This window comes from Lysinibacillus sp. F12 (assembly GCF_057773605.1).
Genome location: NZ_JBYMLP010000003.1, coordinates 690,316 through 747,986 on the forward strand (window position 1 = coordinate 690,316; position 57,671 = coordinate 747,986).

The following is a 57,671-nucleotide window of genomic DNA, read 5'->3' on the forward strand; positions in this document are numbered from 1 at the left end:
CATATCTACCTTCAAACTTTATTAGTTCGTCATACACGTAATAGCCTTCAAGATAACCCTCTATATGGGCATCATGAAAAACTAATTGGACCATTGACTCGACTGTAAACCCGTTACTCATATCTAATAAAAGCATAAAATTATTTCCTTGTTGCTCAGCATTCAAAATTTCTCCATCGTGCAATGATTGTGAAAAAACAGTTTTTGCAGACGAATGAAAGCTTTCCACAATTGCTTCACGCTCTTCATAAATAGCATTACTCATAGTTATGAACTGCTCCATTGTCACATTGCACCACTCTTGAAACTCTTTCATTAAAGTATCATTTCCAAATAGAGTTCGTTCAATCATTCCGGATTGAAACTTTTGTGGTAAGACATCTATATACGCAGTTAAATACTCGTATAAATGATCTTCAAATTCGCCATCGAACTCCTCTTCAAATGGATATGTTTGTGCTGCGTTGAATACTTCCTGACGTTCACATGTTAAGAAAAACATCATCCCACTCCTTTTAGCTGTAATGCCTGTTATTTAAAGTATATGAACGATAAAAAAATGTAGTTTTAAAGTGTCTAATATACAGGTTTCTATGCTGAGTACACACTCAGCATACTCTTGAAAAGTACTTATAGTAGACCTGTTTATGTATTGCATAAATAGCTGTTTAAAGAATATTTCATTGATTTCAAAATTTGGTTTTGGAAATTTATCTAAAATGAATATGTAGTGAATTTAGTACTATTTCTTAAAACATTATTTATTTTTGCCACAAGCCATCACGGCAGCTATTGAAATAATCACGCCCATACCCATTAAAAAATAATATCTCCTCATTTCAAAAAAACAGACCACCAAACCAAAATAATACCAAATTTTCCGCCATTTAAAAGCTCGTAGTTGTATGTAATTTTATTTCTATACCCAGCTCTATATTTAAGAAAGTTTCTACACAAGTACTTCTTTAAGCATAAGACACATTTTAATTATTTTCTCCATATAGTTTGATAAGGGTTATATAACACTGTAGCGAATAGCTATTTACTTTTATAATCATCTATAAAGCTAACCCTTTCTAATCTAGGACAGGTTGCTTCAGGAGATATTTTGCACTTTTCAAGCGATTTTTTACACATACAACTTGATGTAGTTAATGCGGCATTACAATGTTAGGGAAATCCTAATTCTATAAACGTCATTCCTCGATTTATCTTTTCATGTTGCATCGAAGACGACCGTGTAGAGACAGGGGAAATGCCAATCCAACCCTCTACCCTATTGTCTTCTTCTGCAACAAAACGCAATGTTGCATGTTGTCTTTCATCCCTTACCTGTTCACTTGGCACAATTATTTTAAAGGTTGCCAACCCTGTTTCGATTCCTTCTTTATCAATCTGTAATTCCTCTTTCAATCCTTCTTTTCCATTTTACGAATAATGAGTGTGTCCATCCTAATTCCCTCCTTATTATTTTAAAAGGACTGCTAGCTTTCGCTAACAGTCGGAATCATTAACAACATGAATTTGATGGACCGGCAAGATTTATTCCACATACACCGGTTTCAGGTAACTCCAATTCCACACGTTTTGAAGCTTCTTCATCATCTGATAAAAAAGCTGTTATGGAACGAACTTGTTCGTAGCCTGCTGCCATTAAAAAAGTTGGTGCACGTCCATAGCTTTTAGCTCCGACTATATAGAAGTCCTTTTCTGGTTGGCGTAGAATTTCTTCTCCATGTGCTCTTACTGTGCCACAACTATGCACATTTGGATCAATTAATGGTGCTAAGGAATGCGCACTTTCAGTTGCTGAATCAATGGAAAGCCGTAATTCACTGTTAATTGAAAGGTCTGGTCTACTTCCTGCATTGACAATAAGCTCTTCAAATCCTGTTAATACTTTTTGTTCTCCGTTCATTGCACCAACAATATGGATGTTCTCAACTTTCTTCACCTGTGAGATATAGAAAGGTGTTATTACTTCAATCTTACCTGTATCCACTAATTCATGAATGCGAATACCAAGTGTGCCACGGGCTGCTAATGCATCTTTTTCTTCGCCACCATAGGCTTCTTCTACAGACTTTTTACGCATAATCCACACTAGCTTGGTTGCAGGATTCTCTGTTTGTAATTCCGAAAGCGCCAATAATGTATTAATAGCTGAATGACCACCTCCAATAACTGCAATCTTCTTATTGGCATATCTCTTAGTATTCGTAGCAATGTCTGGGATACCATATTCAATGTGATTGGCTAATGCCTTTTCACTTTGTAGCCATACACCTGTAGAATTTGCTGGGTTGGGATTTCCCCATGTACCCGTTGCATCAATAACTGCTCTCGCCTCAATCATACGGATGTCATTCTCTTGTTCAATATAAATAGTAAAGGGCTGTTCAACTCGATTTTTTGTCTTCATCTTATCATTCAACTGTCGTGAAATCCCTACTACTTTTGCGTTCAACTGAATGTTCGGCTTCATTTGTACTAGCTCAGAAAAAGGCTTTAAATAAAGATCAATTAATTCATGTCCTGTCGGTAACGTATCTAAATTAGGTGCTACCCATCCGGAGTCATCTAATAAAGCTTTAGCTGCTTTATTAATATTATATCGCCATGGTGAAAATAGTGTAACATGCCCCCAGGTACGAATATTGTGTGCTATTTCACGCCCAGCCTCAAGTAAAATAAATGCTTGCTTTTGTTCCACTAAATGAGCAGCTGCAGCTAATCCAATAGGACCTGCGCCAATTATGACAATCGGTAAATTCTTGTTGGATTTATTAACACTCTTCTGTACTTCAATATCCTTTGTAGTAGTACAACAAGAGCCATTTTGGTTGATTATATTTAGTGTTTTCATTATTACCTTCTCCTCTTTTTCTTTATATAAGCATTCTCTTATATATAATATATTTTTTACGTCTAGCAGTTAGCTAGACGTTTAAACTTTGCATGTGTAATTAACACATTTCACATATCGTTTATCAATTTCTTTTACAGCACTTTTAAATTGCAACCATGTCGAAGCGCCGTAACAATCCAAGGCTTCTTCAAAAAAATCAAAAGCGAACTCTTTGGCCTGACTCAATGTGTGCTCTCTACTATTCATAATAACTATTAAATAAGCGATAAAATAGTCTAGAGTTCATACGCTAGCATGAATCACTGTCATTTTTAATCCTCCATTCAATTACAGCTCATCAGCTACAAATTGCTCAATGCGTTTGCCGATTGCATCACGTACATTTTGGAATACAGTCCATTTCTCTTCATCTGTTCCTGTCGCTTTCGCTGGATCTTCAAATCCCCAATGCTCACGACGTACGTGCGGTGGAGTCATTGGGCATTTATCAGCGGCATCACCGCATAACGTAACAACTAATGTGGCATTGTTTAATGTCTCAAAATCAATTAAATCTGATGTGTGATCCGAAATATCAACCCCTACCTCTGCCATCGCTTTAATGGCCTTCGGATTTACGCCATGTGCTTCGATCCCAGCACTTTCTACAGTCCAATTAGTAGGGAGTAATTTTTTTGCCCATCCTTCAGCCATTTGACTTCGGCATGAGTTCCCCGTACATAAGAAATAAAGTGTATTTGTCATAAAAATTGCTCCTTACAATTCAACGGTTTTAAAGTATTTTTTCTGCCAACGTAAGGCAACCCATACAAGTCCGATGAGAACAGGTACTTCTACAAGTGGACCAATAACAGCAGCAAATGCCACGCCACTGTGAAGGCCAAACACGCCAACTGCCACGGCGATCGCTAGCTCGAAGTTGTTACTTGCAGCTGTAAAAGAAAGAGCTGCTGTGACAGGATAAGAAGCACCTGCTTTACGAGAAGAGAAGAATGACACAGCAAACATCACCACAAAGTAAATAAATAATGGAATAGCAATTCGCACTACATCAAGTGGCAGTTCTACTAATTGCTCACCCTTTAAAGCAAACATCATCATAATCGTAAATAACAGTGCAATTAAAGTAAGTGGTGAAATCTTTGGCAAGAACTTTTCTTCATACCACTGTTTCCCTTTTGTTTTAATCCCTATCCATCGTGTGAGGAACCCTGCAGCAAACGGGATACCTAAGTAAATAAGTACACTCTTAGTAATCTCCCACATAGAAATGGATACATGGAAATTCTCTAAACCAAACCAACCAGGCAATACATTTAAGAAAAAATAAGCAAAAATAGAATATGTCACGATTTGAAAGATGGAGTTAAAAGCAACGAGTCCAGCGACGTATTCCCGGTCTCCACGGGCTAAATCGTTCCATACAATGACCATTGCTATACAGCGAGCTAAGCCAATCATAATGAGTCCAGCCATATATTCAGGATAATCATGCAGGAAGATGATGGCTAAAAAGAACATTAAGAACGGTCCGAGTAACCAGTTTTGAAAAAGGGATAGCAAAAGCACCTTCCAATCCTTAAACACGCGCCACATTTCTTCATATTTTACTTTCGCTAATGGTGGATACATCATAACAATTAACCCTATTGCAATCGGTATGGACGTTGTACCAATAGACATGGCCTCTAATGCTTCGCCGATATTGGGCATGGTGATACTTAATACGACACCGATACCCATTGCAACGAATATCCAAAGGGTAAGGTAACGATCTAGAAAAGAAAGCTGTTTGGTTAAAGATTCATTACGCATGATCAGTCCCTCCTATATGGCAACAATCTGTGCCACAGTTGCACCCGTTTAAAGGTTGAATTTGTTCTAAAATCCCCTTCATCAATGGCGTTTGATCCTCTACTAAACGGTAATGTTTCCAAGTCCCTACTTTTCGTTCCGTAATAATGCCTGCCTCCTTTAATTTTCGTAGATGCTGACTAACGGCTGGTTGTGATATTCCTAACACCTCCACAAAATCACATACACATACCTCCCCATTTTTCATGCATGCAAGTAATTTAATGCGATTCAAATCTGCTGCTGCTTTTAATTGTTTTTCAATTAGTGTATTTTCCATGTATCTGCACTCCTTATATAACTATTTACTTATATATTATTTTAAATAAAATCACCTAACCAATTCAGGTGAATAAATTTTTATATAACTATACACTTATATTATGTACACTGATTGGAAATTGCAATAAAAATTTTTATAGATATTAAAAATTATTGTGTTGTAAACAAAACAAAGCACCGCTTCTTAGTTACTGTGCTTTGTTTTGTTTAACCATTATTCCATTACTGTCTGACCAAAGTACATATTCATCCTGAAACGAAACCTATAGATACCTGTTTTTTTGGTGCGAATACACAAGGCTATTCCATTTTTTCGGAGTTATTTCTAATGGAAAATCTTCTATAAGTAAGAAGGTTAAGCATCCACCGTCAGAACTCTTTTATTAAAATATGAACTAAGTAAATATTAATATTCGAATTTTAGTTAATAATTTTCTTTTTCCTAACCGTTTTTTCAAACCATCCAAATGCAACTTCTGCCTCAATATATTCATTGTCTGGTGCAACTAAAAAAATGACAAATGATTCACCCGATGGGAAAATATATTTTCCATCTTCATCACTAACTAAAGTACTTTGCGGGGGTACTATTCGCTTAAACGCATTGATTCCATTCTTAGGTAGTCCATTAACAAGTTCAGCAAATTTGATGTTCACCTCCGGCTTTGGAAGTGGAGAAATGGCTGTGTTTGAAGGTGTCACATTTTTCGAAACCATTGGATTTCCAGGTGGAATTGCGTTAAACCAGATTTCAGCTACAAAAGGTTGATTTGAGTGATTCGTTATGGTAAACGCATTGACAAATAGATCTACATTTGAATGATGGGGGTTACTTAAACTACCCCAAGCATTTTTTCCTTGTCCGAAACAAATCGCTTCAGTTTGTCCTACAAAATATCTCCCCTGTAATGATTGATATAATGGATTAGGTATATTAACAGCCTTAATCATTCGATCATGATTCATCATAAGAACAACACTCCTTTCTACAATTTATGTAAATTAATATAAAATGTGCAGATAAAGATTTTTCTGAAACAAAAATGTTGAACAGACGAATAATTAGCTTCATTATATTTTTTCATGAAAAAATATAACTCTAGAATTAAATATCTATTTAAAATTATTCATGAATACAAAAATGAATAGTGAACTTTGTATGTAAACACACCCCTCACTTCCAACTTATGAATAAGTTATGGAGAGGAGTTGATAAAAAATTGAGTGAGAATAAAACTAGAAAAAATGCTACTAATAATGAAATAGATCAATTTTATAAAGCTGTAGATGATTTCAATGAGGCAGCGAGTGCTTTTTTCCGTATACCCATTTTTTTTAGCCACCAAAACCTATTTACTCTGGGACCATCGCAACCACCATTATCACAAGAGCAGCGATTCATTATTCGCATGTTTAATGAAATAAAAGAGGTGCTTCTTTTCCCTAGAACACTACCAAATACAGACCAGTATCCTAACACCACTTTAGAAAATGTCCGTAGAATTGTAAACTCTAGTTACGGAACTATAGCTGCCCTTTTAAAACCAACACGTCGTACGGATCAATTAGAGCCCTATTCACCTTTCATGCAAATAGAACCTTCCATGTCTTTTCAACACGGGCTCCCTTTGCTTCTTGTGAAACAAAGTACTATTAAAGCTGGGGGGATTTGGGGTGATGCGGGACCCCTTGCACCCTTCACTCCATTAATTTGGTTTTCTGAAACAACGACAGTAGATGAATTTTTTGAAAGTGTAGCATGGAAAGAAGCACTGCAGAATTGGGCAGGGCAAGTTAGAAGTGGCTATTTTATTCAGACTAATCCGGAATTTAAATATACATGCGATGACTAAAACTGGGTTTCCTATAAATTAATTGGACGTATAAACAAGAAGGATCACTTGTCGCGCAATGTGGTCTTTCTTATCTATAGTATATGTTGTTCATTTGTGAACCATTTGAAAGTGTTTTTACTACATTAAAATATCCATACATAAGGTGATTGTTCATGTCTAATACTCTTTACTACATATTATAAATAGAAAGGGGATAAGTTCTTGTATGGATAATTGTCGGTATAATAGTAGATTGTCAACATTTAGAGCATGCGATAACTCCGGACCATTTATGGCTACAGAAACCAACTGTATAAACCCTTCTTCTCCTACTGATAACACTATAATTGCATTCTCAACTGGAAATTCAACATCACATATTCAAGCTCTAGTTGGACTTGCAAGTAGTATAGGGTTCGGTACTGCAAATACCGTTTCGATTATAAATAATGTCATTAACTTAAATGGAAACACGAGTGAAGCCTTCACAGTTCCTAGTGATGGTAACATTACAGCTATCTCAGCGTCATTTTCTCCATTAGGATCATTACCTTTAGTAGAAGGATCTGTTACAATCCGAGCTCAAATTTTTCATGCACCCGTTGGAAGTAATATGTTCACTGGTACAAGTGCCTTTGTTGATTTAACTCCCCCTATAACATTACCAGTAGTAACCTTCGGACAAATTGCTTTCGCATCAAGTAATATTTCACCCTTATCTATATCAGTTGGAGATTGTTTATTAATGGTATTTTATATCTCATCAATAATGGTAAACTTCCCAGTTAATTTAATTGGTACTGCAAGTGCAGGTATTCATATAGTAACTAAAAAATAATTCAACTTCACCTACTGTTATTTAGGATAATGAAGGTGATTGAGTTCTATTTATTCCTTCAATCATTGTATGTATAAAATATTTATAATCCATAATGAACCACTCAGGAGATTGCAAAGAAATACGGGGTTTCACATCGAACCATTATTCGCTATTGAATGGAACTGAGTGAGAGCTGAGGGATGTCTAAACTGGCCCCAGCAAAACTACACCACAGTTAGTAGTAACTACTAAACTGTGGTGTAGTGTTAATTTGGTGTTCACTTTACTTTTATCATTTTAAAATCTATCCTAATTTTCTATTTCACTTTAACCCCTGTGGAAACCTAAATACATTCAAGGGATCATACTTACTTTTTACTCGATTCAACCTCTGTGCATTGCCTCCGAAATACTCTTTCTCAAAATTTTTAAGATGACTAATGGGAAAGTTCACATAGGAACCTTTTGTCATCTTTTTAATAATTTCAAAGCGTTCACGAACCCATTCCTGATTTCCCTTAGCATACCTATCGTCTATCCATACAGACTGAATGCCCATGATATATTTAGCATCTCTATAGTAAAAGGCCGTTTCATTTTTATCTATGTTATTGATTGCTCCCCCTAGTGCATAAAAGGATATAGCTGCATAAACTGAACCATTGGGAGGGCTTTCCACAAGTCTTCCAATATTTTCGAGCTCATCGGATGTATAGCTCCTTTGAACAAACCTACCCGTTGATTTAAATTTTTCAAACGGTGGATAAGTTGCCTCTACCCTTTTCACTGCTTCTAGAAAGGATAATTCTTCTAAGTTCATTCGAAAACCCTCTATTTTTGCAAAAGGTTGTAAAATTTTCTTTGCCAATCTTGAAGAACCGTAAAAAAATCCTGTTGCAAAAATACCTAACCCTTCTTCCTCAGTGTTATAAAAGCTTGCAACCAAAGTCATTCGTTTATCCAATTCAGGTAACCAGTTTTGCCAAATATCCATAACTTCTAGTTGCTTAGCCTTTGTAGTATTTACATAAAAGAATCTAATTAATGTGACAGGGCCTTTTATTGGTTTTGGTAACTGAAAAGTCATGCTTACAACCACCCCAAAATTACCTCCACCAGCACCACGACAAGCCCAGAAAAGATCAGAGTTGCAATTTTTATTTGCCTTTATGATTCTTCCCTCAAAATCTACCAATTCAAGTTCAATCAAACTGTCACACCCTAGACCATAAAGTCGACTGGAGAATCCCCAACCTCCACCCAGTGTAAAGCCAGAAACTCCAACGGTCGGGCAAGTTCCCCCTGGAAAAACATATCCATTTGAACCTATAAAATCATATACGTCTGAATTTTTTGCTCCTGCTTCGATTGTTAATACATCTTCCTTCTTCTCCAAACTCATTGCATTTAAGCGACTTATATCAATTACCAATACAAAATCACCAGAGGAATATCCCTCATAATGATGTCCACCCGACCTAATGCGAATTCCGATGCAATGTCTACGTGCCCAAAGAACGGCGTTAACAACATCCTGCTTTATTTCACAATATACAATTACCAGCGGGAATTTCTGATTAGCTCGATTCCATTCTTGTCGTGCTTCATCATAATTAGGATTTTTTATCGTTATCACTTCACCTGTTAATCCTTTTAAAAGCTTAAAATCTTGTTCCATTTCAGTCACCTCTACTAATACAATAATAGTTTTTTATTATCGTATTCTTTGGCTTCAAAAGGGTGTAGGTATTAGGGACGTATGATTGAAGTTCTCAGGGGTATCAATCACTTCAAAAGTTGTGCTCGAAAACAAGTAGATTTTTATACTATTAATAATTTGTTTGTAATTAGGATAAATTCTAACCTTACCTACAATAAAACTAGAAATTTACCTATTAACTTAATAACTTTAAAGTATCAGATAAAAAGAATATTAAATATGAATCCTACATATATTGATTTTAATATTGCTTGAAAACAGGAGTCTATTATTAGCCTAATCATGAAATTATAAAATAAGCGAAAATTATCTATAAAGATAGGATGATGACAATAATTGATAAATCGCTTCTTGCTATGGTTATTTTACGTGTATTATCTGGAAGTATTGAAGTTAGTGCTGGATTGTTAATGCTGAAGCTGAATAACTTGGAAAAAGCATTCTATATTAATACAATGCTTGCTTTGTTTGGCCCAACCGTTTTAATTGTCACGACTGCAATTGCATTATTTGGATTAGCTGATAAAATTCCTGTGACGAGAATCATTTGCCTATTTACGGGAATTACCCTTATTATAATAAGCTCACATATTAAGTAATAATAAATGAATCTAAAAAAGCACTTTCCAGGAAAGCGCCCTTATATATTAAAACTAACTCTTCTCTTTAAAAAGTCATAACATCTACCTCAAACCGTCCCATCATTTTCTAATTTTATATGAATCACTTCTTGTAGAAGCCTTTGGAGGATAGAAGCAACATTGAACGCATCATCCAGAATACCCATTAAGATACCAAGTACATTCACTACAAAACTATGTCCTATTCTATCCCTCTATAATTTCGTATAAAAAAAGGGATTCGCACCGATAACCGAAGTACGACCAAATCCCTATTTTTTCGAAAATCGCATTAGAAGTTTAAATAGTGAAGTTTTGTAGACTTTCTGAACTTAGACTATATGAAATCACTTTCTCCTTACGCTTCCTGACTACATCCACATGATTGTCGTAGGGAAAAATTAAGAAATTCACATCTTTTTTACCACTTTTTAAGTTGATGATAAAAGGTGTAACATTCGTCTCAGGCTGTAAAAATAATTTTTCATTGCCCGGAAATATATAATATTTTTTCAAAAAGATAGCTTTGTTAAAAAAGTCTATAAATCTTATTTTTTCTCTCTCTTCTAAATTCTTTCCCTTAAATGAGATCGTAACCTCTTTTGAGTCGAGTTCTTTATGAAGCTCAAATTTATTTACTAGCCACGCCACAGCTATACTTGGTGGGCTCATTAACAATTTAATAATAGATCCAATCACTATTGTAATTATCAATCCCGTTGTCATATCCTATCAACTCTTTCAGCTATTTTTTCTTAATAGCTACTACTATATTAATAATTTCATTTCTCATTAATCAGTAATTACGCTATATTGATGTTTATCATCCACCTTTCAATGATAAGGGATTTATATTATTTATCACCCTCCAATTTTTAATTTTTTTGACCATCCACTTATGTACTAATAACATCTCTGGTATGTCATGTATCGAAGTAAATCTAATACTTCTAATACCCTATTAATCCAGCAAAATATAAAAAGCCCAAAACTTTTTGTCCTTTTTAAGACAATTCGTTTTGGACATTCCTTTTTATCATTGGTAGATTAAGATTCTGCTCTTATCGAATTAAGAAACTTCATTCATGGTGCTTCTTCATCAGCCGAGGGACCGTAGCTGCCGGGCACCGGAATATTGAGAAGGCGTAAATATACTCCGATTTGCGCTCTATGGTGAATCATATGGCTTAATCCAAAGGTACGGAACGCCATGGCTCGTGGCTGACTGCGGATGATATGTTCACCTTGACGTAATGTCCATTCTTCAGCAAGCAGCTTCTCGTTACATTCAGCTAGCAACTTTTCAAGCTTGTCTACGTTTTCATCAAATTCATTCAGAATGGAAGCTTGCTTATCTATTGGCTCCCTTCTCAGCGGTACTGTCAAAAGATCAAACTCTGAGTGCTGAAGTATTGCGATTTGCCAGTTCAGTAAGTTGATTAAATGTGTGGCTAACCCACCAAGTGTCATCGATTTCTCGTGCGGCTTCCACGACAGGTGCTCCTCAGGCAAACGTTCCAAAATGCGGCGTGTAGCGGCTAATTCATGCAATGTGTCGCCGATAATCAGTTGTTTAATCATAGATTCCTCTCCTCCCTTTTGGTTAGCATACTATAAATTCCATTCAAATAGAAAGCTCTCACTAGACTTGGCTTTATGCTTACGGCAATAAAAAGAAGCTGTAATCACAGCTTCTTTCATAAAAAAACTATAGCCACTCCGCACTATTATCAGCAAGTCCTTGCAGCTCATTCATAAAGATACCTGCATGATAACCATCACAAACGGCATGATGAAATTGTAGGGAGATTGGTAGGTGGTACTCCCCATTTATACGCGTATACTGAGCGCCGGTTATAATTGGTAGTAGGTAATCTCCACCATTATGAATGTTCAAATTAAATCCAGTAAAGGAACACCAAGGAATCATAGAGATTGGGATATTGTTTTCTGGCACAGGCATTTTTGGAAACATTCGACCTGTACCTTTATACATATCTACATCTTGCTCGTATTGTTTGTGAAATTCAGAAAATGGAGTTAAATTGGATGTCCAAACGCAAGAAAATGTGCACGACTGTTTTTCAAAAATTGTGTAAGATGGTAACATTTCCGTCCAATAACCTAATTGCCCTTCTTCGTTAAAGTTAGTTCTGAATTCTTGATGAGCATTGACTATTTTAGTCATCATAAAAATAAACGCGGGATATAGCTTAAAATTCTTTTTCTTTAAATTCTCCATCAAAACAGTAATATTAATTTCATTCGTTATACTAAAGGTTGTTTGTTGTTGTAAATAGTGTTCAAAATACTCTTTGCGGTGCCAATTCTCACGGTCAATCAAATTAAATTCCATTTTTTACGCCTCCTAAAATGTTTTATTGGATTTAGGAGGCAATTTTCACTGCTTTTTTCATTTAAATCATCCTTTTTTCTAAATGAAATATGAGAACAGTATAAGGATATGTGATGGGATAGTCAATTATCATCATAATACTAGAGCTTCTTAATAGCAAAATTTGTCGTAAAAAACCGAATTTCGAGAGGGGCTTTTACTTGCGTATATACATAACATTTAATATGCAATATTGAGAAAGTAAATGGAGACGAATCCATTTTTGAAGGAGACTCCCTAGACCACAAAAAAACACAGAAGTCCCATGGACCTCTGCGTTACTTGCTCTCCTTAATAAGTGCCTTCATATCTCCAACGATTGTTTCAACTGGTACGTTCGTCGCGCCATCATAGTCTTTTACAACTGTGCCGTCTGCATTCACTAAATAATAGCTCGACATATGTATGACTTGGTCTGAGTTAGGATCATTTTTGACTAAAGAATTGAATGATTTACGTGCAAATTGCTCGATAAATTTTTGCTGATAACCTGTTAGTAGCTGCCACTTGCTTTCATCTGCAACGTTATACGTATTTAGGTAGTTTGTTAATACATCTGGCTTATCCACTTCTGGATCTACACTAAATGCAACAATTTGATAATCTTCAAGGCCTTCATCCTGCAGTGCCTGCTGTACCTCTGTCATATTAAATGTCATGGGCGGACAGATTGTTGTACAGTTTGTAAAAATAAACATAGCCAACCACGGCTTGCCCTTTAAATCATCCAGGCTTACCTGTTCATTTTTTTGATTGGTTACATTAAAATCTTGAACCTCAATGTTTAAAGATGGCTCAAATTTATAACTTCCGCAAGCAGCTAAAATGCTACTGATTGCTAGTACTAAAACTAGCAGTATGCTTTTCTTTTTCATTTGTATTGCACACATCCCTTCATTTCTTCACCTTATTTTATGCATTCTAGATACCAAATACAAGATAATGAACTTCCGCAAGCAATGCATTTTGTGTAAGTTGTGAACATTAACTAATTTTGGAACTCCATCATACTTATTCTTCCGAATAGCTCTCCTTTTTCAGAAATTTTTTCATAGCTTTTTTTTATTATTTTCGTTATTTCCCAAAGAAAATAACGATTGTTATATAACAAACGATTCTTCACCTTATTATGAATCTGGAATTTTAATAGCAGAATAATAAAATACAGAAAATTCTCTTTTAAGTGCAAATTTTCTCCCGCAATCATTTTTATTAGCAGCAAGCTATTTTAAGAATATTATATCAATAAAAATAATCACTCTCTTTCAAACAATATTTCTCTATTAAATCCTTAATATTTCTATGTTATTACCATAAAAATGAAATGACTAAAAATTATAAAAACTCAAAATTTAGTATTGCATTATAAGAATATCCCCCATAAAATAAGTGAATATAACGACGAACGAAAAAGAAATATGTCGTTTAAAACAGAAATATATAACTTTAGGGGGAATAATAATGGCGAATGTTTCTAGTAAAAAACAAGCACAACCTATTGATTATCATGCAATCGAGGCTATGGAATCGTTCAATAGTTTTGTGAAAAAGAAAAACACCTTTCTTTTTTCGATTACAGCACTGTTTCTTATTCTTTATATCCTACTTCCAATCCTCGCATTCCAGCCTGTACTACAACAAAAATTCTTCGGAAATATTACAGGGGTATGGGTGTACTCAGCTGGATTATTTGTGATGACTATCGTGCTCTGTACAGTATATGTAAAAAAAGCTGCTTCATTCGATAAAGCTGCAGCTGCTGTGTTAGCCGAGTATCAAACGAAAGGTGGTAACTAAATGAATATTGTATCCGTTGGTTTCTTTTTAGCTATTGTTGGTTTAACACTCGTTGTTACCTATATTGCAGCAAAGCGCACTTCCTCAGCAGCTGATTTTTACACAGCTGGCGGCGGATTAAAGGGATGGCAAAACGGGTTTGCCATTGCTGGTGATTATTTATCAGCAGCGGCATTTCTTGGGGTGTCGGGTGCGATTGCTTTAACTGGCTTTGACGGTTTCTTCTTCTCAGTGGGCTATGTTGTAGCCAATTTAGTGCTTTTATACGTTATTGCTGAGCCTATGCGCAATTTAGGCCGCTATACACTAGCTGACATGTTAACGGCTCGTTTTAATGAAAAGCGAATTCGTGGCGTAGCTGCATCAGGTACGATTATTATTGTGATTCTTTATATGATTGCACAGCTTGTAGGTGCAGGCGCATTGATTAAACTACTGTTCGGCATTGAATATTGGGTTGCTGTGTTAATTGTCGGTGTAATGATGACTACTTATGTTTTATTCGGTGGCATGACAGCGACGTCTTGGGTGCAAATTATTAAAGCTAGTCTACTATTATTCGGGACAGGCTTATTAGCAATATTAGTATTAGTGAAGTTTGATTTCTCTCTAATGAAAATGTTTGACACAATTGCAGTCGATCATGGGGAGGAATTCCTTGTACCAGGAATTAAATACACAAGCACGATTGATTCTGTCTCTATGATGATGGCCCTAGTTTTAGGAACATCCGGTTTACCACATATATTAATGCGCTTCTTTACTGTAAAAGATGCTAAAACAGCTCGTTCTTCTATTTCATGGACAACTTGGATTACAGCTATCTTCTTCTCGTTAACTATATTTTTAGGATTCGGCGCGTTAAACTTTGTCGGTCTCGATCAAATTTTAGCTGAAAGTAAGGCTGGTAACACAGCTGCTCCACTACTCGCACATTATTTAGGCGGTGATGTGTTAATGGCATTTATTGGGGCTGTAGCCTTTGCAACAATTTTAGCCGTCGTTTCTGGCTTAGTATTAACAGGAGCATCCGCGATTTCACATGATATATATGGAGAAATTATGAAAGGTGGAAAATTAACAGAAAAGCAACAGGTAGTTGCAGCACGTACAGGCTCTATTTCCATTGCAATTGTCTCTATTGTTTTGGCGCTGTTTGCACAAAGCTTAAACGTTTCGTTTCTAGTGTCATTTGCGTTTTGTATTGGTGCTTCCGCAAATTTACCTGTCATTCTTTATACTATCTATTGGAAGAAATTCAATTCTACTGGTGCTGTAGCAGCCATGCTAACAGGGTTAATTTCTTGTTTAATCTTAGGAGCGATGGGACCAAATGTATGGAGTCCTGTTGAAGGTGCAGCTATTTTTGTTGGTAAGCCACTTGTACCACTAGCTGTTCCGGCCATTATTACCATTCCATTAGGCTTTATTGCAGGTTATTTGGGATCAGTCCTTTCATCTAGTAAAGTACCGACTGAAGAGGCCGAGCGTATTTATAAAGAAATTCGTGTAAAAGCGAATACTGGCGTTTCTGTATCTGATATTTCACATTAATTTTTATGCACCTTATGCATAATGAACCGAAATTCAAAATATACAAAAAAATAGGCAAAAAATTCGATTTTTGGTCGAGTTTTTCGCCTTTTTTGTTATTCCACAACTAGCAATTTACTTATCGAACAATATTATTTGACTTCCAAAATACAGAAAAAAACCAATTTTCACTAAGGCAATAGTATTTAAATATGGATAAAAAATCTAGGCATTTTTATAAATTTATCGTTCTTTTTTTGTTAAGAATCTAGATTTCTCTTTGCTTCATTTATTTGTCTGAATATTCTAAAACCCTATATATTCTTGATTTAGGAGGTTATTTTCTCTTTCAGGACTATTTTCAGAAAAATTTTTTTTACATAATTTTTCTGAAATGTATTGCAATTTTGTGAACTCTTTCATAAAATGAGAATGTGAATTCACTAAACTAGCAAAATCAAGTCTTAAGGCAGAAAAAATATACACAAAATGGGGAATGTTAATGGCGAACAATCAAGCAAAAAAAGGTGTCGTGATTGACTATGATGCAATTGCAAACCAAGAATCGTTTAAGTCTCTTGTACGTAGAAAGAACTCTTTTCTTTGGTCTATGACTGCCATATTTTTATTGGCCTACATGTTGTTACCAATTCTGACATCGTACACAACAATTCTACACCAAAAGGCATTTGGGGAAATTACTTGGGTGTGGATTTATTCCGCAGGGCTATTCATTATGACATGGGGGTTATGTCATTTATATGTAGCTAAAGCAAATAGCTTTGACAGAGAAGCTAAAGCAATTATCGCAGAATACGAGAACGGAGGTGGCCACCGATGAATAACGGAATGAGCTTTACAGCCATATTCTTCTTTGTAGCCATTGTTGGTTTAACATTAGTTATCACATGGTGGGCATCTAAACGAACTTCTTCTGCAAGTGACTTCTATACAGCTGGTGGGGGCTTAACAGGCTGGCAAAATGGACTAGCTATCGCAGGTGACTATTTATCGGCAGCCTCTTTCTTAGGGATTGCAGGTGCAGTAGCACTATTTGGATTTGACGGATTCTTCTTCTCTATTGGTTATTTAGTCGCTTACTTAGTGGTATTATACATCGTTGCTGAGCCATTACGTAACCTTGGAAAGTTCACTTTAGCTGACATGATTACAGCGCGTTTCAATAATGCGAAAGTACGTGGAACAGCTGCTTTAAGCACTATTACCATTGTTTTATTCTACATGATTGCACAACTAGTTGGTGCAGGAGCACTTATTCAATTACTTTTAGGTATCGACTACTGGGTAGCTGTATTGATCGTAGGTTTCATGATGACAACTTACGTATTATTCGGTGGTATGACAGCGACTTCATGGGTTCAAATTATTAAAGCTTGTCTTTTAATGCTAGGTACAGTGATTATCTCATTCTTAGTATTAAAAGAGTTTGGCTTCAGTATTGCAACAATGTTCAAGGAAATGTCTACAGTGACTGATAATGGTGCTGCTTATTTAAATCCTGGTCTAAAATATACAGAGGGACTTGACACAATTTCAATGTTAATTGCATTAGTATTAGGTACTGCGGGTCTTCCACATATCTTAATGCGTTTCTTTACAGTAAAAGATGCAAAAACGGCTCGTTCATCTGTTATTTGGGCAACTTGGATTGTAGGTATATTCTACGTTTTAACCATTTTCTTAGGTTTCGGTGCAGCAGCATTCGTTGGAAAAGAAGATATTATTGCGGCTAACGCTGCAGGTAATATGGCAGCCCCTCTTCTTGCAGAAGCACTAGGAGGCGACATTCTATTCTCATTCGTTTGTGCGGTAGCATTCGCAACAATTTTAGCGGTAGTAGCAGGCCTTGTCCTTTCAGGTGCCTCTGCCCTATCACATGATATTTATGGTCAAATCATTAAAAAGGGTAAAGTTACTGAAAAAGAGCAAGTTCTTGCAGCTCGTATTGGCTCCATTACAATCGCTGTAATATCTATTCTATTAGCTCTTGGTGCACAAACATTAAACGTTGCATTCTTAGTATCTTTAGCATTCTGTATTGCAGGTTCCGCTAACCTTCCAGTTATTATTTACACAATTTATTGGAAACGCTTTAATACAGCTGGTGCTGTTACAGCGATGTTAACAGGCTTAATCTCTGCATTAGTATTAGTAGCTATGTCACCAAACGTATGGAATCCAGTTGAAGGCAAGGCGATTTTTGTTGGTGATCCGTTAATTATGTTAACGAACCCTGCCCTAATCTCTGTACCGCTTGGTTTCCTTGGTGGTTTCATCGGCACATTACTTTCTAAAGAAACTGATGATGCAAAATATCGTGAAGTTGACGTTAAAGCAAACACAGGTATTTCTGTACAGGACGTATCTCACTAAATCGATTTCATAAACCTCGTAAGTTCTTGCTTACGAGGTTTTACTTTTTCATTCATTTTCGTTACTATAATTGTTAAAAGGAGGGAATGAAAATGGCTCAATCTAGGGCGAAAAAGAAGCGGATGCATATAAAAAGAACTGCTGGCAAGGATGTAGAGAAAAATCGCCAATCCAATTCCTTCAGCACACATGAACGCACCACCAAAACAAAAACAGAGAAATTGATGCATGATTTTACTAAACATAAAAAGCAGTATACGGATAACTAATTGATATCCTATACTGCTTTTATTATTGTAGAAAACATAAGTGGCAATTGCCACGTTACCTTAAAGTCGATAAAAGTTTTTTGTATTCTGAGTGATAATTTTAGCCACTTGCTGAATAGACAATCCCTTGATGGCTGCAATCACCTCAATCGTCGAATGCATCATCCACGGAGACGTTGGTTTATTTGTAAAAGGTCCCTCAAACGACCATGGGCCATCTGTTTCTACCATCATTAAGTCAATCGGGTAGATTTGAATTAGCTGTTGAATTTCCTCTTCATACAATGCATCAGGCGTAATAGAGATAAAATAACCTCGCCGAATCATGCGTTTCATGACTGCCTCGTCCCCTTTAAACCAATGGAAATGAGCCTGACAAAGCTGATGCTTTTCTAGCAAATCGCACACGATGCTAGCATCCTCATATACAGCATGCAACACAATCGGTTTGCCCAATTCCTTAGCCAATACGATAAATCGTTCCAATAAAGCCTCATATGGACGAACATCCAAGGCTTGTTCTTGCCTTAAATAATAGGGTAAACCGACCTCACCAACCGCTACCATGTTATCACGATGCGCGCGAATCCAATCAAATAAAGCCTTCTCTTCTATTTCATCCAGTAAAGGCTGTTCAGGATGAAACCCAAAAGCCGCCTTCACCTTGGGATAGACCTTCGCTAAATGCAACGTCTTTTGACAGGAGGACAACTGCATACTTACCGCAATTAATGCCTCTACTTCTGCCAATAATGAAGGTATTTCCACGTCCTTATATTGATCTAAATGAATATGGGCATCAATCAACATTCAAATCCCCCTTTTCTTCCTGTAAATACGTGAATAACTGTTGCTTCAAGGCTGTGAATGTGGCAGAATGACGAATTTCTTCTTTGCGGGGGCGCTCAAATGGCACAATCATTTCTTTTTTCACTGTTGCAGGCCGTTTCGATAAAACAATTATACGATCGGCTAAAAAGAGGGCCTCTTCAATACTATGTGTGACGAATAAGATAGATTTTTTATGCTCTTCCCAAATGGATAGGAGCCATGCCTGCATTTCCAGTCTTGTAAATTCATCAAGCGCAGAAAATGGTTCATCTAGACATAAAATAGGTTTATCACTGACAATGGCACGGATAAAAGACACACGTTGTTGCATCCCTCCCGAGAGCTCGTATGGGTAAGCTTGACTAAAGGAAGCAAGCCCCACCTTTTCAAGCCAACCTTTTGCACGTTCAACATTTGGATTTTGCTGTAATTCCTCGACAATTGTTACATTCTCTAAAATAGTACGCCAAGGAAGTAAACAAGGCTGCTGTGGCATATAGCCAATTGCGCCTCTTTTTTGCTGAATCTCCTCTCCATTTAATAAAATCGTCCCTTGATCAACCAAAGAGACCCCACCAATTAATTGAAAAAGGGTACTCTTACCACTGCCAGATGGTCCTACTATGGCCACAAACTCACCATCCTTGACATCAAAGGAAACATGGTCAAGTACATGTAGACTGTCAAAGGATTTAGCGATGTTTTGAATGCTGAGCATGATAACCTCTCCCCTTTACCATTAATTTTTCAAGCAAGCGGATACTACTAAACAACAATAAGCTTAGCAAGACAATCGCAAAAATGGCGACAAACACTCGATCTGTACGGAAGGAAGATTGTGCTAAGGTCATGTATACGCCTATTCCCTTTTTTGCACCAAGCCATTCCGCAATAACTGCTCCCATTACACTATAGGTAGCAGCAATTTTTATGCCCGAGAAAATTGCCGGATAGGCATGTGGCCATTCTAATTTCCAAAACGTTTGGGCCTTCGTTGCTCCAATCATTTCGAAGTAATGCTTTAACTCGGGTGCTGTTTGACGAAAACCGTCCATTGCCGCAATGACAATAGGGAAAAAGCATACTAGACAAATAATGATGAGCTTTGGTAATAAGCCAAAGCCAAACCAAATAATAAGTAACGGCGCCAATACAAGAATGGGTATATTTTGCGACATAATGAGAATCGGATAAAATAACGACCGAATGAAAGTAAAACGATGCAAAACAATCGCCACGGTTAGACCACAGCCAACCCCAATAGCAAGTCCAAGTAAAGCTAATTCCACAGTAGCCAGGGCATGTGGCAGAAACGTTTGATATGATTGAAAGCCTTCCTTTAAGATTATGCTTGGTGCTGGTAGGAGCCAGGAAGGAACATCAGCGATATGCACAACAAGCTCCCATATGAATAAGAGGAAGGCGATAAACATTATCGTCCTTCCCTTTTGTAATGCCCGTTTCATGACTGATATTTCTCCGTTAATGTAGCCATGGTAATCCCATTTGGTTGATATAAAATTTTTACTTGTGTAATGACATTAATGGCTCCTAGCTCGACCATCTTAACATTCATTTTTTCAATGATTTGAAGAAGCGTTGTAAGCTCACCTTCCATTGTTGTTTCAAGGGGATGAACCTCATAGTTCACACCAGATGCATCAATAACCGCAATGGCCGCATCCACATAAGGAATGACATCCTCGTATTTCTCTGTCTTTGGAATGATTTGGACACTGATTAATGAATTTGCCATGTTAATTGGCCTCCTTTTTCGGTAGGAACTCATTCGTAAACGCCTGTTTAGCATCAAATTCGCCCTCTAACACTTTATTACTCGACATCCATTTAGCATAGTTTTCCCACACAGAAAGCTTTTGCTCCCCCCATTGATTAGCGTCATCCTGATACTTATCAGCCAACCACTCTTGACTTTTATGCACTAACTCCTTATCTAAGTCTGGTGCCGCTTCTAGTAAAATATCAGCCGCTTCATTCGGATGCTCGATGGCATATTCATAGCCCTTCGATGCAGCTGCAACAAAAGCTTTGACGCTGTCTGGATTGTTTTGAATCATTTTTTCATTGGTTGCTAAAACAGGTGTATAGTAATCTAACTGATCACTATAGTCCGTTAAATACAGCATATTAATTTTTTCCCCACGAAGCTCTGCCTCAATACCTGTCCATGCATAATAAATCCAAGCAAAGTCGATGTCCTTTTTCATCATCGTAAAGAAATCTAAATCTCCCGCATTGACAATGTCTAATTTATTAATATCAGCGTTTTCTTTTTGCATTAATGATTGTAATACCGCTTGTTCGAGAGGTGCTCCCCAGCCCCCATATGTTTTTCCTTCAAAGTCCTTTGGAGAGGTAATACCCTTTGACGCTACAGAAGCAAATCCAGATGTATTATGCTGGATGATGGCCGCTATCGAAACAAGTGGCACATCCTGAACACGAGCCTGTGTAATGCCCTCCTGATAACTCACGCCAAATTCTGCCTTACCAGAAGCTACGAGCTGATCGGCTCCTGCCTCTCCTGGCATTATAATATCAACATCTAAGCCTACTTCTTCAAAATAACCGAGCTTTTTCGCAACATACAATCCTGTATGATTCGTATTCGGTGTCCAATCGAGTACCACTGATACCTTTTTCTTTGTATCAGCAGACTGCTTGTCCTCCTTGTCGCTACAGCCTACTAACGTCAATAGAGTAGCTAATAGGATAAATAACCATTTTTTCATGCTAGGTCCTCCCAGTTTGTAATATGAAAGTGTTCATGAATGAATGTTGTCACCAGAAGAAAGCGTATTATACGGTTGGTAAGATATTGCTTAGAAAATAAAAAAACGCCTAGGATTCCTCCCAGACGTATTGCAATCAATCTCCAAAACATTTGCTTTTTTGAATAGATGTTCCCTACGCTGGTACGAGCCAAATCAGGTTCAAAGGGTCAGTGTCTATCGGACACAATCTCAGCTAGCCATAACTAGCCCCCCTACATTCTTTCGCTATGAACTTTTCGATGTTTATTATACCCATAGTTGATCTTAAATGACAAGATGCTAATTTTGGATAGTTGTGCCACTATAAACAAATAGCCCAGCTCTACTTATAGAGACTGGGCATGATGTTAGCTTGTTTTTTGTTCTTTTTTGGCCGTTAAAACATGTGAGATGGCTCCATCTGTTGCAATGTCCACTTTAAATGAACCATTAGAATGGCGATCAGCGCGCGTCAATGCATGGACATCGATAACCTCTTGTATGCCTTTTTCAGTTTCAATCACAACCTGCTCATCGTCTGTTGCTTGAATAACAGCGACAATTCGATGAGGATTTGCTTTTAATTCTGTAAGGACTTTAAGTCCACGCTTGGCACGACTTGCTATTTCTACCTCTGCGACATTCATTTTCTTTACAGCCCCTCGTTGTGTCACAATAACGACATATTGTGTTTCGTCTGGCTGTAGGACATTGACCCCGACTAAAGCTTCTCCATCTTTTAGCGTAATACCTTTAACACCGCCCGTTTTCACTCCAGTAACTGGTAGTTCTTCAATAGGGAAACGAATGGCATAGGCCGTATCAGTTGTTAAGAGCAGTTCCGCATCATCAGTTATAAACGATGCATAAATCATTGCATCGCCCGCTTTAACATTCATTGTTTTAATTGGCTTCGAATAACGCGTCACAGCATAATCTGCTAATGGCGAACGTTTAATTTGGCCATCTTTCGTAGCAGTTAAAATATACATATTTGGCTGTTCAAATGTTTCAAAGCCATAGACTGCAATAATCGACTCATCTTCACTTGTTGGCACAATACTTGAAATATGCTGTCCAAGGTCCTTCCAGCGAATATCAGGTAATTCATGAACAGGCTGATAAATATAATTCCCTCTATTTGTAAATAACAATAGATGATGTTGTGTATTTAAGTTTGCTTCATACAATAAGTAATCGGAATCTTTCATCGCAAAATCTTGACCGTTGGAGGCGGCATGGGATCGTGTAGATGTACGTTTAATATAGCCATCTTTCGTGACAGTCACTACAACCTCTTCACTTGGAACAAGGACATCTAATGTAATTTTAATTTCTTCTATTTCTTGTTCAATTTTCGAGCGACGTGGCTCTGTGAAACGTTTTTTAATATCTAGCAATTCTTGTTTAATGACGCGTACAAGTTTGGCCTCGCTTTGTAAAATTCCTTCTAGCTTGGCAATCAATTTGTTTAAGTCATCCTGTTCTTGACGGAGTTCTGTAATATCGGTATTCGTTAAACGATATAATTGCAGGCTCACAATCGCCTCTGCCTGTACCTCAGTAAAATCGAACTTCGCCTGTAAATTGAGCTTGGCGTCCTTCTTATCGTTAGATGAACGAATCGTAGCAATAACCTCGTCTAGAATAGATAGGGCTTTAATTAAGCCATCCACGATATGGGAGCGATCCTTTGCCTTTTGTAAATCATATATAGAACGATTTGTGACCACTTCTTTTTGGTGAGTAATATAGGAATCCAGCAATAATGGTAATGTCATCATCGTTGGACGACGATTATGAATGGCAATCATATTAAAATTGTAAGCTACTTGTAAATCTGTTGTTTTAAATAGGTACTGTAGAATCCCCTGTCCAGGAACATCCTTTTTCAGCTCGATAACGACACGTAACCCTGTACGATCTGATTCATCACGAATTTCAGCAATCCCTTCAAGGCGTTTATCTACACGTTGCTCATCAATTTTTTTCACAAGATTCGCTTTATTCACATCGTATGGTAATTCGGTAACGACAATTTGCTCTTTTCCGCCCTTGATAGGTTCGACCACAGCTTGTGCACGGACAATAATTTTACCGCGCCCTGTTTCATATGCCTTTTTAATGCCGTCTACACCTTGAATAATTCCGCCTGTAGGGAAATCAGGACCCTTGATAACTGTCATCAATTCATCCACTGTCACAGTAGGCTTGTCTAAGCGCATCAAAACAGCATCCAGCACTTCATCTAATGCATGCGGTGGAATATCTGTTGCATAACCCGCAGATATCCCTGTAGAGCCGTTTACTAATAAATTAGGGAAACGAGCTGGTAAAACAGTTGGTTCCATATCCTGGTCATCGAAGTTTGGCACGAATTCAACCGTTTTCTTCCCAATATCTCGTAACATTTCACCAGCAATTGCAGAAAGTCTTGCCTCCGTATAACGCATGGCTGCTGGTGGATCTCCATCAACCGAACCGTTATTCCCATGCATTTCTATAAGCATATGGCGAGCTTTCCAATCCTGACTCATACGAACCATCGCCTCATAGACTGAGCTATCTCCGTGCGGATGGTAATTACCGATTACATTTCCGACTGTCTTAGCCGATTTACGAAACGGTTTCTCATGTGTATTACCTTCCGTAAACATTGCATATAAAATACGACGCTGTACTGGTTTAAGACCGTCACGTGCATCTGGCAACGCGCGGTCTTGAATAATATATTTACTATAGCGACCAAAACGGTCACCCATTACTTCTTCTAAAGGTAAATCTTGAAACTTTTCTGTACTACTCATGCTTGGCCCTCCTCTTGTTGGATGAATTCATTTTCTAAAATGTTAGCATCATCCTCCATACCGAAGTCTACATTGGCTTCGATCCATTTACGACGTGGCTCTACTTTATCGCCCATTAACGTCGTGACACGTCTCTCTGCACGTGCACCATCCTCGATAGTGACACGAATTAATGTCCGTGTGTCAGGGTTCATTGTTGTATCCCATAGCTGGTCAGCATTCATCTCTCCAAGACCTTTATAGCGCTGTAATATGTAACCCTTTCCAACTTGTTTGATGGCCTTTTGTAAATCGTTTTCTGTCCAAGCATATTCAATCACTTCTTTTTTGCCAGTTCCTTTCGAAACCTTATAAAGTGGTGGTAACGCAATAAAGACTTTTCCAGCCTCGATGAGCGGACGCATATAACGATAGAAAAACGTTAGTAGCAATACTTGAATATGCGCACCATCCGTATCAGCATCGGTCATAATGACTACCTTATTGTAGGCTGAATCCTCCACAGCAAAATCTGTACCTACACCTGCACCGATCGCATGAATAATCGTTGAAATTTCTTCGTTTTTCATAATATCTTGTAGCTTGGCTTTTTCTGTGTTAATAACTTTCCCACGCAGTGGTAATATCGCCTGGAATGTTCGATCACGACCTTGTTTTGCAGAACCACCCGCTGAATCACCCTCGACTAAATATAATTCATTTTTCGCCGCATTACGTGACTGTGCAGGCGTTAATTTCCCAGACAGAATCGTACTACCCTTTTTGTTTTTCTTACCATTTCGTGCATCCTCACGGGCTTTACGAGCCGCCTCACGCACTTGCTGCGCACGAATCGCTTTACGCACAAGAGACGCTGACAATTCAGCATTTTCCTCTAGCACATATAAAATTTGCTCAGACACCACACTATCTACCGCTGAACGAGCCTCACTCGTACCAAGCTTGCCCTTTGTTTGTCCTTCAAATTGTAATAAGTGCTCTGGAATACGAACAGATACGATAGCCGCTAAGCCCTCTCGAATATCCGTTCCTTCTAAGTTTTTGTCCTTGTCCTTTAATAAGCCAATTTTTCTTGCGTATTCATTAAAGACACGCGTCAAGGCTGCTTTTGCACCGGTTTCATGTGTACCGCCATCTCGTGTACGTACATTATTGACAAACGATAAAATCGTTTCAGAATAACCATCATTATATTGGAAGGCAAACTCTACTTCAATATCGTCTTGAATACCCTCAACATATTTCACAGGATGAAGAACATCCTTCTCTTCATTCAAATACGCAACGAAAGCTTCAATGCCGTTCTCATAAAAGAACACATCATTTTTGCCTTCCTCGCGCTCATCGATTAATTCAATTTTTAAGCCCTTTAATAAAAAAGCCGACTCACGTAAACGTTCTGCTAAAGTATCATAATTAAATTTTGTGACAGAGAAGATTGTTTCATCAGGTAGGAAATGAACAAGCGTTCCTGTTTGTTTTGTTTGACCAATTTCTTCAAGTGTTGTCACTGGATGTCCACCATGCTCGAAGCGCTGGCGATATTTTTTCCCATCACGATGGATGGTTACTTCTAAAAAAGTTGATAGCGCATTCACAACAGAAGAACCTACACCGTGCAAACCGCCACTTGTTTTATAACCACCTTGTCCAAACTTACCACCTGCGTGTAGGACGGTAAAAATAATTTCAGGAGTAGGTTTACCCATCTTATGCATACCAGTTGGCATTCCACGGCCGAAATCGCGTACGCTAATACTCTGGTCTTTGTGAATCTTGACAATAATATGAGATCCAAAGCCAGCCAATGCTTCATCCACCGCATTATCTACGATTTCATACACAAGGTGATGAAGTCCACGGCCATCTGTCGAACCGATATACATGCCTGGTCGTTTGCGCACCGCTTCTAATCCTTCTAATACTTGTATAGCGTCATCATTATAGACGCTAGGTGACTGTTTATTCGTCAACAAAATTCCCCTCCAAAAAACAAACACATGTTCTATTTATGTTCTCATCCTAATAATAATAGCATTTCCTGTCAATAGTTAGCGACAGGTCCAATTAAATTTTTAAAAATTGCTCACAGTTTTAATAAACATTTCAATAGTAAACATCTTCAACAGTTGCTTAAAATTGGAATTTAAGCAAGACAGACAACCACTAGTATCCGTAAACACCTGACGCATCGTAGCTTATTTAGTTGCAAAATAGTGTTTCTGCGTCATTCCATGTAAATGAATAAAGTTAGACTTCTATTCTACCAAAGGAATGAACGATTGACAAAATTGCCATTTTGCCTAAATTTTAAGAAAGACTTTTTTCGTGCCTTCATCAATCATGTCTAAAAGCCTATCTCCAACTTACATTTAGTTTCTTTTGTATTGAATTCAAGACTCCTTAGGAATTCTCCTTCATAACATTGTAGATTAGCAAGAAAAAGTGTAAAATACTTGTTACAAACTATTAGTACCAAGTGATGGACTATGAATGAAAGGAGTCCAACTATGATCAATGGACTTATTATTTTATGTGCTTATCTAATCGGCTCTATACCTTCAGGGCTATGGATAGGTAAAATTTTTTATAATACCGATATCCGAGAACACGGAAGCGGTAATCTAGGAGCAACGAATACATTTCGAACATTAGGAAAAAAGGCCGGTATTGTTGTGACTGTGATGGATGTTCTAAAAGGGACTGCCGCTGTCTTACTAGCTGCACTTCCCATATTCTCAGACAGTTCTATTCATCCCTTAATCCTAGGTCTTGTTGCAGTGATTGGTCATATGTTTCCGATTTTCGCCAATTTCCGTGGTGGAAAAGCCGTTGCCACATCTGCAGGTGTTTTATTAGGCTACTCATGGCCATTGTTTGTCTTGCTCCTAATTGCTTTTCTTGTGACATTGAAACTCACAAAAATCGTCAGCCTAACATCTATGATAGCCGCTTTAGTAGCACTTATCTATTCAATCGTTTATTATTTTGTTACAGGTGACTTTGCATTAAGCATCTTGGTAGCCTTTTTATTTACCTTTATTATTTATCGTCACCGTGCCAATATTGCACGTATTAAAAATGGCACTGAGCCAAAGGTAAAATGGCTGTAGGAAGAGAGGAGCATTCGCTATGAAAATTGCACTGACAAATGAAGCCCTACAATGGTTCAAGCAAGAGATGGAAGTAGAACCAGGCGATACTATTCGCTTTTATGCACGCTATGGTGGCTCAAGTCCTTTTCACGAAGGCTTTTCACTAGGTATGACGCGAGAAGAGCCCATTGCTATTGGAGCTGAAGCAGTCATTGATGGCGTAACCTATTACATCGATGAAAAAGATTTATGGTTCTTTAACGATCATAACTTACATGTGGACGTGGATGCTAGTTTAGATGAATTACAATACGAGTATCGTACATAAAACAGTATTTTCCTTTCAGTCTTTGAAAGGAAATACTGTTTTTTTATTTGAAAAATAGTAGCTAGAATTTCATTCCTTTTTCGTTTATCTCCGCATAAAGTTGTCCATTCTATAAATAATGAACATTCATTTGAGGAGGAAAGCGCATGTCCATATCAAACAAGATCGATCCCTCCCCATCCCTTACAACGGACGATTTATTAAATACTTCCCTTGCCAAAAATATAAAGGTCATTCAAAACACTCTTGGTCATAGCAATGACATCATTATACGAGAAATTACAATTGGTGAAGCTGAACCCCATCGGCTCGCTATTATTTCCATTGATGGCTTATCCGATAAAACCATGATTTCGGATTCTGTCATTGATAAATTAATGGCGAATATTGAGGAAGAACAAGAAATAGAAATTACTACCATAAATCAATATGTGCGAAGTTCCTATTTAACTGTTGGTGACGTGATGAATATCGAGTATTTTACCACACTTTATCATGCCATACTGAATGGTGAGACCGTTATTCTATTAGATGGCTTTGCGGAAGGCATTGTAACAAGTACGAAAAGTGCGAAAGACAGAGCTGTGACAGAGCCATCAACCGAATCCGTCATTAGGGGACCTCGAGAGTCCTTTACTGAAACTTTACGCACTAATACTGCGCTCATTCGGCGCAAAATAAAAAGTCCAAACCTTTGGATTAAGTCCCGTGTCATTGGTGAAGTGACACAAACAGATGTCGCCGTGATGTATATACATGGTATCGCCAGTGACAAAATTGTTGCAGAGGTGTTAGCGCGGTTAGACCGCATTAATATCGATGGCATTTTAGAAAGTGGCTATATTGAGGATTTTATTCAAGACTCCAAAAATTCCATGTTTCCAACCGTTTATAACTCCGAACGTCCTGATGTGATTGCTGGCGAATTATTAGATGGTAAAATAGCCATTTTGGTAGATGGAACACCCTTTGTTTTAGTGGTGCCTGCATTATTTACTTCCTTTTTGCAATCTGCGGAGGACTACTACCAACATTGGATCATTAGTTCCCTCATTCGTATCTTACGTTTCTTTGGTATTAGTTTGGCATTGGTAGCACCATCTCTCTATGTTGCGATTACGACGTTTCATCAGGAAATGCTACCGACGCCCATGCTCATTAGTATTGCTTCACAACGAGAAGGCGTGCCCTTCCCTGCTGTAGTAGAAGCACTTATTATGGAGCTTGCCTTTGAGATACTAAGAGAGGCAGGGCTTCGAATGCCGCGAACAATCGGTCCAGCGGTGTCCATCGTGGGTACATTGGTTATCGGACAGGCGGCGGTAGATGCCGGTGTGGTCTCAGCAGTTATGGTTATTATTGTAGCATTGACGGCCATTTGTAGCTTTTTATTTCCTGCTTATGGGTTGTCCAATACGATTCGTGTACTGCGTTTTCCATTAATGATTTTAGCTGCTATGTTCGGTCTATTTGGCGTAATGTTTGGCATTATAGTCATTATTCTTCATTTATGCAGCATTCGTTCATTTGGTGTACCATATTTAAGCCCATTTGCTCCATTCATTATACAGGACCAAAAAGATGCTTTTTTATTACTCCCACGCAGACATTTATTAAAACGTCCACGTTTGGTGAATCAGAAAAATGTTGTCAGAGGGCATAAATATGTCACAAGAACAGGCAGGAAATAAAACTACTGAACAAATGAGGAATGAAATATGGCAAAAGTAAAAACAATTTGCTTACTATGCATCCTCCCTTTACTGTTAAGTGGCTGCTGGAGTAAGCGTGAATTAAATGAATTAGCCATTGTCGTAGCGCTTGGAATAGATAAAGTAGAGGACGAATTTGAAATTACTGTTCAAATCGTTGATCCTAGTGAGGTTTCAATGCGACAAGCTCCCACTCAGCGCACCCCAGTTATTAGCTATCATTCGAGGGGGGAAACAATTTTTGAGGCCATTCGTAAAATGACAACTATTGCTGCACGGAAACCCTATTTTGCTCATTTACAAGTAGTTGTCTTAGGTGAAGACCTCGCCAAAGAAGGAATAAGTGATTCATTGGATTTGATTGCACGAGACCATGAGTTTAGAAAAGATTTCGATGTCATTATGTCTCATGAGGCTACAGCTAAGGAAGTGTTAAATGTTCTTACCCCTATCGAAAAAGTGCCTGCTAATAAAATATTAAATTCGCTCAAGGTTTCTGAAAAAGTTTGGGGCTCTACAATTGCTATTAATATAGACGAATTGGTCACGAGGCTCAACGAAAAGGATAATGGCGCATTGATTTCTGCCATTGAAATTCACGGGGACAAACGATTAGGTGCCGATAAAACAAACGTCCAACGTGTTAAAACTCCTGTGTTATTAAAATATGCAGGATTGGCTGTCTTTAAAGGAGATCGATACATTGGTTTACTTTCAGAGGGAGAAAGTAAAAGTATTAGCTTCCTCAGTGACAAAATACAAAGTACCATTGAAATCGTCAACTGTCCCAAACAAGGTACGCTGTCGACTGAGATTACGCAATCCTCCACAAAAGTAAAGGGGTCATTTCAAAATGGGAAACCGCAAATTGATGTCCAAATAGATGTGGAGCAAAATGTAGGTGAGGTCGAATGTAATATTAATCTCACAAAAAATAAAACGATGGATTATATCAATAAAAAAACAGCACAAGGCATCGATGAACGTATTGAAAAAACGTTAGAAAAAATTCAGCAGCAATACCAAGTGGATGTTTTAGGCTATGGGGATGCCCTTCATCGTGCAGATGCTAAACAATGGAAAAAAATCAAAAATGATTGGCCAACTATCTTTCCTGATCTTCCTGTCCATGTTCGTGTAAAAGTAACGACACAAGGCTTAGGGACAATGCAAAATTCATTATTAAAAAAGCCAAAGGAGGAATAGTAGCATGGTATTAGCGGTAGCTGTCTTCATTATTTCGGTCATTATTGCATTACTATTCATCCCAAAGCTCAAAAAGCAAAAGGAAACCAAGACCATTCTTGTTTTTTCTATTCTTTTACTAATTGGGACAGCACTTAATATGGGTATTGCCCTCAAAATAAATATCCCGAGCCCTTTAGATTTCGTAACTTTTATTTTTACACCCATTAAGGATTTTATCGTTTCACTCACAAAATAGTAGACACATCGACATGTATGGGAGGACAGTTAAATGGAAAAAGAAGTCATTAGTTCAAGACAATTTACAATCATTACGTCCCTCCTTTCTATCGGTACAGCCATTTTGATTATCCCTTCAACTATTGCAAGCTCCAGTAAGCAGGATGCATGGATTGCTGCAAGCATTGGCGTTGTTCTTAGTTTACTAGTGGTGAAATTATTTTTGACGTTAGGCAACCAAACACCCACACTGAATTTTATTGAGGCAAATGAAAAAATTTTCGGTCGCTTTTTTGGAAAAATTACAGTGATTGGTTTTCTGTCCCTTACCCTATTTTCGGGAGGAGAACTATTATACTTTATTGGCATTTTTATGAAAACTGAGGTAATGCCAGAAACACCCACACTGGCATTCGCCTTGTTGTTTAGCATTATTATTATGTATGCTGCCTATTTAGGCTTAGAGACCTTTGCTCGCTCAGCAGAAATACTTTTCCCTATGTTTATCTTAATTTTTATTTTCTTTATTATTTGTATTACTCCACAAATTAAGTTTGAAAATATACAACCAATTATGGAAGTATCCAAAACATCACTGTTCTATAGTATTATTCGCTTTATGAGCGTCTTTTCTTTTTCCCTAGTTATGTTATTAATGATTTACCCTGCCAGTGTCAATGTCCAGCAATCCTCAAAGAAAGGATTTTACATAGGCACGATTCTCGGTGGATTTGTTTTAGTAACATTGATTACCCTTTGCATACTTGTATTAGGGGCAGCCAATACGGCTTCCCGAACTTTTCCTAGCTATGCTTTAGCACAGAGAATCTCGATCGGCAACTTTTTACAGCGTATTGAAATTATTATGGCTTTTATGTGGATTACATCTATTTTTATTCGAACCTTTATGTACTTCTATACAACGGTTGTGGGAATTGCACAAATTATGAAACTGAAGGATCACCGCCCACTTATCTTACCAATGGGTATCATTATGATTGGTCTTTCACAAATTATTCATCCTGATATTGTCCATTCCGACAATTATAATAATGAAATTTGGCCTATCTATTCATTTATTTTCACCATTTTATTACCTATCCTGCTACTTATTGTAGCCGTCATACGTAATCGAAAATCACAAGGGAATGCGGCTGCGAATGCTAATCAGGGGCAAGTAACTGATGTGGGTAATACGGATGCTAATCAAGGAAATCAACCTAATCCTGCTAATACGGATTCCCAACAGGATAATCAGATGAAACCTAATAATAGGGATGTCAATCAAGATAATCCAACTAACGATGCTACTACTGATTCCAACCAGGATAATCAGATAAAACCTAATAATAGGGATGCCAATCAAAATAATCAGACTCACCATGCTACTACTGATTCCAACCAGGATAATCAGATGAAACCTAATAATAGGGATGCCAATCAAGATAATCCAACTAACGATGTTACTACTGATTCCAACCAGGATAATCACAGTAAACCTGACAAAATGGATGCCAATCAAGATAATCCAACTAACGATGTTGCTACAGATTCCAACCAAGATAATCACACTAAGCCTGATAAAATGGATGCCAATCAAGATAATTCAACTAACGATGCTGCTACAGATTCCAACCAGAATAATCAGATGAAACCTAATAATAGGGATGCCAATCAAGATAATTCAACTAACGATGCTGCTACAGATTCCAACCAGGATAATCAGATGAAACCTAATAATAGGGATGCCAATCAAAATAATCCAAATAACGATGCTGCTAGTGATTCCAACCAAGATAATCAGACTCACCATGCTACTACTGATTCCAACCAGGATAATCACAGTAAACCTGACAAAATGGATGCGAATCAAGATAATCCAACTAACGATGCTGCTACAGATTCCAATCAGAACCATCAGGCTAAACCAGATATTACGGTTTCTGACAAGAAGAATTTAGAATAACAAAGTCTAATTCCTTCAGCTACTTAGCGAAGAAATTAGACTTTTTTATTGTTATTTAAATATGATATTCAATTTCGTCCACAAAGTCCCATTCATATGGTGTCTCTTGGTATACATAGTAGTTCAACCAGTTGGAGAACAATAAATGTGTATGGGCACGCCATGTATTCATCGGTTCCTTTTCTGGATCATCATTTGGGAAGTAGTTTACTGGAACGTTGATATCAATGCCCTTGGCAACATCGCGACTGTATTCATCAGCCAGTGTTGTCGCATCATATTCTAAATGACCTGTAATCATAATGTTTTTATTATCTTTAGATTGCACGATAAACACACCTGCATCCTCTGAATAGGATAATAAGCGTAAGTCTGGATGATTGCGAACCTCGTCAATCGAGACAGATGTATAGCGAGAATGAGGGGCTGTAAATAAATCACTAAAGCCTCGTACTAAATCCACTGTTAAATCAGTAATCACATGAGAATAAACGCCGGAGCATTTAGCAGAGAGCTCTATTTTTCCAATTCCATAATGATGATATAACGCAGCCTGTGCCCCCCAACATATATGTAGCACGGATGTCACATTCTTTTTAGACCAATCCATAATTTCAGCAATTTCCTGCCAATAGTTAACCTCTTCAAATGGCATTTTTTCTACAGGTGCCCCAGTAATAATCATACCATCATAACGTCGGTGACGAATTTGGTTAAACGTTGTGTAAAATAATTGTAAGTGAGATTTACTGACATTTTTAGATTCATGAGTAGCCGTGTTTAAAAAAGTAATATTGACCTGTAATGGTGTATTTCCTAGTAAACGTAATAATTGTAGCTCCGTTTTTTCTTTTTCGGGCATTAAATTTAAAATTAATATGTTTAATGGACGTATTTGCTGTGTTCTCGCACGATCCTCTTCCATCACGAAGATTTTCTCCTCACGTAAATGCTCCCCAGCAGGTAAATTTTTCGGAATATTAATTGGCATCTAGCATTCCCCTCTCTTTTTTGCTCCTTTTTCTAAAAAAATTAAAAATCCTCCACATTCCATATGAGATAGAATGAGAAGGATTTTTTTCACGTTCACTCTTATCTCTCAAAGGAAAAACCTTTGCTGGAATTAGCACCTTTCTAACATTTGTTAGAGGTTGCTGAAGCGTCATCGGGCCAAATCCCTCTGCTTCTCTTGATAAGATTATTTAATTATTTTGAATTGTAACATGGACTAGTTAGAATATCAATAATTCATAGAATATTTTGTTATTCCCATGCATGTTCTACATTCATTTGATGAACACTAAGCTTGCTGTATATGGTTATTCTACATGAAATTTTATGGTAAACATGCCGCTATTATGTTACCATATATCTTTAGTAATAGAGAGGAACGTGAATACTTTGATTAATATTGAATTTCCAAAACCAGATGTAGTTATTCGCCAACGCGAACAAGATGTAAAACCAGGTGATGTCCCAATTACACCATACTTTGGTTTCATCGACTTCCACAAAATCACACGTGATAAAGGCGGCATTTTCTTATTTTATAATGAAAAGAATGAGTTATTATTTGTCGGCAAAGCACGTAAAATTCGCCAACGCATAAAAAAACATTTTGAAGACAATGTATCTCCGATGAAAAACTATCGTGACGAGGTCTTCAAAATTGAAGTCTATGAAGTAGAAGATCCTATGGAACGTGAAATTTATGAAACGTATGCGATTAATACGTTCCGCTCCAAATACAATGTAGATAAAGTATTTTATTAATATCAATAAAAACCGAAATCTCTTTTTAGGGATTTCGGTTTTTTATTACAGCATGGTAATACGATCTATCGGCATGCTTTTGCCGTTAATATACAGTTCGATAATAGTCAGCTCCGCGCTTTTGTTGATGGCATAGACATAGGGTAGAGCTTCTTTCTTTTGCTCGCTTCCTTCCTTGAAATGAATGACTAACCTATTTTCATTAGCTGCTACACTTGCTAGCACATTTCCTTTTGAAAACATGACAAGATAGTACGTCACGTCATCTTCATACAATAACTGAATTCTGTCTGTAGCTATAATATGTTGTTGGATATGGTCAGGAACGATTGTTAGCTCTTGAATCTTAGGAAAAACCGGCAGCGGTGCAGAATCACATCCACCCATCATTAATAAATAAAGTAATACTGGCAACATCCATTTTTTCAAGATGCTCCCCTTCCCTTATAACTACTCTAAGAAAAATGCTTTACGTTCTTTAGCAATCCAGTCCTCCAATTCATTATCATCGCGTTTTACTAGTCTATTGATAAGAACATCATGCCAAATATAATCCTCTAGTAAATAAATATGCACAGGGTCATTCGTTATAAATGCGGTTTCTTGGTTGGATGGCGAGTGACCATAAATCATTTCTTGACCATCAACCGATAAAATAAACCAATGAGGTGTAGAAGTCTTTCTCGTATAGTGTGTGGCTCTGTGCATGTCTATAGATGCTAGATGTTCCTCGACATATAAAGTGATGCCATGCACCTCCACATGCTGAGATACCTCTTCAATATCCTCACGTAAGGTATCGTACATATCTTCCCACATCGATAGGATGACTTTTGTCTCTGCTTTTTTTAATAAGGTTTGACAATAATTAACGATCGTCTGCTTCCCTTTTAGCATTAATACTTTAGATTCCGCTTCCTGTTCTTTCATTTCTAGTTTTTCTAACTGATCACTAATCGATGTAAAATTCGATTGCCAGCGCTGTTGAATTTGCTGCAAAAACATCTCGACAGGAATAGAAGAATACGTCGTTTGATCCGCCGTTTCCTCTTTCAGTACGAATCCCTTTTCAACAAGACCATTTAATATGTCATAGATTCTAGCTCTTGGAATCCCAGAGTTTTTGCTAACTTGATAGGCACTGACATGACTATTTTGTACGAGTGCTGTATAGGCCTTTGCCTCATATTCTGTCAATCCCAGTTCTTTTAATTGGGCGATTAATTCATCCATATCATCCCTCCATATTTTTATTATAGGCTACTGTTGTGAACATTTGCCAATGAAAAAGTTAGGCTTTACAGCTTCAAATAAATTAGTTACTATTTCAGTAGTAACTAATTAAAATGAGGTGTAAGACATGGTTTTTGATGTGGATGTACATATTCTAATACTTTTAATTTCGTTTGGATTTCTGGCGGCATTTATCGATTCAGTCGTTGGAGGTGGCGGTTTAATTTCCTTACCAGCTCTATTGTTTGTTGGCCTAAATCCAGCCGCCGCTGTGGCAACCAATAAGTTAGCAGGCGCAATGGGCTCACTTACTTCGTCCATTTCCTTTTACCGTTCTGGTCAGCTTGAAATTCGATCTGTGCTGAAATATTTCCCTCTCGCCTTCATTGGATCTTTATGTGGTGCATGGACTGTTCATTTAATTAACCCAGCTCTACTAAAACCATTAATGCTTATCATGCTGGCAGCTGTTGGGATTTATACAATCTTTAAAAAAGATTGGGGCGCTGTCTCAACGGTAAAAAATCTGTCGAAAACCCACTTATTTTTATTTATGATGCTATTATTTGCTATTGGATTTTATGATGGGTTTCTTGGTCCAGGAACGGGCTCATTTTTAATCTTTAGCTTCTTGCTTGTTGGCTTTGATTTTTTAAAGGCGGCAGGAAATGCGAAATTTTTAAATCTAGCAAGTAATGTGGCAGGTGTTTGTATGTTTGCTTACCTAGGTCAAATCCATTATGTATATGGTTTAGTCATGGGGGTTGCTCAAATTGGAGGGGCTATGCTTGGCTCTCGAATGGCCATTCAAAAAGGAAGCGGCTTTGTCCGGACGCTTTTTATTATTGTGACAATGACACTCCTTGCAAAAAATGCCTACGATTATATGATTCATTAATAAAAAACAACGCCACAGTCCAAAATTTGCGGCGTTGTTTTACATTATATGAGGAAGTGCTCGTCCTTAAATTTATGACTAGTAGCAAGACTTACGATTACAAAAATAATAAGGGAAGCTACAATTGGAATCGTAACGGTATGCATACCGAAGGCCGTCGGATAGAACCGGTCGATGAAAATATATAAAGCCATACCTGAAATCATGGACGCAATGGCGCCATATTTGTTTGCTTTCCTCCAGTATAATCCGAGAACTACCGTCCAAATAAAGACTGCCTCAAGCCCACCAAATGCAAATAAATTTAACCACACTAATAAATCAGGTGGATGGAGTGCAAAGACGATCACTGCTAAGCCAATCACAGTCGTTACAATAAAGCTTGCGCGTTTAATTTCGGCATCACTTGCCTGTGGCTTCATGTAATTTAGATAGATGTCTTTGACAACCGTAGAGCTTACTAGCATAAGTAATGCATTGACAGTGGACATGGTAGCGGCCATTGGCGCTGCTAAGACAATCCCTGCTAAAAATGGCGGCAGCACCTTCAATGTTAAGAGTGGCATGACTTTATCACCAATGTCGATGCCAGGTAGGACAGGTCGTGCTAACACACCAATTAGATGCATCCCAAACATAATGGTCCCAATAGCAATCGTACCAATAATAATCGCTAAGTGCATACTTTTAGAATCTTTATAACTCATCGCACGCACGGCAATTTGGGGAAGTCCCACCACACCTACACCAATTAATAGCCAAAACGTTGAAACATACAGAGGCGTTAAATCCCCTTCTGCTCCAAATGGAGATACGAAATGGGGATTTTCTGCGACCAGCGAGGACATAATTTTATCGATGCCTCCACCTGCAATAATAGTTCCGATTAATAAAATAACAGTTCCAATGACCATTATCGTACCTTGAACAGTATCTGTTAAAGCAACTGCTCGGAAGCCACCAATGATAACATACACTAATACTGATATCGCAAATATAAACAATGCTGCCGTGTAATGTAAGCCTGTTAAAGACTCGATTAAACGGGCTCCCCCTACCCACTGTGCCATCATCGCTGAAAATAAAAAGACAATGATACTAATAGCAGACAGAATGACAATGACATGGCTTTTATAGCGCTCACGTAAAAAGTCAATGAGCGTAATAGCTTGGTAACGACGAGCAATAATAGCAAATTTCTTCCCTAAAATCATCAGGACAAAATAGCCCGCAGGTAGCTGTGCCATGGCAAGTAGCACCCAGCCAAGTCCTTTCGTATAAGCTACTCCTGGCCCTCCGATAAAGCTGCTCGCACTACCATAGGTAGCTATCATGGTCATCGCTAGAATAAATCCACCCATTTCTCGACCACCAAGGAAATACTCCTGTAGAAACGAGTTAGAGGAGCGAACATGTTTATTGGCCCAGAGTCCAATTCCAAAAATAATAATTAGAAATAATAGCAATGGAAATACAACTTGCCAGTGCATTAGCGCTCCTCCTCCCCATCATCAAATGGAACCTCTTTAAAGAAGAGCTTCATAACGATCCAGACGAGCAGGATCATAAAGCCTGTCCCTGCGATACAGCTATAGAAAAACCAAGCAGGAAAACCCAAAACATACGAATAATTTGCGGGATCCCCTGCACCTAGTCCATATGCAAAGCCAAACCAAATCGCAAAGTTCACAAGGACTAGTCCAATTCCAATAAGTGCCTCTCGATGCGCAATTTTAAAGCGTTGATCTTTCACAAGACAATCCCCCTAACCTACTCTATTTTACTGATATGTTGGTCTGATGGGAAGAGATGTGGACAAATAAGCGTCCTTGACTTTACTACGCTTTAATTGACGATTTTAATTTTCCTATGATTGGAAAGGCATCCTCATAGCCAACAACGGAGCAATTAGGAGTGGCTTATCTATGTTACATAAGCAATTGATAAACAGCTTGTACCAGCGATTGAGCTCCTCCATTTTGGAAAGCGAGATAATTGGTCCCATGTATCAAATGTCTGACCAAAATTAGGTACAATTTGCTGTATACTGAGAAAAAGATGCCTTAAAAAGGGTAAAACTGTATCATCTTCATCGGAAATACTATACCAAGAAAAACGTCGAGATTCGGGTATAGAAATTGAGTGAGGATGGTTGTCTTGCCATATCCTGCTCCACTATGAATAAGTGTGCATGTATGCTGATGACATTTTATTAATGTTCTCATAAGAGTTGCTCGATTAATACAATAATTGGATGGATTTGGAGCTATACATTTAGATTCAATGATAATATCTGTCATGTAAACGATAACCTCCGTTAGTGTAAGGTTACAAAAATTCAGGTTATTAAATGATTGACAGTTTACCATATTTTAATAGTTTTGATGGAGATAAATAAAAAACCCGATTATCAAATCAATGATAATCGGGTTTTAGTTCTGTAATTATAATAATTCTTTACGTAATTCAGCCGCTGATTTTGGTGAAAGCAGACTGAATGGGATATCAAATACTGTTTTCGCCCCTTTATCACCAGCTTGGTTCAGACGGTGTGCTGCGCGTGCATAAGCAACTAAAACACTTGATGTGAAGTTTGGATTACTTTCGAGTTTTAATGAGAATTCAAGAATTTGTTTATCGTTTGCACCACTATCACCACTTCGAATAACAAAACCACCATGTGGCATACCTGTGTGGTTTGCTTTAAACTCTTCTTCAGAGATGAAGTTGACAGTTGTATTATATTCATCGAAGTAGTTAGGCATTGTCACAATTTCTTGTTCAACTTTTGCTGCATCTGCGCCATCTTCCAGCACAACCCAGCATTCACGAGCATGTTTCTCCCGTGTTGTTAGCTCTGGATTTTCACCGTTACGTACACGATCTACTGCTTCTTTAATTGGTAAAGTGTATTGTACAGCATTTTTAACGCCCTCAATACGACGAACTGCATCAGAGTGACCTTGACTTAGACCATCTCCCCAGAACGTATACGTTGTACCAACTGGTAATACAGATTCTCCTAATAGACGATTTAATGAGAATAAACCTGGATCCCAACCAACTGAGATGACAGATACTTTACCAGATTTTTGAGCTGCTCCATCAACCGCATCGAAAAATTCAGGAATTTTCGCATGTGTATCAAAGCTATCAATTGTATTAAACCATTGAGCAAAATGTGGACCTTGCTCTGGTAAATCTGTTGCTGAGCCCCCACATAGAATCATAACATCAATGTCATTTTGGAATTTTTCAGCGTCCTCTACTACATATACGCTAGCATTGCTTGCTACGTTTACTGTTGAAGGGTCTCGACGTGTGAATACTGCTACTAGTTCCATATCTGGATTTTGTGATATAGCATATTCCACACCACGACCTAAATTTCCATAACCTACAATACCTACTCGAATTGCACTCATTAAAATTCCTCCTCACGATTACGTGACTTTGTGAAAACCTTCACGTTAAATCTAACTACAATAATACTTCGTGTTAGAAAAATTCACAATAGTTTGAGTATGAGTTTTTTTGAAAGAATATATATCAGTTTTCTATGATTTTCATCCAATGATGGTATGAATACGGTTACAAATTACTAAATATTCCATGGACCTTTAAGTTTTCGTAAAAGACTTGTAAATGACGGCTATTTTTCGAACCAGTCTTGTACAATAAATGTAACGACAAAAGGGGGCATGTTGAATGAAAAGTACTGGTTACTCATTAAGCACAACAACGGCACAAGGAGAACTACTTACATTTTCTGTAAACCAAAGCAGTGAAACGATACAAACTGTAAGGAAGCCGCTTGAAAGTTTATTACCAAACAAGCATGTAAGTATCGGTGTTCTACCTTTTGACGTTATGGAAAGCACCTTAGACAAATCCATCCAAAAAAACAGGGTTAATGAAGTAGACTTTTATTATAGCGGCAAGGAAATTGCTCGCTGGCTCATTAAAAAAAGTGAATATAACAAATCTATCCATGACTTCTTTATTTGAAGTCTGAACGACGGTTTATATACTCCACCTATTTTTAATTCCCCAACTACTGAATCTCCTGAGCCAATTGTGCGAGACGTTTTTCATCAATAATATGGTAGCCTGTCTTGCGTTTTTCTAAAATTTTCTCCTCACAAAACTGTGCCAATACATATAATAAATGGCGATAGGAAACCCCTAAATACTCACAGATCTCTGTATGCTTTTCCTTATAAACACCTTGATCAGCCGATAATTGAATAAAGGCTGCTAAACGACTTTCAAAAGGATATGCCTGATTTTGTGTATATTTGGAGGTTATTTTTGTGGCCTTTTCCCCTAAAAACACACAAAGTCGTCGTAAAAATAAAGCGTCAGCAAGTAACTTTTCCTTACATGATTGGGTAATGGAGTAACAAATTGTCTTAGATACCGTTTGAATGCCCTTTGTATATCTTGCCTCATTCAGCAATTCAATCTCCCCCATAAAACGTGGTGCCTCTAAATATTCGATGAGTGAAACCTTGCCATTTTTATGCGTCATATAGAGCTTCGCCTTACCCTCAATCATGTAATACAATGTCTCTGGAAAAGAGCCTTCCTGGAAAATCCATTCTCCTTTGTCAAATTCACAAACTTCTAAATAGGGATTAATGTCAAAGGAGAAGAAATCATGAATAGGGTATTTTTCGAGATAATGGGTGCGTGTTTCAGCTGTTAGAATATGCATTTTTTACTCTCTCCTCTGAAAAATATGAGATATCTCACATTATTGTAGCGATGAACGTGCTATTATTCAACATAGTTAAATGGAGGTACGGTAAATTTATGAATAATCAACGATGGCTTTCTCAAAATTTCTTTACATTTTTTATTACTTGGGGCATATTCTTACCCTACTGGACAGGCTGGCTTGTGGATGCTAAACATTTGACAGTATCACAAGCAAGCGTTGTAATGGGCTGTGGGTTACTCGCTAGAGCCACGTCTAATCTATTCTTCTTCCCCACGCTCGCTAAATATGTTAACAATAAACGTCTCATTACCATTTTAGCAGTCGGTGCACTTCTGACAGCACTGCTGTACATACCAAGTTCGGGCTTTAGTGCATTATTAGTGGTCACAATTTTGTTTAGTATTTTTTACCCAGCACTGTTACCAGCTGTTGAAAGTAGTGCTGCAACGCTTGTCCAATCTGGCAACATTCATTATGGTAAAAGCCGCTCCTATGGTTCCTTTGGCTTTGTGATTGCCGTATTAATTATAAGTATGCTAACAGGGGTATTCGGTAAAAATATTATCTTTTGGAGCATGATCCTTGGCTTAATCGGCATGCTGCTTATGCAGCTATTCGCTACACCAAAGGAATTGCTTATTGTGCCAACAAAGGAGCAACGTGCTAAATCATTGTCCATGAAAACACTATGGACTATTAAAGGTTTCCCAATTGTTTTATTCATTGTTATTTTATTGCAAGGTGCACATGCCTCCTATTATAGCTATGGTTATATTTATTTAGAAGATTTACAAGTAGATCCATTTTATATGGGCATGATTATTAATATCGCCGTTATTTGCGAAATCCTATACTTTATGAAGGCTGATACTTTATTTACGAAATGGCGTTCTTCTTCATTATTACTGTTAGCAGCTAGCGGGTCTTCTCTACGTTGGTTACTCATATTTATGTTCCCAAATGTTTGGGTATTTATTGCCTCTCAAACTTTGCATGCATTCTCCTTTGCTCTGGCACATTTTGCTTTTATTCGTTATCTCACACAAACCCTACCGAAGGAGCAAATTCCAAACGCACAGGGTATATATTCAGCATTAGCGATGGGGTTAAGTACAGCCATCCTGACATTTTTGGGAGGCTATTTATACGAGCTATCGCCTGGTTTATCCTTTGCAGCCATGTTAATTTGTACCGTACCAGCCATCGCTATAGTGCTCATGACACGACGCAAATATCAATATTAATATGAAACGCAGGTGAGAATTACTTCACCTGCGTTTTTCATTTCGGATAATAGGAAAATCCAGGATATTTCACCACTGGCCACTTTTCCTTTCTTAATGCTTGTATTAGCTCCGGACCAACCTGTAGATTGCTTTGTATCAGCTCATTTGGTGTTAGTGCCATCCATTGATTTAACGATACATCTTGGAATCGGTCACTTTTAAACATTTCCAAAAACCATAATGGCTCCGTACCTGTATTTTCAATATAGTGACCGGTCGCAAACGGCACATAGCCGACATCTCCTGCGCGATAATCGAATGTTCGAGCAGTTCCATCCCCAGTGAATACCGTCATACGCCCTTTTCCTTGTAAATAATATTGCCATTCATCATTATTCGGATGCCAATGCAGCTCCCGCATTGCACCTGGCTCAATTTCCACTAATGCTGCCGCAATATTTTTAGAGATTGGGAAATTGGTCGAATCAACAATGCGTACACTGCCACCCGGTGTTTTCAATGGTGGCTGAGCCAACAAACGGTGTTTAAAAGTTTGTGGCACCTTACCATAGGGAGAGTGAATTTTTTGCGAGTCAATCGATCCTGGTACATTGCCTTGGTAAATATACACCTGTTCACTCGGAATATCATCAAAGGCACGAATTGGAACACCAAAATTCGCTGATAGCACTTCCTTTGGCGTATGAGCAAACCAATCAGAAATGGAAAGCGTATTGAGATCAGAGAAATTCCCATCATCAAATACTAATAAAAATTCACAGCCGTCCGCTAAGCCTTGTATGGAATGCGGTATTCCTGGTGGAAAATACCACAAATCGCCAGGGCCTACATCCGCAATAAAATTACAGCCATTTTGATCGACCGCCGTAATACGTGCATGCCCCAATAACATGTAGGACCACTCTGCCTGTTGATGCCAGTGTAGCTCACGTACGCCGCCCGGTGTCAAACTCATATTAACACCAGCCAATGTGGTCGCTATTGGTAATTCACGTACCGTAATTTCGCGAGACCAGCCCCCTTGATTTAAGGTCATATGTGTGTCTGAAAATGAAAATCGTAGGTTCGGAATCAAACCTGCATCTGTTGTTGGGGGCACCAGCATATCGGGATTTTCTAAATCTCTCATTATATCGCGTGGTCCTTTATCTATGCCTCCTGCCCCATCACTACGTATGGGTTGGGGCACCTGAAAATAACCTGACGACAAATTTTCCAATCATTCACCTCTTTATGTTAGAAATCGAACTGAAATGCTATGATTCTCTAAAATGTATGGGTATACAGCTCGGATTATGCCCTTTACATTCACAGGTAATTATGCAATCAATCGTTTCTGTTCAACAATTTCAGAGTGTCCCCTTCTTACTTCTTACTCACTTTGCTACCGTTACCAATATCCGTAGCCTCCACTACATAATCATATAAAATTTGTAAACCCTCCTGCATTTCCTCATAGGTTGCATAGGCGTAGGATAAACGAATATGATGCTGATCTTGAGGATCATAAATATAGCCTGGGTTAATTAAGACACGATGCTGTAATAGCTTGACAAAGAAGTCCTTATCGACAACTGGATAATGGAACTTGAGCCAAATGTAAAAGCCTCCCTTTGGCTTATTCCAATCAGCTAACTCTCTAAACTTTTCCTGTAATATTTGTTCTGTAAAATCAGCACGATCCTGTAATTGCTGTCGTAAACGTATAAGATGTTTTTCATATTTCCCTGATTGTAGCCAATGTAGCACAAGTTCTTGTGAAATAGCACTTGAGCCGTAGTCCGTTTGCATTTTAATATCTGCCAATCGTTCGATAACAGTCGTTGGACCGATTAGCCAGCCAATGCGTAACCCAGGACTTAAGGTTTTGGAGACACTCCCAATATATAGAACTTGTCCACTACTATCCATTGCCTTAATGGGTGGTGACGGGTCATCAAAAAGCAATTCATGATAAACATCATCTTCAATTATAGGAATGCGTGCTGCTTGGCAGACCTCATATAGCTGTTTTTTTTCCAAAGATGTCCATACATGGTTAGTTGGATTATGCAATGTAGGAATGGCATAAAACACGGCTTGTTTTTTTCGTTTCCTTTGAGATAGTGTTTGAGCAAGCTGTTCATCTCGCTGTATCCCAATCATTTGCATACCAACCGATTGAAATGGATGAACAGAATTCAAATAGGAGGTTGATTCCTGAAAAACGATGGACCCTTGCTCTAGTAAACCAACGGCAATTAGCTGTAAAGCTTGTAATGCACCAGAGACAATACAAACGTTCTGAGGCTCCGCTTCGATGCCTCGTTTTTGTACATAATCGCAGATAGCTGCCCGGAGTTGATCATTGCCCTGTGGTGATGAGTAGCCTAATGTTTTGGGCTGCAAGGATAGCTCCCTTAGTGAAGCTTCAATTTCCTCTGTTGGTAAAAGACTTGGTGCTAGTTCTCCTGTCCCTAATCGAATCACATCATCACGCTGCTCATATTCGTTAATTAATTGGATTGTATGGTAATTTGGTTTATGCAGGCTCGTTTCGATATATTTTTGCCAATTTGGCTGTGTTTGTTGAAGTAATGCATGCCAGAAATTGCGAGTGACATAAACTCCTGAACCTACCTTTGCTTCAAGAATACCGATCGCTTTTAATTCATCTAAAGCCTGTTGAACTGTACTGCGATTTACACCGAATTGCATAGCCAGTTGTCTTTGAGTAGGCAGTTTAGTCCCTGCTGCCCAATCTCCTCGTTCGACTTGGGCAGTTACCCACTGAACAATTTGTTGCTGTAATGTATGGCCACTTTTTCTACTTGGTTGCCAGCCCATGGTTATCGCCTCCATTTAAAATTGGGTGGATAAAAAACCATCCAATTGGTCGTTTTCTTTTAGTGATACCATAGCTAAAATGATGAAGGAAAGGAGGGATTAATCATTGGAAGCATTTCTTCACGGCATCATTTTAGCATTTGGTCTCATTTTGCCATTAGGCGTACAAAATGTTTTTGTTTTCTCTCAAGGTGCTACACAACCAACTATATGGCGAGCGCTGCCAGCTAGTTTGACAGCTGCCATTTGCGATACATTGCTAATATTACTGGCGGTATTTGGTCTGTCAATAATCGTCTTACAATTTGAATGGTTACGCATTACTTTAATGTCGGTTGGTATATTGTTCTTACTTTATATGGGCTATACGATTTGGCGTTCAAGTCCAGTAACTGGCAATAAGAGTGAGGCACTTCCCGTAAAAAAACAAATTCTCTTTGCACTTTCTGTATCACTTCTAAATCCACATGCCATTTTAGATACTATTGGGGTGATTGGTACGAGTGCCTTAAAATATAGTGGTACAGAGCAATTCATCTTCACTACAGCATGTGTCCTTATTTCTTGGCTATGGTTTTTTGGCCTTACTGTAACTGGATCCTCTTTCCAAAAGCTTGATAGCTCCGGAAATGTGATGAGAATTTTTAATAGATGCTCAGCGATTTTCATTTGGGCGACAGCTTGTTATCTAGCATTTGGCTTACTGTAACCTACAGAGAAAATGCTCAGGATGAATCCTGAGCATTTCTTTTATAAGGAGATATAAACAGTGAGCTTTTCATCAAATAGCTCTGTTTCTGCCGATCTCACTTCTGTCCATTCTTCGCCATAATGTATGGATTTGACTAGTACATTGGCTTGTAATAACGCTTCATGCTGTTGAATGACGGAAAGTAGCTCTTCACTACCGCAAAAGGCGATGGATATATATTGTTCAACAGGCAGCTGCCACTTTTTACGAGAATCTTGGATGAACCGAATTAATTCTCGTATTTGTCCCTCTTGTAGCAAACTCTCGGTTAATTGAACATTCATCAATACACGGCATTTGCTATCTTCAGCTAAAATATAGTCGTCTTTCACAATCGCTTCAGCTATGACATGACTTGATAATAATGTTAGCTGTTGCTCTTCCACTATGATGGGCACTTCCCCATTTTGCTGTAGCTGTTCTTTCTCTTCATCCGTTAACGTCATCATATACGATTTTACTTGATTGACCTGTGAACCAAAAGCAGTACCAGCTGTTTTAAAATTAAGCCTATATTGGACACTTTCATAAGCTGAAAAATCATGCGTCCATATGCAAGCCTTAATGTTTAATTCCTCTTGTATTAACTGGCTATAAGCTTGATAGCCAGTCAGCTCTCCAGACACCTCAACAATAAGCTCACTTAAAGGCTGTTTGACCTTCATTCCTTGACTATTACGTATACTCCTACCCAGCTCTACAACCGTTAAAACCGTAGACATTTCTTGTTCCAGCTGAGGATTCACAAGCTTTTCTTCGTAGATTGGGTAGTCTTCTACATGCACACTCTTGCCTGTTAATTGTCGGTAAATATCTTCGGTGATAAAGGGCGTAAATGGTGCAAGTAATCGGCAAATGTTCGTTAAAACCTCATAAAGGGTACTAAATGCACCTCGTTTATCCGCTGTCAGCCCATGTGCCCAAAATCTTGCACGTGATCGACGAATGTACCAATTGCTTAGTTCTTCCATTAATTGTGCGATTTCTCTTGTAGCATACGTAAATTGAAATTCATCCATAGCTGCCGTCACAAGCTGAATTGTGTGATGCAATCGTGACAATATCCACTGATCTAAAGGTGTTCGTGTACCAGTATTTGTAGCATCATACGTAAATCCATCAATGTTGGCATAGAGCTGATAAAATTTAAATGTATTATCCAATGTATCCACTAGCTTTGATTTGGCATCCACCACAATCTTTTTGGAAAAACGCTTTGGATTCCAAGGAGAGCTATCAACTAAAAATGCCCAACGTAATGCATCTGCCCCATATTGGTCCATTAACTCTACAGGCTCTAATGCATTGCCTTTACTTTTTGACATCTTTTGTCCATGTTCATCCAACACATGCCCTAACGATAACACCTGTTTATAAGCAGGCTTTCCAGTAAATAACGTCGAAACCGCTAATAAGCTATAGAAAAAACCACGTGTTTGGTCGATTCCCTCAATCACAACATCTGCTGGAAACTGATTGTGAAAAGCCTTGACATCTTCAAATGGATAATGTTGCTGTGCAAATGGCATTGAGCCGCTGTCAAACCATACATCCATTACCTCTGGTGTCCGCGTCATATCTCCTTGACATGTAGGACAAGTACAAACAATTTCATCAATAAACGGTTTATGAAGCTCTATTTGCTGATCGACAGCTCCCTTGGCTAATTTTTCTAACGCTGTGATACTATGAGGAGCCTCCTCATGACCGCAATTCTGACAAATCCAGACATTCAACGGCGTACCCCAATAGCGGTTGCGGCTTATATTCCAATCCACTATATTTTCGAGGAAGTTGCCAAATCGCCCATCCTTAATATGACTAGGATACCAAGTCACTTGCTGATTGTTTTGTAATAATTGCTCTTTTAAAGCGGTCATTTTGATAAACCAGCTATCCGTTGCATAGTACAATAATGGAGAATCACAGCGCCAGCAATGCGGGTAGCTATGCTCATATTTTTCTTTACTAAATAAGAGCTCCTTTTTCGCAAGCATTTTTATAATGTCCACATCACAATCTTTTACAAATCGTCCGACAAGCTCTGGCACCTCTTCTGTGTAACAGCCTTTCAGATCCACTACATTGACAAAGGACAAGCCATGCTGTTGAACCGTTTTATAATCGTCCTCCCCATATGCTGGAGCAATATGCACAATCCCTGTACCGCTATTCTCCGTGACATAATCAGCCATCACGACAACATGACCTTGATGAACCGTTACATATGAAAATGGTGGCTGATAAGACACACCAGCAAATTCCTGCCCAGTATGCTCACTTAAAATTTCCACAGCTTCAGTGAAAACCTTAGAAACCAAAGATTTGGCTAAAATAAATACCTGATCCCCTTGCTTTACCCGTACATATTGTAAAGATGGGTTCATCGCCAACGCTACATTGGCGGGTAATGTCCATGGTGTTGTGGTCCAGCCTAAGAAATATTCATCACAATCAGCAAGCTTAAACATAGCTGTGACAGATAAATCTTTCACATCCTTATAGCCCTGAGCTACCTCATGTGAGCTTAAGGATGTTTGACAACTCGGGCAATATGGTGAAACACGATGCCCTTTATATAAAAGCTGTTCCTTATGAACATGACTTAAAATATGCCACACCGATTCTATATAATCATTGCTTAATGTGAGATAGGGATCATCCATATCAAGCCAATAGCCAAGCTGTTCTGTAAAGGAACGCCATTTCTGTTCATAGGTAAAAACACTATTTTTACACGCTTGAATAAAGCGCTCCACTCCATACTTCTCAATCTCCTGCTTCCCTGAGATACCTAAGGCTTTTTCTACTCCTAGTTCTACAGGTAAACCATGTGTATCCCAGCCTGCTTTTCGTTCAACAAAAAAACCTTGCATTGTTTTATAGCGGGCCACTACATCTTTAATCGTTCTTCCAAAGGCATGCCCAACATGTGGTAAACCATTTGCTGTCGGTGGTCCCTCATAAAATACAAAGGGCTGCTGTCCAGCTCGATTTGTGACAGAGGCTAAAAATGTTCCCTCTTGCTCCCACAATGTCCGTATCCGTGTTTCTCGTTCAAGCGTCGTTTCTTTCTTTTGTTCTGTTTGCATTTAATTCCTCCTATACAATTCTATTTTGTATAAAAGGCATACAAAAAACCCCGTCCCAAGAAAGGGACGGGGTTAACCGCGAATACCACCCTAATTCTATTGACGCCAGTCAATAGCACTCAGCAACGTACTATCATACGTGTTCTTTTTAACGGTAGACACCCGGGTTAGCTTACTGTTTTCAGCCAACCTTCTCAGAGAGGATTTTCATGTAACACCTGCACACCGACTTCCACCAAATGTCGGCTCTCTGTAGAACATAATGAAACATTACTTTTTCTCATCAACGAATTTGTATGCTTTTATTGTCACTCATCTTATCAGATTTACCAATTGTCTGTCAACGGTGGACAATCTTAATTAATCTCATTTAGACAAGTGATAATGCTTTGATGCAAGGTTGCATACTGAGCTTGGTGATTCGTTTGAATAAAAAAGCTCTTTAGCAATGTTTTACTATTAAACCTTACATGATAAAAATACTCTTCGTCCACTTAATCTTTTAATGTGGATAGGATTGATGGAATTTACTGGAATGATCAGACTACCTCATTTTGTGCTAAGCCTCGCTCCAACATCGCAAAAATGCGTACTAACAGCCTTTCATCCTCATCATGAATAAAGATATATTGAGGCTGTAAATAAATGGACCCTAATGCATGTAACATATCAACATAGGCAGTTTTCTTTATTTTAGGATTTTTCACAAGTTCATCGATCGCACCTGATACATGTGCTACACTATGCGCCCATCCCTTGCCAGGTACAAAGCCCTTCCATCCATTTCTTCTTTTACATAAGCCAGTAATTTTGTTTGACCTTCGTCTATCCTGTCCTGCGTTAAAAAATCATCCTCTAAATCTCTTGCTAAAATAAATGCAACCAATAAAGGTGTAAAGGAACGAGTAAAGACCCCATCTGATGCCACTTCCTCAATATCTTTCCATAATAAATGGTTCAAGCAGTAATGCCAGAGGTCTGTCCTATAACGATATCTAACAAATTTTTTTCGAGTATCCATTCATAGAAGCCACTATAAATATAGGTATCTCTTAGCTCACTATCGGTCGAGCCGATATGGGCTAGCATGGACTGTAATAGCTGTTCTTGATTCACTTGTTCCCATGTTGTTTGACGCTGTTTTATTGTGCTTAGCTTATCTTTTAAATCACCTGCCATCAATATATCCTGTATCAATTGTCAAACTCCCCTTTATTCCTTATGGTTATGTTCTCCCGGTAGAGCCCCTCTAACTTCCAACCATTATTAAAACGGACATATGTAAATTCCTTTTGCCAATCATCCGTGTGCACAATTACCCTGCTACGCCAGGGTAAGGTGGAAGCATATATTTGCCCTCTACGAACCTCAGCTATATCATCGGTTACACCAAGAAGTGTAGAAGGTGCAATTGTATGATACATTAAATATTCTTGACGATCCGGATTAGACTCAATTTCTTCCATTACCTGCCGGTGAAAAGCAATTACCTGCTCATTTGCCTGAAATAGTGAATAAACTAGAGTACCACCGAATAGAACCATGAAGGACGCTACAAGAAGTACATGCTTCTTCTTCAAACCTATGTAAAATGCCCAATTCTTTTCTTTGTTAAATAAATGGATATACATAGCAATACTTATAGGCCACAAAAATAGTAACTGCCAACATAGGACTACCCAAAACACATCTCCAAACGAGACAAAATATCGAATGCCTAAGTAATTAACAATCCATAATGACATCGACCAGCGCCAAGTGGACTCATCCCGGGACCTACTTTTTAAATAAATGAGTAGGAGTGGCAGGCTTAGGAAAAAAGCAGTCCCATTATCCAATAGAGCGAATATCAACTGACCACCTCTTTAATTAGAAAAATATTACAACTATTGTAACTGAAACCAGAAAAGATTAAAAGGTTGGATACAAACAAAAAAAAGCCTGCCATTTGAAACAGACTTAGTTATTGAACATGTTGGTCGATGTGCACATTCATACTGATTTGCCATTCGTCTCGTAATATGGCACTTCCACTCCATCACCATTTTTAAGACATTACTAAAGGGAAGCTTTGCAGAAGTCGCCTGAGCCTACATATTATCGTTAAGATCCGTAAAAGGTGTAATCACCATTTTTTCGTTTGCAGATAACACGATATTAGTAGAGGGTGTACCATAGGGCATGGTCGCATCAATAAATTGCTCTAATGTTTCTACAGAATAGGTTGCTAGCTTGACAATATAGCTAATCTCCCCTGCTACGCGATAACATTCGAGTACATCCGGGTGGCTATTACAAAAAGCAGATAGACTTTTACAATCGATGGATTTAAATAAAATAATCGCTTGAATCGTTCGGTCCATTTTTTTGATGTTTACTTTAGTGTGATACCCTTCAATCACACCTTGTTCCTCGAGCTTTTTGACGCGTTCTATTACAGCCGGAGAAGATAAATGAACAGTAGCGGCTAATTCTTTCATCGAAATTTTAGCATTCTGCTGTAACTGCTGTAAAATGTGAATATCAATTTGATCCACCATTAATCACCTTTCTTAATTAACTTTTATTTATATAATTCCTGTTTTAATAAGGAGATTTATCTAAATTACATTATATAGCTTCTGTTAACGATTAGCTTCTTTAATTACAATAAAAGCATAAAGGAGGCAGAACAAATGAAAAAAATAATGTTACTTTTAGCAAATGGCTTCGAGGCTGTGGAAGCAAGTGTTTTTACAGATGTACTAGGTTGGAATAAATGGGAGGGTGATGGAACAACAGAGGTTGTCACGGTAGGATTACATACACAGCTTCAATGCACATGGAATTTTAAGGTCACTCCTGAAAAATTGCTGCATGAAATTGATTTAGCCGACTTTGATGCCTTGGCTATTCCAGGTGGCTTTGAGGAAGCGGGATTTTATGAGGATGCCTTTAGCGAGGAATTTCAAAGGGTTGTTCGACATTTTGACGATCAGCAAAAACCAATAGCAACGATATGTGTGGCTTCCTTAATATTAGGACATAGCGGTATTCTCCACAATCGTCAGGCGACAACCTACAATCATCCAACTAGTAAACGATTAGCGCAGCTAGCAAGCTTTGGGGCGACAGTTGTCAACGAGCGAATTGTACAAACAGACCATATTATTACTTCCTCCAATCCAGGAACAGGCTTTGATGTAGCCTTTCGTTTACTGGAAACACTGACATCTACCTCAAATACAGCAAGAGTAAAAGACTTAATGGGCTTTCGTTAATTGATAAAAAAGTAGGCTACACCATATATTTGGCGTAGCCTACTTTTTGATTCACGTTTATTTGCTTACTGGTGGTACTGTTTCAGTTGTGCTTAAATCGATTTCCTTCGCATTGTCTAACACATCTTTTGGAATGGTAATAGTCGTCACAGCATTGAAATCATGATATTTGATCGTCATTTGCTGTTTTGTTTTAATGGAATTGCCTTCTACTTTCATACCTAATGTCATATCCATAGCAATTTCTTCTACATCAAATGTTTTTTTATTAATCACCAATTTGTATGTGAGGCTATCAAAAGACATATTGCCTAATTGGCTATCTAAATCAGCATCCATACCTAAATCCATGGCACCAATTTGCTGCTTCACCAACTCTGTAAATTTATCACCAGCACCTTTCAAGGTTAATTCATAACGATTCGCTGTTTCCTTTAAAGTGAAATCCTCAGCAAAGGATTGAAGCATCTCTAATTGCTCCGCTGCATCTGGCTGCATGCCTGTTTGACTTAGAACGTCGTCAAATAATTGTTTCGGGAATTTTACCCAAGCCTTCTGGTCTGCCTCATACATATACATACCATCTTTAGCTGTCATATACATTTTAATGGGTAAATTAATCGCTTCACCACTAGTTGGATCTGTTAGTGACATGGTACCATCTGCAAAGAATTGCATCGGCTCTGTAACAATCTCCATCTTCATATTGCCTTTAGAATCCATTTTCATGGTTTCCTTACCATCGTTTGCTTCTACAGACTGTGAAATCGTCATAGAAGCCTTCATGCTTTTTACCTCTTTTTGCTTAGCTAAAGCCTTAGTAAACACTTCTTCTAGCAATGCTTGATCGTTTACTTCAGGCTTTTCTTCCGTTACCGGCTCCTTATCTTCCCCAGTTGAAGGCTGTTCTAAGCCTAAGGCGTTAACAATAAATGTTGCTAACTGACCACGCGTTACATTTTTATCCACCCCGAATTCTGTTGCCGTCACGCCCTTCGCAATTCCTGCTTCATGCAATGCCGTTACAGCATCTGCAAATGGACTAGTTTGAGGTACATCCGTAAATGGACTTTTTCCTTCTGCTGTTAAGCCTGTTGCCTGTGCCACCATAACCGCCATCTGTCCACGCGTAATCGTCTCATCAGGTCTGAAAGTATCATCCTCATAGCCATTTACAATACCTAAATTAACCAATGTAACAATCGCCTTATAGTATGGACTAGTTGAATCGACATCCTTGAAATTCGGATTTTCAACATCCGTTGTTGTAAGATCGAAAGCCCCTGCAATCATCTTCACTGCTTGTCCGCGTGTTACGTCCAATGTTGGCTTAAAGGTTCCATCAGGAAATCCATTAATTATATCTGCTGCATGTAATGTAGATATACTTTTAAAATGTGCATAATCTTCGCTCACATCTGAAAATGGACTAGCTGCCGATGCAGGTACAACTGCTACAGCCGTCAAGGCCACTGCCGTAGTTGCCGCCGTAAAAAACTTTTTATTTTTCTTTGTCATGATAAATCTTCCCCCATTTATGTAAAAATTTAAAGGCTTACCCTTTAATTTTATATAAACATTTGGGAAAATGCTATGTATTTGGAAATATTCGAGCTTCTTGATTTTTCCTCTTTGTCACATTAGGGCTTTATCCGTCACTTCTGCCTCGCTATCCGTCACTTTCTCGTTTTATCCATCACTTTGGCTGTTCTCTCATTTTCTCTCCATGACTTCATAAGGATTTCATGAGCAAACAAAAAAGCCGACCTCCTAAGAGATCGGCTTTCTAATGTCATGATTACTCAGCAGCTTTTGCGCGTAGAACCATTTGTAGGATACCACCATGACGGTAGTAGTCTACTTCTACTTCTGAGTCGAAACGAGCTAAAGCTTGGAAAGTTTTAACTGTGCCGTCTTCAGATTTAGCAGTTACTGTTAAGATTTCACGTGGTTTCACGTTATCAGTAATGTTTACAGAGATTTCTTCCTTACCAGTTAAGCCTAATGTTTCAGCAGATTCACCTGGCATGAATTGAAGTGGAAGAACACCCATCATTACTAAGTTAGAACGGTGGATACGCTCGTAAGATTGTGCGATAACAGTTTTCACGCCAAGTAGGAATGTACCTTTCGCAGCCCAGTCACGAGAAGAACCCATACCGTAGTCGTTACCAGCAAGTACGACTAAGCCAGTACCTTGCTCTTGGTATTTCATACATGCGTCATAGATGTACTCTACTTCACCTGTTGGCCAGTAAGTAGTGAAACCACCTTCTGTACCTGGAGCAACTTGGTTACGGATACGGATGTTTGCAAATGTACCACGCATCATTACTTCGTGGTTACCACGACGAGAACCATAAGAGTTGAAGTCACGGATTGCAACACCGTTTTCAATTAAATATTTACCTGCAGGTGTATCTTTACCGATTGCACCAGCTGGAGAAATATGGTCAGTTGTGATTGAGTCACCGAACTTCGCCATAATGCGTAAACCGTCTAAGCCTTTAATAGCTTCTGGTTCTTTCGCAAGACCTTGGAAGAATGGTGGGTTTTGAATGTAAGTTGATTTATCATCAAATGTGTATAGAGACTCAGTTGATGTTTCAATTGCATTCCATTTTTCGTTTGCTGTGAATACAGTTTCGTATTCTTTTTGGAATAGCTCACGGTTAACAACAGTACCTAATACTGCGTTTACTTCTTCAGTTGAAGGCCAGATATCAGCGAAGAATACTTCGTTACCATCTTTGTCTTTACCAAATGAATCTTTTTGTAGATCGATATCCACTGTACCAGCAAGTGCATAAGCAACAACAAGTGGTGGAGAAGCTAAGTAGTTAGCTTTTACAAGTGGGTGTACACGACCTTCGAAGTTACGGTTACCAGAAAGAACAGATGTTACGAATAAGTCTTTTGCTTTAATAGCATCTTCGATTTCTGGTAATAATGGACCTGAGTTACCGATACATGTTGTACAGCCGTAACCTACAGTGTTGAAGCCGATTTGGTCAAGGTATGTTTGTAAACCTGAATCTTCAAGGTAACCAGTTACAACTTTAGAACCTGGTGCTAAAGAAGTTTTTACCCATTTAGGTACTGTAAGACCTTTTTCTACAGCTTTTTTCGCAACTAAGCCAGCAGCAATTAATACATATGGATTAGATGTATTTGTACAAGAAGTGATCGCAGCAATTGCAACAGCACCTGTTGGAATTTCTACATCGCCTTCAGCAAATTTAGCTACAGAAGTTTTTGCGAATTCGTCTTCAGTTAAACCGAAACCTTGTGTACCTTGTGGTGCCACTACTGCTTCTTTGTAACGAGAACGCATTTGAGATAGTGGAATTAAGTCTTGTGGACGTTTAGGACCAGAAAGGTTTGGTTCGATATCAGCTAAGTTTACTTCTAACACGTCAGTGTAAACTGGCTCTAAAGATGGATCGAAGAACATGTGGTTTGCTTTTAAGTAAGCTTCAACAACCGCGATGTGCTCTTCGTCACGACCTGTTAAACGCATGTAGTTTAATGATTCTTCGTCAATTGCGAAGTAACCACATGTAGCACCATATTCAGGAGCCATGTTTGAGATTGTCGCACGGTCAGCTAGTGGTAATTTAGATACGCCAGGTCCGAAGAACTCAACGAATTTACCAACTACGCCACGTTGACGTAATACTTGTGTTACTTTTAATGCTAAGTCAGTAGCAGTAGTTCCGTTTGGAAGATCGCCCACTAATTTAACACCGATAACTTCTGGGATTGGGAAGTATGAAGGCTGACCAAGCATACCTGCTTCAGCTTCGATACCGCCTACGCCCCATCCAAGAACGCCGATACCGTTAATCATTGTTGTATGAGAGTCAGTACCTACTACTGAATCTGGGAATGTTTCGAATGTGCCATCAGCATTTTCGTTTACGTGTACAACTGGAGCTAAGTACTCTAAGTTTACTTGGTGAACGATACCTGTTGCTGGTGGTACAGCACGGAAGTTATTGTAAGCAGTTTGAGCCCATTTTAAGAAGTTATAACGCTCAGCATTACGTTCAAATTCTAGGTCCATATTTGCTTGTAATGCAGATGCATTACCATATTTGTCAACTTGTACTGAGTGGTCAATTACAAGGTCAACTGGAATAGCAGGGTTGATTTTGCTTGGGTCGCCGCCCATTTCCTTCATTGCTGAACGAAGAGATGCAAGGTCAACAACTACTGGTACACCAGTAAAGTCTTGTAATACAACGCGAGAAGGTTTGAATGGTACTTCTGCTTCTGGATCAGCACCATTGCCCCATTTTGCTAATTCGTTTACGTGCTCTTCTTTAATTACATATGCATCATATTGACGTAAAACAGATTCTAATAATACTTTAATTGAGTAAGGAAGGTTTGAAACTTTTGCAACGCCAGCTTTTTCAATCGCAGCTAAGTCATAGTAATTGTAAGTTTTACCATTCACTTCGAATGATGCACGGCTGTTGTGTAAATTACCTTGTGCCATTTGCGGATCCCCCTAAATATATCTTTTTGAAAAGGCTT

General features: G+C 38.2%; 54 protein-coding genes, 1 pseudogene, 2 riboswitches and 1 other annotated feature (1 of these 58 running past the window's edge). Of the genes and pseudogenes, 20 read left to right on the forward strand and 35 right to left on the reverse strand.

Annotated features, from left to right (window positions below; genetic code table 11):
- The 7 genes from AC3CH7_RS17340 to AC3CH7_RS17370 form a co-directional block, all read right to left on the reverse strand.
- On the reverse strand, nucleotides 1-502 hold the beginning of the coding sequence (locus AC3CH7_RS17340; protein ID WP_488381676.1) for a DUF4085 family protein. It extends 566 nt beyond the left edge of the window; only the first 502 of its 1,068 coding nucleotides appear in the window; its start codon is at nucleotides 500-502; its stop codon lies off the left edge, out of view.
- Between the two features lie 668 nt (nucleotides 503-1,170).
- On the reverse strand, nucleotides 1,171-1,413 hold the full coding sequence (locus AC3CH7_RS17345; protein ID WP_289448964.1) for a GNAT family N-acetyltransferase: 243 nt from the start codon (nucleotides 1,411-1,413) through the stop codon (nucleotides 1,171-1,173).
- A 97-nt stretch (nucleotides 1,414-1,510) separates the two neighbouring features.
- Complete coding sequence (locus AC3CH7_RS17350; RefSeq protein WP_200990356.1) at nucleotides 1,511-2,866, reverse strand: NAD(P)-binding domain-containing protein; 1,356 nt, start codon at nucleotides 2,864-2,866, stop codon at nucleotides 1,511-1,513.
- A gap of 330 nt (nucleotides 2,867-3,196) precedes the next feature.
- Nucleotides 3,197-3,613 (reverse strand): arsenate reductase (thioredoxin), encoded by a 417-nt coding sequence (gene arsC / locus AC3CH7_RS17355; RefSeq protein WP_036161757.1) that lies wholly within the window; start codon nucleotides 3,611-3,613, stop codon nucleotides 3,197-3,199.
- A 12-nt stretch (nucleotides 3,614-3,625) separates the two neighbouring features.
- Nucleotides 3,626-4,684: an ACR3 family arsenite efflux transporter gene (arsB, locus tag AC3CH7_RS17360; protein WP_036161760.1), complete on the reverse strand. Its 1,059-nt coding sequence runs from the start codon at nucleotides 4,682-4,684 to the stop codon at nucleotides 3,626-3,628.
- Nucleotides 4,677-5,003: an ArsR/SmtB family transcription factor gene (locus tag AC3CH7_RS17365; protein ID WP_012294603.1), complete on the reverse strand. Its 327-nt coding sequence runs from the start codon at nucleotides 5,001-5,003 to the stop codon at nucleotides 4,677-4,679. The genes arsB and AC3CH7_RS17365 overlap by 8 nt, the downstream gene beginning before the upstream one ends.
- A gap of 422 nt (nucleotides 5,004-5,425) precedes the next feature.
- Nucleotides 5,426-5,974, reverse strand: a complete 549-nt coding sequence (locus tag AC3CH7_RS17370) for a DUF6143 family protein (RefSeq protein WP_012294604.1) — start codon at nucleotides 5,972-5,974, stop codon at nucleotides 5,426-5,428.
- A 251-nt stretch (nucleotides 5,975-6,225) separates the two neighbouring features.
- On the opposite strand from AC3CH7_RS17370, the gene AC3CH7_RS17375 reads away from it, so the two are divergent.
- Nucleotides 6,226-6,858: a hypothetical protein gene (locus AC3CH7_RS17375; RefSeq protein WP_004229970.1), complete on the forward strand. Its 633-nt coding sequence runs from the start codon at nucleotides 6,226-6,228 to the stop codon at nucleotides 6,856-6,858.
- Nucleotides 6,859-7,093: 235 nt separating this feature from the next.
- A complete protein-coding gene (locus tag AC3CH7_RS17380) occupies nucleotides 7,094-7,678 on the forward strand; it encodes a hypothetical protein (protein ID WP_236249523.1) in 585 nt (194 codons plus the stop codon).
- Nucleotides 7,679-7,982: 304 nt separating this feature from the next.
- Here the strand turns inward: AC3CH7_RS17380 and AC3CH7_RS17385 are convergent, their stop codons facing one another.
- Nucleotides 7,983-9,338, reverse strand: a complete 1,356-nt coding sequence (locus AC3CH7_RS17385) for an FAD-binding oxidoreductase (RefSeq protein ID WP_036161765.1) — start codon at nucleotides 9,336-9,338, stop codon at nucleotides 7,983-7,985.
- A gap of 365 nt (nucleotides 9,339-9,703) precedes the next feature.
- Here AC3CH7_RS17385 and AC3CH7_RS17390 point away from each other — a divergent pair, with 365 nt between their 5' ends.
- On the forward strand, nucleotides 9,704-9,979 hold the full coding sequence (locus AC3CH7_RS17390; RefSeq protein ID WP_012294608.1) for a YqhV family protein: 276 nt from the start codon (nucleotides 9,704-9,706) through the stop codon (nucleotides 9,977-9,979).
- 321 nt (nucleotides 9,980-10,300) lie between these two features.
- Here the strand turns inward: AC3CH7_RS17390 and AC3CH7_RS17395 are convergent, their stop codons facing one another.
- The 4 genes from AC3CH7_RS17395 to AC3CH7_RS17410 form a co-directional block, all read right to left on the reverse strand.
- A complete protein-coding gene (locus AC3CH7_RS17395; protein WP_031416018.1) occupies nucleotides 10,301-10,726 on the reverse strand; it encodes a YfmQ family protein in 426 nt (141 codons plus the stop codon).
- A 357-nt stretch (nucleotides 10,727-11,083) separates the two neighbouring features.
- Nucleotides 11,084-11,581: a DinB family protein gene (locus AC3CH7_RS17400; RefSeq protein WP_031416019.1), complete on the reverse strand. Its 498-nt coding sequence runs from the start codon at nucleotides 11,579-11,581 to the stop codon at nucleotides 11,084-11,086.
- A gap of 127 nt (nucleotides 11,582-11,708) precedes the next feature.
- A complete protein-coding gene (catA, locus tag AC3CH7_RS17405; RefSeq protein ID WP_036163740.1) occupies nucleotides 11,709-12,356 on the reverse strand; it encodes a type A chloramphenicol O-acetyltransferase in 648 nt (215 codons plus the stop codon).
- A 317-nt stretch (nucleotides 12,357-12,673) separates the two neighbouring features.
- A complete protein-coding gene (locus AC3CH7_RS17410; protein WP_012294613.1) occupies nucleotides 12,674-13,270 on the reverse strand; it encodes an SCO family protein in 597 nt (198 codons plus the stop codon).
- A gap of 586 nt (nucleotides 13,271-13,856) precedes the next feature.
- On the opposite strand from AC3CH7_RS17410, the gene AC3CH7_RS17415 reads away from it, so the two are divergent.
- The 5 genes from AC3CH7_RS17415 (at nucleotide 13,857) to AC3CH7_RS17435 (ending at nucleotide 18,388) form a co-directional block, all read left to right on the forward strand.
- Complete coding sequence (locus AC3CH7_RS17415) at nucleotides 13,857-14,192, forward strand: DUF485 domain-containing protein (protein ID WP_012294615.1); 336 nt, start codon at nucleotides 13,857-13,859, stop codon at nucleotides 14,190-14,192.
- Nucleotides 14,193-15,746, forward strand: coding sequence for a solute symporter family protein (locus tag AC3CH7_RS17420; protein WP_036161769.1), 1,554 nt, complete (start codon nucleotides 14,193-14,195; stop codon nucleotides 15,744-15,746).
- Between the two features lie 481 nt (nucleotides 15,747-16,227).
- Nucleotides 16,228-16,566 carry a DUF485 domain-containing protein gene (locus AC3CH7_RS17425; RefSeq protein WP_031416022.1) on the forward strand — a complete coding sequence of 113 codons (339 nt, stop codon included), beginning with the start codon at nucleotides 16,228-16,230 and terminating at the stop codon, nucleotides 16,564-16,566.
- Nucleotides 16,567-16,574: 8 nt separating this feature from the next.
- Nucleotides 16,575-18,119, forward strand: coding sequence for a solute symporter family protein (locus AC3CH7_RS17430; protein WP_036163773.1), 1,545 nt, complete (start codon nucleotides 16,575-16,577; stop codon nucleotides 18,117-18,119).
- A gap of 92 nt (nucleotides 18,120-18,211) precedes the next feature.
- Entirely contained in the window at nucleotides 18,212-18,388 is a 177-nt protein-coding gene (locus AC3CH7_RS17435; protein WP_227256847.1) for a hypothetical protein, read from the forward strand.
- Nucleotides 18,389-18,448: 60 nt separating this feature from the next.
- On the opposite strand, the gene AC3CH7_RS17440 is transcribed toward AC3CH7_RS17435, so the two are convergent.
- The 7 genes from AC3CH7_RS17440 to parE form a co-directional block, all read right to left on the reverse strand.
- On the reverse strand, nucleotides 18,449-19,198 hold the full coding sequence (locus AC3CH7_RS17440; RefSeq protein WP_036161772.1) for a TatD family hydrolase: 750 nt from the start codon (nucleotides 19,196-19,198) through the stop codon (nucleotides 18,449-18,451).
- The gene (locus tag AC3CH7_RS17445) at nucleotides 19,188-19,937 is read right to left on the reverse strand and encodes an ABC transporter ATP-binding protein (protein WP_012294620.1); all 750 of its coding nucleotides are present in this window, start codon (nucleotides 19,935-19,937) and stop codon (nucleotides 19,188-19,190) included. The genes AC3CH7_RS17440 and AC3CH7_RS17445 overlap by 11 nt, the downstream gene beginning before the upstream one ends.
- On the reverse strand, nucleotides 19,912-20,685 hold the full coding sequence (locus AC3CH7_RS17450) for an ABC transporter permease (protein ID WP_488381677.1): 774 nt from the start codon (nucleotides 20,683-20,685) through the stop codon (nucleotides 19,912-19,914). Before AC3CH7_RS17450 ends, AC3CH7_RS17445 begins: the two co-directional genes overlap by 26 nt.
- Entirely contained in the window at nucleotides 20,682-20,975 is a 294-nt protein-coding gene (locus tag AC3CH7_RS17455) for a thiamine-binding protein (RefSeq protein ID WP_012294622.1), read from the reverse strand. The genes AC3CH7_RS17450 and AC3CH7_RS17455 overlap by 4 nt, the downstream gene beginning before the upstream one ends.
- Before the next feature lies 1 nt (nucleotide 20,976).
- Nucleotides 20,977-21,972, reverse strand: coding sequence for an ABC transporter substrate-binding protein (locus AC3CH7_RS17460; RefSeq protein WP_012294623.1), 996 nt, complete (start codon nucleotides 21,970-21,972; stop codon nucleotides 20,977-20,979).
- Nucleotides 21,973-22,127: 155 nt separating this feature from the next.
- Nucleotides 22,128-22,238, reverse strand: a riboswitch (TPP riboswitch).
- Nucleotides 22,239-22,361: 123 nt separating this feature from the next.
- The gene (gene parC, locus AC3CH7_RS17465; RefSeq protein ID WP_447402360.1) at nucleotides 22,362-24,800 is read right to left on the reverse strand and encodes a DNA topoisomerase IV subunit A; all 2,439 of its coding nucleotides are present in this window, start codon (nucleotides 24,798-24,800) and stop codon (nucleotides 22,362-22,364) included.
- Nucleotides 24,797-26,773 (reverse strand): DNA topoisomerase IV subunit B, encoded by a 1,977-nt coding sequence (gene parE / locus AC3CH7_RS17470; RefSeq protein WP_031416030.1) that lies wholly within the window; start codon nucleotides 26,771-26,773, stop codon nucleotides 24,797-24,799. The genes parC and parE overlap by 4 nt, the downstream gene beginning before the upstream one ends.
- A gap of 537 nt (nucleotides 26,774-27,310) precedes the next feature.
- On the opposite strand from parE, the gene plsY reads away from it, so the two are divergent.
- The 6 genes from plsY (at nucleotide 27,311) to AC3CH7_RS17500 (ending at nucleotide 33,326) form a co-directional block, all read left to right on the forward strand.
- Complete coding sequence (plsY, locus tag AC3CH7_RS17475) at nucleotides 27,311-27,913, forward strand: glycerol-3-phosphate 1-O-acyltransferase PlsY (RefSeq protein ID WP_031416032.1); 603 nt, start codon at nucleotides 27,311-27,313, stop codon at nucleotides 27,911-27,913.
- 19 nt (nucleotides 27,914-27,932) lie between these two features.
- Nucleotides 27,933-28,223 carry a HesB/YadR/YfhF family protein gene (locus tag AC3CH7_RS17480; RefSeq protein WP_031416033.1) on the forward strand — a complete coding sequence of 97 codons (291 nt, stop codon included), beginning with the start codon at nucleotides 27,933-27,935 and terminating at the stop codon, nucleotides 28,221-28,223.
- Between the two features lie 146 nt (nucleotides 28,224-28,369).
- On the forward strand, nucleotides 28,370-29,914 hold the full coding sequence (locus AC3CH7_RS17485) for a spore germination protein (protein WP_488381678.1): 1,545 nt from the start codon (nucleotides 28,370-28,372) through the stop codon (nucleotides 29,912-29,914).
- Between the two features lie 27 nt (nucleotides 29,915-29,941).
- The gene (locus AC3CH7_RS17490; protein WP_197223908.1) at nucleotides 29,942-31,141 is read left to right on the forward strand and encodes a Ger(x)C family spore germination protein; all 1,200 of its coding nucleotides are present in this window, start codon (nucleotides 29,942-29,944) and stop codon (nucleotides 31,139-31,141) included.
- 4 nt (nucleotides 31,142-31,145) lie between these two features.
- On the forward strand, nucleotides 31,146-31,379 hold the full coding sequence (locus tag AC3CH7_RS17495) for a hypothetical protein (RefSeq protein WP_197148445.1): 234 nt from the start codon (nucleotides 31,146-31,148) through the stop codon (nucleotides 31,377-31,379).
- A 33-nt stretch (nucleotides 31,380-31,412) separates the two neighbouring features.
- Nucleotides 31,413-33,326, forward strand: coding sequence for a GerAB/ArcD/ProY family transporter (locus AC3CH7_RS17500; protein ID WP_488381679.1), 1,914 nt, complete (start codon nucleotides 31,413-31,415; stop codon nucleotides 33,324-33,326).
- 55 nt (nucleotides 33,327-33,381) lie between these two features.
- On the opposite strand, the gene metA is transcribed toward AC3CH7_RS17500, so the two are convergent.
- Entirely contained in the window at nucleotides 33,382-34,317 is a 936-nt protein-coding gene (metA, locus tag AC3CH7_RS17505) for a homoserine O-acetyltransferase MetA (RefSeq protein WP_012294631.1), read from the reverse strand.
- 98 nt (nucleotides 34,318-34,415) lie between these two features.
- Nucleotides 34,416-34,525: riboswitch (SAM riboswitch) on the reverse strand.
- 202 nt (nucleotides 34,526-34,727) lie between these two features.
- On the opposite strand from metA, the gene AC3CH7_RS17510 reads away from it, so the two are divergent.
- Nucleotides 34,728-35,099 carry a nucleotide excision repair endonuclease gene (locus AC3CH7_RS17510; RefSeq protein ID WP_025116318.1) on the forward strand — a complete coding sequence of 124 codons (372 nt, stop codon included), beginning with the start codon at nucleotides 34,728-34,730 and terminating at the stop codon, nucleotides 35,097-35,099.
- Between the two features lie 45 nt (nucleotides 35,100-35,144).
- Here the strand turns inward: AC3CH7_RS17510 and AC3CH7_RS17515 are convergent, their stop codons facing one another.
- Nucleotides 35,145-35,528 (reverse strand): hypothetical protein, encoded by a 384-nt coding sequence (locus AC3CH7_RS17515; protein ID WP_230584417.1) that lies wholly within the window; start codon nucleotides 35,526-35,528, stop codon nucleotides 35,145-35,147.
- 21 nt (nucleotides 35,529-35,549) lie between these two features.
- A complete protein-coding gene (locus AC3CH7_RS17520) occupies nucleotides 35,550-36,332 on the reverse strand; it encodes a TrmB family transcriptional regulator (protein ID WP_012294634.1) in 783 nt (260 codons plus the stop codon).
- A gap of 127 nt (nucleotides 36,333-36,459) precedes the next feature.
- On the opposite strand from AC3CH7_RS17520, the gene AC3CH7_RS17525 reads away from it, so the two are divergent.
- Entirely contained in the window at nucleotides 36,460-37,230 is a 771-nt protein-coding gene (locus tag AC3CH7_RS17525; protein WP_008178734.1) for a TSUP family transporter, read from the forward strand.
- A gap of 44 nt (nucleotides 37,231-37,274) precedes the next feature.
- Here AC3CH7_RS17525 and panF read toward each other — a convergent pair whose 3' ends face one another.
- From panF to AC3CH7_RS17540, 3 genes are all read right to left on the reverse strand, one after another.
- Nucleotides 37,275-38,720 carry a sodium/pantothenate symporter gene (panF, locus tag AC3CH7_RS17530; RefSeq protein WP_036161783.1) on the reverse strand — a complete coding sequence of 482 codons (1,446 nt, stop codon included), beginning with the start codon at nucleotides 38,718-38,720 and terminating at the stop codon, nucleotides 37,275-37,277.
- The gene (locus tag AC3CH7_RS17535) at nucleotides 38,720-38,983 is read right to left on the reverse strand and encodes a YhdT family protein (protein WP_012294636.1); all 264 of its coding nucleotides are present in this window, start codon (nucleotides 38,981-38,983) and stop codon (nucleotides 38,720-38,722) included. Before AC3CH7_RS17535 ends, panF begins: the two co-directional genes overlap by 1 nt.
- A gap of 691 nt (nucleotides 38,984-39,674) precedes the next feature.
- On the reverse strand, nucleotides 39,675-40,655 hold the full coding sequence (locus AC3CH7_RS17540; RefSeq protein WP_012294638.1) for a diaminopimelate dehydrogenase: 981 nt from the start codon (nucleotides 40,653-40,655) through the stop codon (nucleotides 39,675-39,677).
- Nucleotides 40,656-40,938: 283 nt separating this feature from the next.
- Here AC3CH7_RS17540 and AC3CH7_RS17545 point away from each other — a divergent pair, with 283 nt between their 5' ends.
- The gene (locus AC3CH7_RS17545) at nucleotides 40,939-41,238 is read left to right on the forward strand and encodes a hypothetical protein (protein ID WP_036163751.1); all 300 of its coding nucleotides are present in this window, start codon (nucleotides 40,939-40,941) and stop codon (nucleotides 41,236-41,238) included.
- Nucleotides 41,239-41,284: 46 nt separating this feature from the next.
- Here AC3CH7_RS17545 and yeiL read toward each other — a convergent pair whose 3' ends face one another.
- The gene (gene yeiL / locus AC3CH7_RS17550) at nucleotides 41,285-41,947 is read right to left on the reverse strand and encodes a transcriptional regulator YeiL (RefSeq protein WP_031416058.1); all 663 of its coding nucleotides are present in this window, start codon (nucleotides 41,945-41,947) and stop codon (nucleotides 41,285-41,287) included.
- A gap of 98 nt (nucleotides 41,948-42,045) precedes the next feature.
- Between yeiL and AC3CH7_RS17555 the strand changes: the two genes are divergently transcribed.
- Complete coding sequence (locus AC3CH7_RS17555; protein ID WP_036161791.1) at nucleotides 42,046-43,197, forward strand: MFS transporter; 1,152 nt, start codon at nucleotides 42,046-42,048, stop codon at nucleotides 43,195-43,197.
- A gap of 37 nt (nucleotides 43,198-43,234) precedes the next feature.
- Here the strand turns inward: AC3CH7_RS17555 and AC3CH7_RS17560 are convergent, their stop codons facing one another.
- A complete protein-coding gene (locus AC3CH7_RS17560; RefSeq protein ID WP_481276446.1) occupies nucleotides 43,235-44,419 on the reverse strand; it encodes an oxalate decarboxylase family bicupin in 1,185 nt (394 codons plus the stop codon).
- Nucleotides 44,420-44,565: 146 nt separating this feature from the next.
- Nucleotides 44,566-46,026 carry an aminotransferase-like domain-containing protein gene (locus AC3CH7_RS17565; protein ID WP_488381680.1) on the reverse strand — a complete coding sequence of 487 codons (1,461 nt, stop codon included), beginning with the start codon at nucleotides 46,024-46,026 and terminating at the stop codon, nucleotides 44,566-44,568.
- Nucleotides 46,027-46,132: 106 nt separating this feature from the next.
- On the opposite strand from AC3CH7_RS17565, the gene AC3CH7_RS17570 reads away from it, so the two are divergent.
- Nucleotides 46,133-46,735, forward strand: a complete 603-nt coding sequence (locus AC3CH7_RS17570; protein ID WP_012294644.1) for a LysE/ArgO family amino acid transporter — start codon at nucleotides 46,133-46,135, stop codon at nucleotides 46,733-46,735.
- Nucleotides 46,736-46,776: 41 nt separating this feature from the next.
- Here the strand turns inward: AC3CH7_RS17570 and ileS are convergent, their stop codons facing one another.
- The 5 genes and pseudogenes from ileS to AC3CH7_RS17595 form a co-directional block, all read right to left on the reverse strand.
- Nucleotides 46,777-49,869, reverse strand: coding sequence for an isoleucine--tRNA ligase (gene ileS, locus AC3CH7_RS17575; RefSeq protein ID WP_488381681.1), 3,093 nt, complete (start codon nucleotides 49,867-49,869; stop codon nucleotides 46,777-46,779).
- Nucleotides 49,870-49,928: 59 nt separating this feature from the next.
- Nucleotides 49,929-50,165 (reverse strand) — a binding site (T-box leader).
- A 243-nt stretch (nucleotides 50,166-50,408) separates the two neighbouring features.
- Nucleotides 50,409-50,890: pseudogene (locus AC3CH7_RS17580) on the reverse strand (DUF2785 domain-containing protein).
- Nucleotides 50,827-51,066 carry a hypothetical protein gene (locus tag AC3CH7_RS17585; protein WP_227256849.1) on the reverse strand — a complete coding sequence of 80 codons (240 nt, stop codon included), beginning with the start codon at nucleotides 51,064-51,066 and terminating at the stop codon, nucleotides 50,827-50,829. The pseudogene AC3CH7_RS17580 and the gene AC3CH7_RS17585 overlap by 64 nt, the downstream one beginning before the upstream one ends.
- Nucleotides 51,063-51,722 carry a hypothetical protein gene (locus AC3CH7_RS17590; RefSeq protein ID WP_036163761.1) on the reverse strand — a complete coding sequence of 220 codons (660 nt, stop codon included), beginning with the start codon at nucleotides 51,720-51,722 and terminating at the stop codon, nucleotides 51,063-51,065. The genes AC3CH7_RS17585 and AC3CH7_RS17590 overlap by 4 nt, the downstream gene beginning before the upstream one ends.
- 237 nt (nucleotides 51,723-51,959) lie before the next feature.
- Nucleotides 51,960-52,406, reverse strand: a complete 447-nt coding sequence (locus tag AC3CH7_RS17595) for an Lrp/AsnC family transcriptional regulator (protein WP_031416066.1) — start codon at nucleotides 52,404-52,406, stop codon at nucleotides 51,960-51,962.
- Nucleotides 52,407-52,544: 138 nt separating this feature from the next.
- Between AC3CH7_RS17595 and AC3CH7_RS17600 the strand changes: the two genes are divergently transcribed.
- A complete protein-coding gene (locus tag AC3CH7_RS17600; RefSeq protein ID WP_325881504.1) occupies nucleotides 52,545-53,129 on the forward strand; it encodes a DJ-1/PfpI family protein in 585 nt (194 codons plus the stop codon).
- Nucleotides 53,130-53,186: 57 nt separating this feature from the next.
- Here AC3CH7_RS17600 and AC3CH7_RS17605 read toward each other — a convergent pair whose 3' ends face one another.
- Complete coding sequence (locus tag AC3CH7_RS17605; protein WP_036163764.1) at nucleotides 53,187-54,647, reverse strand: S-layer homology domain-containing protein; 1,461 nt, start codon at nucleotides 54,645-54,647, stop codon at nucleotides 53,187-53,189.
- 280 nt (nucleotides 54,648-54,927) lie between these two features.
- Nucleotides 54,928-57,633 carry an aconitate hydratase AcnA gene (acnA, locus tag AC3CH7_RS17610; protein WP_099805897.1) on the reverse strand — a complete coding sequence of 902 codons (2,706 nt, stop codon included), beginning with the start codon at nucleotides 57,631-57,633 and terminating at the stop codon, nucleotides 54,928-54,930.
- Between the last annotated feature and the right edge of the window lie 38 nt (nucleotides 57,634-57,671).

Coding starts and splice junctions, on each gene's coding strand:
- AC3CH7_RS17350 (WP_200990356.1), bottom strand. CDS start 2,866: ATGAAAACACTAAATATAATCAACCAAAATGGCTCTTGTTGTACTACT.
- arsC (WP_036161757.1), bottom strand. CDS start 3,613: ATGACAAATACACTTTATTTCTTATGTACGGGGAACTCATGCCGAAGT.
- arsB (WP_036161760.1), bottom strand. CDS start 4,684: ATGCGTAATGAATCTTTAACCAAACAGCTTTCTTTTCTAGATCGTTAC.
- AC3CH7_RS17365 (WP_012294603.1), bottom strand. CDS start 5,003: ATGGAAAATACACTAATTGAAAAACAATTAAAAGCAGCAGCAGATTTG.
- AC3CH7_RS17370 (WP_012294604.1), bottom strand. CDS start 5,974: ATGATGAATCATGATCGAATGATTAAGGCTGTTAATATACCTAATCCA.
- AC3CH7_RS17385 (WP_036161765.1), bottom strand. CDS start 9,338: ATGGAACAAGATTTTAAGCTTTTAAAAGGATTAACAGGTGAAGTGATA.
- AC3CH7_RS17390 (WP_012294608.1), top strand. CDS start 9,704: ATGATGACAATAATTGATAAATCGCTTCTTGCTATGGTTATTTTACGT.
- AC3CH7_RS17395 (WP_031416018.1), bottom strand. CDS start 10,726: ATGACAACGGGATTGATAATTACAATAGTGATTGGATCTATTATTAAA.
- AC3CH7_RS17400 (WP_031416019.1), bottom strand. CDS start 11,581: ATGATTAAACAACTGATTATCGGCGACACATTGCATGAATTAGCCGCT.
- catA (WP_036163740.1), bottom strand. CDS start 12,356: ATGGAATTTAATTTGATTGACCGTGAGAATTGGCACCGCAAAGAGTAT.
- AC3CH7_RS17410 (WP_012294613.1), bottom strand. CDS start 13,270: ATGAAAAAGAAAAGCATACTGCTAGTTTTAGTACTAGCAATCAGTAGC.
- AC3CH7_RS17415 (WP_012294615.1), top strand. CDS start 13,857: ATGGCGAATGTTTCTAGTAAAAAACAAGCACAACCTATTGATTATCAT.
- AC3CH7_RS17420 (WP_036161769.1), top strand. CDS start 14,193: ATGAATATTGTATCCGTTGGTTTCTTTTTAGCTATTGTTGGTTTAACA.
- AC3CH7_RS17425 (WP_031416022.1), top strand. CDS start 16,228: ATGGCGAACAATCAAGCAAAAAAAGGTGTCGTGATTGACTATGATGCA.
- AC3CH7_RS17430 (WP_036163773.1), top strand. CDS start 16,575: ATGAGCTTTACAGCCATATTCTTCTTTGTAGCCATTGTTGGTTTAACA.
- AC3CH7_RS17435 (WP_227256847.1), top strand. CDS start 18,212: ATGGCTCAATCTAGGGCGAAAAAGAAGCGGATGCATATAAAAAGAACT.
- AC3CH7_RS17440 (WP_036161772.1), bottom strand. CDS start 19,198: ATGTTGATTGATGCCCATATTCATTTAGATCAATATAAGGACGTGGAA.
- AC3CH7_RS17445 (WP_012294620.1), bottom strand. CDS start 19,937: ATGCTCAGCATTCAAAACATCGCTAAATCCTTTGACAGTCTACATGTA.
- AC3CH7_RS17450 (WP_488381677.1), bottom strand. CDS start 20,685: ATGAAACGGGCATTACAAAAGGGAAGGACGATAATGTTTATCGCCTTC.
- AC3CH7_RS17455 (WP_012294622.1), bottom strand. CDS start 20,975: ATGGCAAATTCATTAATCAGTGTCCAAATCATTCCAAAGACAGAGAAA.
- AC3CH7_RS17460 (WP_012294623.1), bottom strand. CDS start 21,972: ATGAAAAAATGGTTATTTATCCTATTAGCTACTCTATTGACGTTAGTA.
- parC (WP_447402360.1), bottom strand. CDS start 24,800: ATGAGTAGTACAGAAAAGTTTCAAGATTTACCTTTAGAAGAAGTAATG.
- plsY (WP_031416032.1), top strand. CDS start 27,311: ATGATCAATGGACTTATTATTTTATGTGCTTATCTAATCGGCTCTATA.
- AC3CH7_RS17480 (WP_031416033.1), top strand. CDS start 27,933: ATGAAAATTGCACTGACAAATGAAGCCCTACAATGGTTCAAGCAAGAG.
- AC3CH7_RS17485 (WP_488381678.1), top strand. CDS start 28,370: ATGTCCATATCAAACAAGATCGATCCCTCCCCATCCCTTACAACGGAC.
- AC3CH7_RS17490 (WP_197223908.1), top strand. CDS start 29,942: ATGGCAAAAGTAAAAACAATTTGCTTACTATGCATCCTCCCTTTACTG.
- AC3CH7_RS17495 (WP_197148445.1), top strand. CDS start 31,146: ATGGTATTAGCGGTAGCTGTCTTCATTATTTCGGTCATTATTGCATTA.
- AC3CH7_RS17500 (WP_488381679.1), top strand. CDS start 31,413: ATGGAAAAAGAAGTCATTAGTTCAAGACAATTTACAATCATTACGTCC.
- metA (WP_012294631.1), bottom strand. CDS start 34,317: ATGCCAATTAATATTCCGAAAAATTTACCTGCTGGGGAGCATTTACGT.
- AC3CH7_RS17520 (WP_012294634.1), bottom strand. CDS start 36,332: ATGGATGAATTAATCGCCCAATTAAAAGAACTGGGATTGACAGAATAT.
- AC3CH7_RS17525 (WP_008178734.1), top strand. CDS start 36,460: ATGGTTTTTGATGTGGATGTACATATTCTAATACTTTTAATTTCGTTT.
- panF (WP_036161783.1), bottom strand. CDS start 38,720: ATGCACTGGCAAGTTGTATTTCCATTGCTATTATTTCTAATTATTATT.
- AC3CH7_RS17540 (WP_012294638.1), bottom strand. CDS start 40,655: ATGAGTGCAATTCGAGTAGGTATTGTAGGTTATGGAAATTTAGGTCGT.
- AC3CH7_RS17545 (WP_036163751.1), top strand. CDS start 40,939: ATGAAAAGTACTGGTTACTCATTAAGCACAACAACGGCACAAGGAGAA.
- yeiL (WP_031416058.1), bottom strand. CDS start 41,947: ATGCATATTCTAACAGCTGAAACACGCACCCATTATCTCGAAAAATAC.
- AC3CH7_RS17555 (WP_036161791.1), top strand. CDS start 42,046: ATGAATAATCAACGATGGCTTTCTCAAAATTTCTTTACATTTTTTATT.
- AC3CH7_RS17565 (WP_488381680.1), bottom strand. CDS start 46,026: ATGGGCTGGCAACCAAGTAGAAAAAGTGGCCATACATTACAGCAACAA.
- ileS (WP_488381681.1), bottom strand. CDS start 49,869: ATGCAAACAGAACAAAAGAAAGAAACGACGCTTGAACGAGAAACACGG.
- AC3CH7_RS17600 (WP_325881504.1), top strand. CDS start 52,545: ATGAAAAAAATAATGTTACTTTTAGCAAATGGCTTCGAGGCTGTGGAA.
- AC3CH7_RS17605 (WP_036163764.1), bottom strand. CDS start 54,647: ATGACAAAGAAAAATAAAAAGTTTTTTACGGCGGCAACTACGGCAGTG.
- acnA (WP_099805897.1), bottom strand. CDS start 57,633: ATGGCACAAGGTAATTTACACAACAGCCGTGCATCATTCGAAGTGAAT.